This is a genomic window from Telluria sp. GW821-FHT07G12 (genome assembly GCF_059418525.1).
In genome coordinates this window covers 682,782-737,666 of record NZ_JBWKQA010000001.1, presented here as the reverse complement: position 1 = coordinate 737,666, position 54,885 = coordinate 682,782, and the positions used below count along the sequence as shown (strand labels likewise).

The following is a 54,885-nucleotide window of genomic DNA, read 5'->3' as shown; positions in this document are numbered from 1 at the left end:
CCTGGCCGACACCATCGTCCAGCAGGCCGCCAACGCTGCCCAGCAGCAGGAGGCGATGGGCTTGACGCCGGTGCTGCTGGTGCCGGGTCCGCTCCGTACCTTGCTGTCGCGCTTCCTGCGCCGTGCGCTGCCTCAACTGAAGGTGCTGTCGCATTCGGAGATTCCGGAGACGAAGACGATCCGGGTGACCAGTCTGGTTGGCACCGCCTGATGAGTAAGCAATGACCGTCGAATCGCCCGCGCAACGCGGGCGATTCTTCTTGTGGCGGTTCAATATCACTCTCTGGATGTCCTGCCTCGGGGAAATAAGCACCTTTCCCCTTCCTTTTCCCGCGATGGTTTCCCTGCGGCATCGTCAATAATCCTATCCGTGAATGGGCCAATATGCCCGCCAAGCCGATAGCAACCGACTGACGTAACACCTGCCTGCAAGAGCGGAGACCAACGATGAACGTGAAGAAATTTACAGCCCCGACTTCCCGTGAGGCCCTGCGCAAGGTGCGCGATGCCCTGGGGCCAGACGCGGTCATCCTGTCGAACCGCCCGGTGGATGGCGTGGTCGAGATCCTGGCCCTGGACAACGACGACGTCGCCTCGCTGTCGTCGCCGTCGCCGGAATCGGAAATGGCGGCCCCGCGCCCCCAGCTGCACCACCTGGACGACATGCCGGCCGCACCGGCTGCCCCGGCCGCCCGCGCGCTGCACGAAGCCGGCGCACCGCGCCCCTACGACGCCCCGGAGGCCCGCAGCTTCAGCAACATCCAGGCCGAGCCGATGCCGCGTGCCGCAGCCGCAGCCCGCCCGGCCATGCCGTCTTTCAATGATTTCGAAGAGCCGGCGCCGGCTCCGCAAACCTACGCCAACCGCCGCGCCCAGCCGGAAACGCCGTCCTTCGACATGGCCGCGATGACCGCCATGATGTCGGCCGCGATCGCCCAGGCCAAGGAATCGGCTGCAAGCGCGGCCGCCGCCGAGATCCAGGGCATGATGGGCGAGCTGCGCGCCATGCGCGGCATGATGGAAACCCAGCTTTCCGAGCTGTCCTGGGGCAGCACCCAGCAGCGCGAGCCGCAGAAGGCCACCGTGCTGCGCGAGATGCTGGCGGCCGGTTTTTCGGCCAGCCTGTCGCGCTACCTGATCGACAAGCTCCCGGCCGGCAAGGATGCCGCCGAAGCGATGCGCTGGATTAAGACTGTCCTGGCGCGCAACATCACCAGCATGTCCGATGAGGACGCGATCCTCGACCGCGGCGGCGTGTTCGCCCTGGTCGGTCCGACCGGCGTCGGCAAAACCACCACCACTGCCAAGCTGGCCGCGCGCTGCGTGATGCGCCACGGCCCGGAAAAGCTGGCCCTGATCACCACCGACGCCTATCGTATCGGCGGCCACGAGCAGCTGCGCATCTACGGCAAGATCCTGGGCGTGATGGTGCACTCGGTGAAGGACGAGGCCGACCTGCGCATCGCACTGAAGGAACTGCGCAACAAGCACACCGTGCTGATCGACACCATCGGCATGTCGCAGCGCGACCAGATGGTGACGGAACAGGTGGCCATGCTGACCGAGAGCGGCGCCAACGTGCAGCGCCTGCTGTGCCTGAACGCGACCTCGACCAACGAGACCCTGAACGAAGTGGTGCGCGCCTACCAGGGCACCGGCCTGGCTGGCTGCATCATGACCAAGATGGACGAAGCCGCTTCGATCGGCAACGTGCTGGACGTGATCATCCGCCAGAAGCTGAACCTGCACTATATTTCCAACGGCCAGCGCGTGCCGGAAGACCTGCACCTGGCCGACCGCGCCATGCTGGTCGACCGTGCCTTCCGCACCAAGAAGGACGCTGCCGCGCAATTCTCCGATGCCGACCTGCCGCTGATGATGTCCGGCCTCGGCAACCTGAACAACGACCGTTCGCTGCGCGAGGTGTACGTTGGCTAGTTTTGATTTCGACCAGGCAGAAGGCCTGCGCCGGATGCTGGCGGGCCCCAAGCCGCGCATCGTGACTTTTCTCTCGGCGACTCCGCAGGACGACAAGGGCGCCATGCTGGTGAACCTGGGCGCCTCGCTGGCCCAGAGCGGCAATGACGTGCTGATCGTCGACGCCTGCGAGCACGACTATGGCGTGGCCCAGCGCCTGGGCGTGGACCGCGGTCCCGGCCTGCTGCAGGTGGCGCGCCAGGAGTGCGCGCTGAACCAGGTGATCCATCCGGCGCCGCAGGGTTTTTCGGTGGTCAAGATGAGCCCCGGCCGCACCGCCGACGAAACCCGCCGCCTGGCGAAAGCCTTCGACGTGCTGGTCAAGCAGTCGGCCGGCAGCATCGTGATCGTCGACGGCGAATTCTCCGACGACGGCAGCTTCCCGGTGCCGATCATGGAATCGTCCGAGATCGTGGTGCAGGTCTCGACCGGAGCCACCTCGATCACCAACGCCTATGCATTGGTCAAGCGCCTGTCGCAACACCTGGGACGCCGTCCTTTCGGTATCCTTGTCACCGGCGCTACCGAAGCCGAGGCAAAGGTGGTATACGATAATATGTCATCTGCGGCAACACGTTACTTGGCAGTAACGCTGAGCTCCATGGGCTCGGTGCCTGCCGACGAGTACCTGCACCGCGCCGCGCGCCTGGGCCGTGCCGTGGTCGACGCCTTCCCGCTGGCGGGCGCATCGGTGGCATTCCGCCGCCTGGCCGGACGTTTTGCAACGGGCATGAGAGCTATTTAAAAAGAATGTACACGGCCAAAGGGAAAGCGGACAAGAATCATTTGCTGACGGAGCATGCGCCGTTGGTGAAGCGTCTCGCCCACCAGATGAAGGCGAAACTGCCGCCGTCCGTCGAAGTCGATGACCTGGTACAGGCAGGCATGATCGGCCTGCTCGATGCGATCAGCCGTTACGAAGAAAACCACGGCGCCCAGTTCGAGACCTATGCGGTGCTGCGCATCCGCGGCGCCATGCTGGACGAATTGCGCAGCAACGACTGGATGCCGCGCTCGACCCGCCAGAACATGCGCAAGGTGGAGCAGGCGATGGCCACCCTGCAGCAGCAGCTCGGCCGCCCGCCCAGCGAATCCGAGATCGCCAAGTCGCTCAAGCTGTCGCTGGCCGATTACCAGGAAATGCTGGGCGATTCCGGCGGCCACCAGCTGGTCTATTACGAAGACTTCCATGACGAGGACGGCAACGACAGCTGGCTCGACCGCTATGCCGTCGACGACGACGATCCGCTGCGCGCGCTGTTGGAGACCGACTTCCGCCAGGCCGTCATCGATGCCATCGACAACCTGCCGCCGAGGGAAAAGATCCTGATGGGCCTGTATTACGAGGAAGAGCTGAACCTGAAGGAGATCGGGGCGGTGATGGGCGTGTCGGAATCGCGCGTGTCGCAGCTGCACAGCCAGGCCGTGGGCCGCCTGCGTACCTATCTGCGGGAGCTTGCGTGGACATAGCCAGCCTGCTCGGGCTGCTCCTGGCGATTGCCGGCATACTGGTCGGCCATACCCTCGACGGCGGCAAGTTCTCTTCGCTGGTGCAGCCGGCCGCGTTCGCGATCGTGGTGGTCGGCACCTTCGGCGCCGTGCTGCTGCAGACCAAAAAATCCGCCTTCATCCGCGGCCTGCGCATGCTGCGCTGGGTGTTCGCGCCGCCGCCGGACCGCCGCAAGGAGCTGGCGCGCGAGATCCATCTGTGGAGCCTGTCGGCGCGCCGCGACGGCCTGCTCTCGCTGGAACAGTACATGGCCAAGGCCGATCCCTTTATCCAGAAGGGCCTGCGCCTGGTGGTCGATGGCATCCAGCCGGACAAGCTGCGCAGCCTGCTGTTCACCGAAATCAACACCTACGAAATGCGCGAGCGCCAGGCCGCCCGCATCTGGGAATCGGCGGCCGGCTACGCGCCGACGGTCGGCATCCTCGGCGCCGTGCTGGGTCTGATTCACGTGATGGAAAACCTCAGCGACCCTTCGCGCCTGGGCGCCGGCATCGCGGTTGCCTTCGTCTCCACGGTGTACGGCGTGGGCCTGGCCAATCTGCTGTTCTACCCGGTGGGGAACAAGATCAAGAGTATCGTCGCCGAGCAGGTGCTGCAGTACGAGATCCTCACCGACGTGTTCCACGACATCGCCACCGGCGACTACACCCGGGTGCTCGAAGAACGCATCGCCTGCCTGACGGCGCCGCACTGAGTCGGGGCCGTTGATGACGCGCCGAAAACGCTACGTCGAAGACAACGAAAACCACGAGCGCTGGCTGATCTCCTACGCCGATTTCATCACGCTGCTGTTCGCCTTCTTCGTCGTGATGTACGCGGTCTCGGTGGTCAACGTCGGCAAGTACAAGGTGCTGTCCGATGCCCTCGGCGACGCCTTCGGCGGGCGCGGCGCGGCAACGAAAGTCAATACCTCGGTCGACGTCGAACCGCTGCCGCTGGCGAACATCATCGCGCGCAAGCGTGCGGAAGAGGCCAAGCGCGACCGCGTGCGCCTCGAGCAGCTGGCCCGCAAACTCAATAGCGTCCTCAAGCCGCTGGTCGACAGCGGCAAGGTGCGCGTCACCCAGACCGCGCGCGGCGTCACCGTCGAGATCAACGCCAGCGTGCTGTTCGACGAAGGCGATGCCGGCCTCACCGGCAACGCGAGGGAAACCCTGGGCACCGTGGCCGGCCTGCTGAAGATTGACACCCACGCCATCGAAGTCGAGGGCCACACCGACAACACCCCGATCGCCAACGCCGCCTTCCCTTCGAACTGGGAACTGTCGGCGGTGCGCGCCAGCACCGTGGTGCGGCTGTTCGTCGAGAGCGGTGTGGCCGAGCGCCGCCTGGCCGCGGTCGGGCGCGGCGCCAACAAGCCGATCGCCTCCAACGACGACCAGATCGGCCGGGCGCGCAACCGGCGCGTGGCGGTCACCATCCTGGCCGAATAGCAGGGCTCAGCACCGCACGCTTGGCATTTCTCCCCTGGCAGCGCACAATCGTTACGACCCGACAGGAGCTGTCGAATGCGACGACGAACGATGCTGTGCGCCGCGCTGTGGGCCGTGACGGCCGCGGCCGCGGCCGCGGGCGCCGATGGAGAACGATTGATGAACGTGCATGCGAGCCTGAGCGTCGACGCCAGGCATGACAAGGTGCTGGTGACTTTCAAGATCGAGAACCGCGGCGAGCGGCGGGTCGGCCTGCCGCGCGAGATCGCCGCCGACACGGCCTTGACGCGCCGCCTGTTCGACCTGCGCCAGCACCCCGGCGACGTCCAGGTGCCCTACACGGGCCGCATGGTCAAGCGCGGGCCTTTGACGCTGGACGACTACGTCGAGCTGGCCCCGCACTCCGCGCACACGCATACCATCGACATCACGCAGGCCTATGCCTTCAGCCCGGGGACGCATACCTATGTGATCCGCTATGAAGGGGCGGCGCTGGGGGACGTGCGGCAGCTGGAGTCCTCCGCCGATTTCGCGACCGAGGCGGTGATGTTCAGTCACACGCAGAAGTGACGTAGGGTGGGCACTCCGTGCCCACGCAGACGTCGGCGGATTGCAAACGGCCGCGTGGGCTCGGAGAGCCCACCCTACAAGATCATTGAAGTGCCGGGGTATTCTCGCCAAAGTACTCATGCGAATCGGCGTTGTCGATCGCCTTCGCCGGGTCGCTGACCGCCAGGCTGGCCGCGCCCGACTGGCCATACACCCAGTCGTCGGTGCTCGCCACCACGTTGAAGTGGCTCATCTCGTGCACCAGGGTGCCGCCTTTGGAGTCGGTGCCGGTCATCGGCGCGGTCCAGAAGGCCTTGCACACGTAGATGGTGTAAGGCTGGGTCGGATAGACGTAGGCGTAATAAGTCTTCTTGCAGCCGCAGTCGACGGTGATCGGCTTGGTGGCAAAGGCGTCCTTCAGCGCCGCGAAGTGGGACTTGATGGTGGCGACGCGGCCGCTGTCGACGGCGCCGAACCACTTCGTGTAACGCGTGCCCATCGTACCCGCGCTCATGTAGGCGTCGCCATTGCTCGCCATCGACAGCGCGGCCGAGACGGCCGAGGTGATGTCGGCCTGCTGCGCGGTCGTGCACTTGTTGAAGGCGAGGGCGCCGCCCGCCGCCGTCACCACGCCGGCCTGGGCCTGCATCTCTGCCAGGGTCTTGGTCTCCTCGTTCGAGCCGCGCGGACGGATGCCGTCGATCCAGACGCTGGCGGCGTTGGACTTCAGCTCGTCGTCGTTTTTGCCAGTGTGGTAGCGGATCGCGTAATCGCCGGTGGTGGCCATGTCGTACAGCGCCGACAGCTCCACCTTCGCGGTATAGGAAGCGCCGGGCTTGAGCAGGAAGTAATCGGCCGCGGTGGGCGCGCCGCGCTTGGCGATCGCGCCCATGTAGCGCACCTTCTGGCCATCGCGGGTGATCTCGAACAGCGGCGTCTCGATCTCCTCGAAGGGGGTGTGCGACTTCAGCACGTACTGCGGGCTGCCCGAGGTGTTGGTGAAGATGACCTTGACGACCACGTCGTCGCTCTTGCCCAGCGAGGCCTTCTCGGGCGCGACCGAGACGACGACGCCGTTATTGACCGCCTGGGCCGACAGCGACAGGGCCAGTGCGGCGGCGCCGGCGGCGAGTTTCAGCAGATCTTTTTTCATGTGATTCTCCATGGATGTAAGCGTGGGCTCGGAGAGCCCACCCTACGTAGGTATCTGTCTTATTGAAGCGCCGGATTGTTTTCGCTGAAGTACTCGTGCGAGTCGGCGTTGTCGATCGCCTTCGACGGATTGCTGATCGCCAGGCTGGCGGCGGCGGACTGGCCGTAGGCCCAGTCGTCGGTGCCGGCCACCACGGTGAAGTGGCTGGTCTCGTGGATCAGGGTGCCGGCCTTGGAATCGGTGCCGGTGAGCGGCGCGCTCCAGAAGGCCTTGCACACGTAGATGGTGTAGGGCTGGCTCGGATACACGTAGGCGTAGGAGCTGTCAGTGCAGCCGCAGTTCACGTTGATCGGCTTGGTCGCGAGGGTGCTCTTGATGCTCGCGAAGTGCGACTTGATGGTCGCCTGGCGGCTGCTGTTCACGGCGCCGAACCACTTGGTGTAGCGGGTGCCCATCGTGGTCTTGGCCATGTAGGCGTCGGCGTTGGTCGCGTAGGTCTGCGCGGCGCTGAGGGCCGAGGCGATGGTGCTTTGCTGCGAGGCCGAGCAGCTGGTGGTGGACAGGCTGGCGGCCGTCACCATGCCGGACTGGGCCTGCATCTCGGCCAGCGACTTGGTCTCTTCGCGCGAGCCGCGCGGACGGGTGCCGTCGATCCACATCGAGGCGGTGTCGGACTGCAGCTCGCCGGCCTGCTTGCCGCTGTCCGCGCCGGCGCCTAGGGCGCTCACGTGTGCGTTCAGGCCATTGTCGCCGAACAGCTGCGGCGAGGCGGCGTGGTAGGTGACCGCGTAGTCGCCGGTGGTGGCCATGTCGTACAGCGAGGACAGCTCCACCTTGACGGTATAGGAGGCGCCCGGCTTGAGCAGGTAATAGTCGGCGGCGGTGGGCGCGGCGCGCTTGACGAGCTTGCCCATGTAGCGCACCGGCTGGCCGTCGCGGGTGACTTCGAACACCGGCGCGCTGACGCCGTCGAACGGGGTGTGCGACTTCAGCACGTACTGCGGGCTGCCCGAGATATTGGTGAAGGTGACCTTGACCACCACGTCGTCGTTCTTGCCCATCGAGGCCTTCTCGGGCGCGACCGAGACGACGACGCCGTTGTTGGCGGTGGCAGCCTGGGCGGCCATGGACATGGCGAGCACGGCGGCGCCGACAGCCAGTTTCAACAGATTCCTGCTCATGTGTTTTTCTCCGTAGATTTCATTATTGCTGCTAAGCAGCGCTTGTTGTGATGGGCCGCCGCCGCATCCTGAACTTGCTACGGATGTAAGCAATAGCCCGCAGTCATCCTCGTGGAATTCATGAGCGGGCGCAAACGAAATTCGTTACTGTTGTATATACGTTTGATGCTCCTCAAACTCTTCAATCGTGCGCTGGAAAATTTGTTAAAACCATGTTAAATGCACGCGGGCTCGGGGAGCCTGCCCTACTGTAGGGTGGGCACTCCGTGCCCACGCATGCATCATTCAACGGAGGTCCAGACGCGGCGTATTCTCCCCAAAATATTCATGCGAATCGGCATTGTTGAGCGCCTTGGCCGGATCGGTCCGCGCCAGGTCGCCGGCCGCCGCCTGCCCATAGGCCAGGTCGTCGGTGCCGGCGACCACCATGAAGTGGCTCATCTCGTGCACCAGGGTCCCGCCCTTCGAATCGGTGCCGGTCGTCGGCGCGCTCCAGAAGGCCTTGCACACATAGATCTTGTATGGCTGGTTCGGATACACGTAGGCGTACCAGGATTCGTTGCAGCCGCAGTCGACCGTCACCGGCTTGCTGGCGAAGGCATCCTTGATGGCCTGGAAGTGCGCCGTCACCGTGGTCGAGCGGGTCGGATCGAGGGCGCCGAACCAGCTGGTATAGCGTGCGCCCACGGTCTTGGCCTGCAGGTAGGCGCCGGCGTCCTGCGCCATCGCCTGCGCGGCCTGCGCGGCGCCGGTAATCGCTTCCTGCTGGGCGTTCGAGCAGCGGCTGAAGGACAGGCCGGCGCCCTCCGGCGTGGCGGCAACCGGGTCGGAGGCGCCGCGCGGCAGGCGGCCGTCGATCCATACCGAGGCCACTGCCGGATCGGGCAGGGCGGTGGCGCCGCCAGGCACGGCGGATTGGCCGTCTGCGGGAGAGGTGGCGACGCGCGCCACGCCCGGACGGCTGAACAGCTGGGTCGCGCCGTCGCGCCAGCGCACGCTGTAGGCGCCGGTGACGCCCATGTCGTACAGCGCGGAGAGTTCTATCCGCACGCTGCGCGAGGCGCCCGGCTTGATGGCAATATAGTCGGCGGGGACGGACGCGGCCCGCTTGACCTGCATGCCCAGGTAGCGCACCGGCAGGCCGTCGCGCGTGATCTCGAACAGTGGCGCCTCGATGGCGGCGAAGGGCGTCTGCCACTTCAGCAGGTATTGCGTGACCGCGGTGGCGTTGGTGACGGTGACGTTCACCACCACGTTGTCGCTTTTCGCCAGGCTCTGGCGTTCCGGCGTGACCCTTACCGTGACCTCGCCGGTGGCGGCCAGCACGGCGCCGGCGTTGACGAATGCGCCTGCCGCGAGCGCAGTCCGCATGATCGACTTCCAGTCCATATGCTTCTCCCTAGGCTAGTCCAAAGCTCGGTTGTAGCAAGCCGGGAGCCAGCAATATTGCCGCTTCGCAAGAAACCATGCGGACTGTGCGGCTTTCATGCAACAAATGGTGAGAATTGATTCTCCGTTACAAAGATATGTGAGTTCGTATAGACAACGATTGCTAGAATTGAATGATGCTGGAAGAACACAAGAGTTTCACGGCGGAATAAATCCCTTGAACGCTCATGCGCCGCCCAAACAATGCGCGCGCTGGCTCACACGATGCGCCCCACAGCACCTCCCGAAACACCACGCCAACGCTGCCGACGGCCAGAAGGCGCATTCATCGAATAAATGTGTATGAGCGGATCAGACAATTCAGCGGCGGCGCTTGCCACCCGCAAGCGCTTCCTGGAACTCGGCAAGGATGACATGCTGCAGGTCATCGACGGCATGCCAGCCGGCTTGCTGGTGGTCGATGCGCAGCGCCGCGTCCGCGCCATCAACAAGACCATGAGCGCCATGCTCGGCGTTCCCGACGATGCGCTGGCCAACATGCCGGTACTCGAGTCCCTGCTCCCGGCCGTGGAACTGGGCGAGCGCGTGACTGCTGCGCTGGAAACCGGTGCGCCCCAGGATGCCGTGGTGGTGCCGGTCGACGGCCACGCGGAGGGCGTGCGCTGGTTCGAGTTCAACATCCGCCGCACCTCCCGGGCCGGCGCCATCCAGCTGCTGCTGATCGGCCAGGACGTGACCTTCCGCCGCCAGGCCAGGCAGCGTCTGCAGGAAAGCGAGGAATTCTTCCGCCTGACCTTCAGCCAGGCCGCGATCGGCATCGCGCTGCTGTCGCGCGAAGGGCGCTTCCTGCGCGTGAACCGCAAGCTGTCGCAGATCGTCGGCTACAGCGAGATCGAACTGCTGCAGCGCTTCTTCCACCAGGTCACGCACCCGGACGAACTCGATGAGGACAAGGCCCAGGTGGCGCGCCTGGTCGCGGGCGAGGTGCGCGACTTCCGGCGCGAGTCGCGCTACCTGTGCAAGGACGGCCGGGCGGTGTGGGTGGCGCTGAGCGCGTCGACCATGCGCGAGGCCGCTTCCGGCCAGCTGCGCCTGATCGTCGCGGTGCAGGACATCTCGCGCCGCAAGGAGGCCGAGGAAGCGCTGCTGCGCATGGCCACCCACGATACCCTCACCGGGCTGCCGAACCGCCTGCTGCTGCAGGACCGGCTGGCGCAGGCCATAGCGCATGCGCAGCGCGGGCGCCGGCAGGTGGGGGTGATGTTCATCGACCTCGACCGCTTCAAGCACGTCAACGACAGCCTAGGGCACGAGGCCGGCGACCAGCTGATCGTCGAAATCGCGCGCCGCCTGTCCTCCGCGCTGCGCGAGAGCGACACCGTGGCGCGCCAGGGCGGCGACGAATTCGTGGTGGTGCTGGCCGACCTGGCGAGTCCCGACGACGCCGCGCTGGTGGCGGCCAAGCTGCTGGAAAGCCTGTTCGAGCCGCTGACGCTGTGCGGCCACGAGGTGTTCCCGTCCGGGAGCATCGGCATCGCCATGTATCCCGGCGATGGACGCGACAGCGAAGCCTTGTTGAAGGCGGCGGACAGCGCGATGTACCGCGCCAAGGCCGGCGGCGGCAAGCGCTTTGAATTCTACGCCGCCGACATGGCGGCCGAGGCCCAGGCCCACCTGCGCATCGAGCACGGCCTGCAGCGCGGCCTGCTGCGCGGCGAGTTTGTGCTGCACTACCAGCCGCAGGTCGACGCCGGCAGCGGCCGCATCGTCGGCGTCGAGGCCCTGCTGCGCTGGCAGCCGGAGGGCGGGGCGCTGGTGCCGCCGAACGACTTCATTCCGCTGGCCGAGGAAACCGGCCTGATCGTGCCGATCGGCGAGTGGGTGCTTGGAGAGGCGCTGCGCCAGCAGGCCCGTTTCGCCCAGCTGCTTGGCGGTACGCCGCCGCGCATGAGCGTGAACATGTCGGCGCGCCAGTTCCGCGAGCAGGACGTGGCGGCCAAGGTCGAGCAGCTGCTGCTTGAGACGGGATGCGAAGCGTCCTGGCTGACGCTGGAGATCACCGAGAGCGTGCTGGTGGAGAATCCGTCCGCCGCCGCCGCGACCATGGCGCGCTTGTCGAGCATGGGCGTGCACCTGGCGGTCGACGACTTCGGCACCGGCTACTCGAGCCTGGCCAACCTGAAGCGCTTCCCGATCCACTGCCTCAAGATCGACCGTTCCTTCGTCTCCGACATCGCGGACGGCGCCGGCATCGACGGCGACGACGCGGCCATCGTCAAGGCGGTGATCGCGCTGGCGCAGTCGATGAAGCTGGAGGTGATTGCCGAAGGCGTGGAGAGCGCCGCCCAGCTGGACTTCCTGGGCGCGCACGGCTGCAAGCAGATGCAGGGGTTTTACTTCAGCCGGCCGGTGACGGCCGAGCAGGTGGAAGTGCTACTGAAGGCGCAGGGGGCGGCTTAACCGACCAGGTAGCGCTTCGAAGGACCCGAGGGCGCGGTGTGCCCGCCCGGGCCATACACGCCGGCGCCGCCATTGCCCGCCGGGCGCAGCGCATTCAGCATGCCCTGGGTGTGGGCCATCTGCTTGTTGACCAGCATGCCGTTCACGCGGTTCAGCTCCTTGGCTTCGCGTGTCATGGCGAGGAGGTGGTTCCACTGGCTGCGCAGCTCGTCGTTGCCGCCGACCGCCAGCCAGGACTCCATGCCGCTTTCCGCGGCCGGGAAGCCGGCGGCGCCCAGGGCCCTGTGGCGCAGGCGCGACAGCTCGGCCACCTTCTGGGCCAGCTGCAGCTTTTGGGGATTGATGGTGGAGAGGCCATCGGCATCCGCACTGACCAGGAACTGCTGTTCCGTTTTCATCAGCTCCACGATGGAGCCGATCAGTTGCTGTTCATCGCGCAGGGTTGCGCCGGGGGATGCTATGGCCATGTCTACTCTATCGTTTGCGGGAGTGCAGCAGGTCGCGTACCGTTTCCAGCAGGCCGTCCGCCACTTTCTCCGAATTTACCTGGAACTGGCCATCGGCGATGGCCGCCTTGATGCGTTCGACTTTCTTGCTGTCGAACACTTGATTCGTGCTGCCGGCAGCCAGTGCCTGGCCTTGCTGGGACAGGCGCACGGTGTCGGTGGCGGCAGGCGAGGTCGCTGCAGCAGTCGCCGCGGCCGCGTTGTCGGCGGTTTTCGCGGTCGCCGGCGGCGTGGTGTTCGCCTGGACGCCAGGGTTGTTCTTGAGGGTATCGTTGATTTTCACAGCATCATCCTTTGCAGGTCGGAACAGAAAGCCCGGGATCTGCTTGGGTTATCGGCCTTGTAAGTGAAAACTTTAGTCCCTATACCGTTAAAAGGCCACCTCGACCATACCGCCGGTCCTGGCCGTGCCGCTGACTACCGTGCCAGACGCGGTGCGCACCTGCACCACCTGGCCTTCGCCGGCGGTGCCGATCGCGCGGCCCTCGGACGACACGGAAAAACCGTTGCCGTTCAACACCAGGCGCACGGCCTGGTTCTGCTGCACCACCGGCTTGCTCTTTAAAGTGTCCAGCCGCAGCGGGGTGCCCGCCGCCAGCGAAACGGTCGGGGTGCGGCCGATCGCCTGCGCCATGTCCGTGATGATTCCGTTCGGCATCGCCGCGATGTCGCCTTTAACCAACATCAGCTGGCCTCCCTCGACCGGCTGGCCCTGGGCCAGCGGCACCGCCGCCGCCACGTAGTCCGCTTTCACGTTCACCTGGGCCTGGATGAAGATCGTCCATACGGAGGGCGCGGTGCAGCGCACGCCCACCGTGGTCTTGCCCCAGGCGCGCGCGCCTGGCTGCAGAAATGCTTCCGGCGCGGGGCAGCCCGCCAGCGCGGTGCGCGGATCGACTGCGCCGACCTTCACCGATACCTCGCCCGGCAGGCCGGCTGCCTGGGTCAGCAGGAACTGTTCGACCACGGCGCGCAGCGCGTTCGCGTCCTGGCGCGCCGGCACAGCGGGCGCAGCCTGGCTTAACAGCGGAATGAGCGACAAAGCGGCAAAAAGAGTACGGATGAGGCTTTTCATAAGAGGGAAATCCTGTTCGACCCTGCCATCTTAGGCGGCTTGAATCCGCATCGAAACTTGGAATAGCCCCCATTTGGGTCCCTTTATTGCCCGATTGGAAGACTCTGCAGGCTCGTATGATCGATCCTGTCCAATAAAGTAAAAGCCCCGGAGGCAGCATGATCGGCAAACTTGACGAGTACCTGCGTTTCAACGAAACCGCGCTGGGCCTGCGCTCGCAGCGCCAGGAACTGCTTGCTTCGAACATCGCCAACGCGGATACGCCTAATTACAAGGCGCGCGACATCGACTTTTCGAACGCCCTGCAGGGCGCGCTGGCGCGCGGCACCCAGCAGCAGGGCGGCATGACGACCACCAGCCAGGGTCACATTGCCAACGGCCCGGTGGCGGCGGACGGCAAGGCGCTGACGGACGGCACGCCGGTCCTGTACCGCAATGTGGTGCAGGGCGCCGTCGACGGCAACACGGTCGACATGGATACCGAGCGTACGCAGTTCGCGGACAACGCGCTGCGCTACGAAGCCGGCATCACCATGATCAATCACCAGATCCACAACCTGCTCGCCGCCATTCAGAACAACCAATAAGGTAGCCAATAAGCATGTCGCTCTTTAACGTCTTCAACGTCGCCGGCTCGGCGATGAGCGCCCAGTCCCAGCGCCTGAACACCACCGCCAGCAACCTGGCGAATGCCGACAGCGCCACCAGCGCCACCGGCGAAGCCTATCGCGCCAAGCAGGTCGTGTTCGAGGCCGTGCCCGTCGCCGCCGGCTCCACCGCCGTCAAGGTACGCGAAGTAGTCGAGGACCCGTCGCCGATGAAGCAGGTGTACGACCCGAAAAACCCGCTGGCCGACGACAAGGGCTATGTGACGATGCCGAACGTGAACGTGGTCGACGAGATGGTCAACATGCTGTCGGCTTCGCGCTCCTACCAGACCAACGTCGAAACCATGAACGCGGCGAAAACCATGCTGCTCAAGACCCTGACCATCGGTCAGTAAGCACTGAAAGCCCCCAACTATGACTACCGTAAATACCAACGCCGGATCGACTACCACCATCAACGACCTGATGTCGACCATGAACGCCAAGCCCGCCACCACCAGCGGCGACAGCGTGCAGGCCGACACCGACAAGTTCATGACCCTGCTGGTCACCCAGCTGAAGAACCAGGATCCGCTGAACCCGCTCGACAACGCCCAGGTGACCAGCCAGCTGGCGCAGCTGCAGACCGTCACCGGCGTAAACAAGCTGAACGAGACCCTGAACACCCTGAAGGCCAGCTACCAGAGCACGGAAGCGATGCAGGCGACCAACCTGATAGGCCACGGCGTGCTGGTCGAGGGCAGCAACGTGACCCTCTCGGGCAGCAAGGCGATCATGGGCGTGGAGCTGGCCAGCGACGTCGACAGCATGAAGGTCGTCATCAGCGACAAGAACGGCAAGGAAGTGCAGACCATGGATCTCGGCAAGCAGAAAGCCGGCGTGATCCCGCTGGCCTGGGACGGGGTCCCCGATGCCAACAAGCTCGACAGCAACGGCAAGCCGGTCACGCTGGCCGACGGCAATTACACCTTCCAGGTCGTCGCCACCCGCGGCGGCGACAAGGTCACCGACGCCAAGACGCTGGCGTTCGACAGCGTGGCTTCGGTCACCACCAATAGCACCGACGGCGTCAAGCTGAACCTGCCCTCGAAGGGCGGCGTCACGCTGGCCGACATCAAGCAGGTCTTGTAAAAAATACGAATCTTTAGGAGCAGAACATGTCTTTCCAACAGGGCCTGAGCGGCTTGAACGGCGCCGCCAAATCGCTGGACGTCATCGGTAACAACATCGCCAACGCCAGCACGGTTGGCTTCAAGGGCTCGACCACCCAGTTCGCCGACGTCTACGCACGTTCGCTGAACGGCGCGGGCGGCAACCAGGCCGGTATCGGCGTGGCCGTAGCCGGCATCGCCCAGCAGTTCACGCAAGGTAACATCGAGACCTCGGCGAATCCGCTGGACATCGCCATCAACGGCGCCGGCTTCTTCCGCACCGAGACTTCGGGCCTGGTCCAGTACACCCGCAACGGCCAGTTCTCGCTCGACAAGAACGGCTTCATGGTGACCCCGCAGGGCGCCAACCTGACTGGCTACAAAGTCGGTCCGAGCGGCCAGATCCTGGCCGGCTCGCCCACGCCGCTGCAGATCAGCACCCAGGACCTGAAGCCGGTCCCGACCTCCAAGGTCGATACCTCGCTGAACCTGGATTCGCGCACCGAGCCGCCGACGAACTACCCGTTCAACGCCAACGACCCGACCACCTACAACAAGCAGACCCCGGTCGACGTCTACGACACCCTGGGCAATGCGCACGTGATGTCGATGTACTACGTGAAGACCGGCGCCGGCAGCTGGGACGTGTACGCCGGCAGCGACGGCACCGAGCTGACCAACGTGAACGTGGCCGCGGCAGGGCAGAAGGACGCCGGCGTGACCGCCGCGCGCGACGCCTGGCTGACCGCCACCAAGGCCGTGCCGCCGGATGCCGCCGACATCGCCGCCAAGCTGAAGGATTACGCGGACAAGAACTCGGCCGTCGTGGTGGCCGCCGCCACCGCCGCTGGCGCCAGCGCCGCGACCATCACCGCAATCCAGACCGCGGCCGCCAGCGCGGGCACCACCGCCGGCTACAGCCCGGACCAGATCGACAAGGACATGACCGCGGCCGTCTCCGTGCCATCGGTCCCGATCGGCCACCTGAACTTCGACACCAACGGCGCGCTGTCGGCCACCCTGATGAGCCCGCAGACCCTGCCGCTGACGGTCAACCTGCCGATCTACCCGCCGACCGGCGCCAAGGATTCGCTGGCGATCAAGCTGAACTTTGCCGGCACCACCCAGTACGGCGCCGACACCAGCGAGAAGAAGACCACCCAGGACGGCTACACCGCCGGCCACCTGCAGCGCTTCTCGGCCGCCGCCGACGGCACCATCCTGGGCCAGTACAGCAACGGCCAGACCAAGCCGCTGGGCCAGGTCGTGCTCGCCAACTTCACCAATCCGGGCGGCCTCGAACCGCTGGGCAACAACTCCTTCGCCGAGACCTCGGAATCAGGCACCCCGCTGGTCGGCACCCCGGACACCGGCAGCCTGGGCGTGCTGCAATCCTCGGCCACCGAAGCCTCGAACGTCGACCTGACCGCCGAGCTGGTCAACATGATCACCGCGCAGCGCGTCTACCAGGCGAACGCGCAGACCATCAAGACCCAGGACTCGGTGCTGCAGACGCTGGTGAACCTGCGCTAATAAAAATCGGGGTCAGAGCACATTTCTGGAAATTCGGGGTCAGAGCACTTTTTTCAGCAATGTGCCTGTGGCAAAAAAAGCGTGGCGCCGGAAGGCGCTGCACTGGGGAGCCTGAACGCTTCGATGCCAGAAAGATCTAGCCTCAAAAAGTACTCTGACCCCGAATTTCGACAATAAAGTGCTCGGACCCCGAATTTAGGGAAAAAAATATGGACCGGTTAATCTACACAGCAGCCAGCGGCGCCAAGCACATCATGGAGCAGCAGGCGACCACTTCGAACAACCTCGCGAACCTCAGCACCACGGGTTTCCGCGCGCAGTTCGATACCTTCCGTGCGGTGCCGGTCCAGGGCGAGGGCTTGCCCACGCGTGCTTTCGTGGTCGATAACACCACGGGCGCCGATTTTTCTTCCGGTCCGCTGCAGGTAACGGGGCGCGATCTCGACGTCGCGGTCAAGGGCAAGGGCTGGATCGCGGTCCAGAACGCGGACGGCACCGAGTCGTACACACGCAACGGTTCCCTGCAGCTCAGCCCCAACGGCATCCTGCAGACTTCGAACGGCCAGACCATCGCCGGCGAGGGCGGCCCGATCACGATCCCGCCGGACGTGACCGTGGCGGTCGGCGCCGACGGCACCATCTCGACCCTGTCGACCACCACCACGCCGGCCGCGCCTACCGTGCTGGGCCGCATCAAGCTGGTGAATCCGAACGAGGCCGACCTGGTGCGCGGCGACGATGGCATGTTCCGCCTGAAGGATGGCAGCAGCGCCCAGTCCGACCCGGCCGTGACCGTGGCCGGCGGCGCCCTCGAAGGCAGCAACGTGTCGGCCGTCGACTCGATGGTGAACATGATCTCTTTGGCACGTTCCTTCGAAACACAGATGAGCCTGTTGAAGAACGCCGAGAATAACGCGACGAAAGCCACCCAGATCCTCGCTTTGACTTGATTGCTGCTGGGACATAATTTCATGGTGGGCGATGGAGTTCCGTCGCCGTCAGGAGAACTCCACCATGATCCGTTCGCTATTCATCGCCAAAACCGGTCTCGAAGCCCAGCAGACCAACCTCGACGTCATCACCAACAACCTCGCCAACGTCAGCACCAACGGCTTCAAGAAGTCGCGTGCCGTGTTCGAGGACCTGCTGTACCAGAACGTGCGCCAGCCCGGCGCCCAGTCCTCGCAACAGACCCAGCTGCCGTCCGGCCTGCAGATCGGTACCGGTGTCCGCACCGTCGCCACCGAGCGCATCCACACCCAGGGCAACCCCCAGCAGACCGGCAACTCGAAGGACGTGATGGTCAACGGCGCCGGCTACTTTTCGGTGCTGCTCCCCGACGGCACCCAGGCCTACACCCGTGACGGCTCCTTCCAGTCCGACGCCAACGGCCAGCTGGTGACCTCCAGCGGCTACGTACTGCAGCCGCCGATCACCGTTCCGAACAACGCCCTGAGCCTGACCGTGGGCCGCGACGGCACCGTCTCCGTGACCACCCCGGGCCAGACCGCGCCGACCCAGATCGGTTCGATCCAGCTGGCGACCTTCGTGAACCCGGCCGGCCTCGAATCGCGCGGCGAGAACCTGTACGTCGAAACCGGCGCCTCCGGCACCGCCAACAACAACACCCCGGGCACCAACGGCGCCGGCGCCCTGATGCAGGGTTATGTCGAAACCTCGAACGTCAACGTGGTCGAGGAAATGGTCAACATGATCCAGACCCAGCGCGCCTACGAGATCAACTCGAAGGCGATCACCACTTCCGACCAGATGCTGCAGAAGCTTGCCCAGTTATGAAAAACGTTTTTAAAGCGATCGCGCTGACGGCCCTGCTGGCCGGCTGCGCCGCCACCCCGACCTCGATCGTCAAGGGCCCGACCTCGGCGCGCCCGATGATCGCCGACGCCGGCGCCCCGACCGAAGGCGCGATTTACAACACGAGCACCTTCCGCCCGATGTTCGAAGACCGCCGCGCGCGCCATATCGGCGACATCCTGACCGTCAGCATCGTCGAGAAGACCTCGGCCAACAAGAGCGGCGCCGCGACCGGCAACAAGTCGGGCAGCGCGGAGTTCGGCCTGCCAGGTCCGCTGCAGGGCCGCCTGGGCACCGACATCAAGACCAGCAGCGCCACCAAGTACGCGGACGGCGACACCCAGACCGCGTCGAACGCCTTCACCGGCACGATCGGCGTGACGGTGTCCGAAGTGCTCGCCAACGGCAACCTGATCGTGGTCGGCGAAAAGCAGGTCGCAATGAACAAGGGCGTCGAATTCATCCGCTTCTCCGGCATGGTCAACCCGGACACGATCCAGCCGGGCAACGTGGTGTCGTCGACCCTGGTGGCCGACGCCCGCGTCGAGTACCGCACCAACAGCCAGATCGACCGCGCCGAGATGACCTCGATGATGTCGCGCTTCTTCCAATCGATGCTGCCATTTTAAATATTCGGGGTCAGAGCCCGAATTTCACGGGTGGGCTCTGACCCCGACTAACTAGATTATGCGACTTAATTTCAAACTGATCGCCCTGTGCGCCGCCCTGGTCGGCCCCATCCTCGCGACCCCGGCCCACGCCGAGCGCCTGAAGGACATCGCCAGCTTCGGCGGCGTGCGCCAGAACCAGCTGTCCGGCTACGGCATCGTGGTCGGCCTCGACGGTACCGGCGACCAGACCACCCAGACCCCGTTCACCGTGCAGTCGATCATGGCGATGCTGCAGCAGAAGGGCATCAGCCTGCCGGCCGGCACCCAGCTGCAGCTGAAGAACGTGGCGGCCGTGATGGTCACCACCTCGCTGCCGGCTTTCGCCCAGCCTGGCCAGACCATCGACATCACGGTCTCCTCGATGGGTAATGCGAAGAGCCTGCGCGGCGGCACGCTGCTCATGACGCCGCTGCAGGGCGCCGACGGCCAGGTGTATGCCATGGCCCAGGGTAACGTGCTGGTCGGCGGGGCAGGTGCTTCCGGCGGCGGCGCCGCGGTGCAGGTGAACCAGCTGGCGGTCGGCCGCATCTCGGGCGGCGCCACCGTCGAACGCGCGGTCGCCTCGAACCTGGGCGCCGACAACCAGGTCAAGCTGGAATTGAACACCACCGACTTCGCCACCGCCAGCCGCGTGGTGGAAGCGGTCAACGACAAGTTCGGCCCGGGCATCGCCACCGCGCTGGACGGCCGCGTGATCCGCGTACGCGTGCCCTCGTCGAGCGACCAGCGCGTGTCCTTCCTCGGCATGCTGGAGAACATGGACGTCAAGCCGTCCGAAGCCGCCGCCAAGGTAATCCTGAATGCGCGCACCGGCTCGGTCGTGATGAACCGCGCGGTGACGCTGGACACCTGCGCCATCTCGCACGGCAACCTGACGGTGACGATCGGCGCCGACACGCAAGTGAGCCAGCCCGCGGCAGGTTCGCGCGGCGCCACCGCCGTCACCCAGACCCCGACCGCGTCGGTGAAGAAGGACGGCGGTAAGGTCATCATGCTGAACAACGGCGCCTCGCTGGCCGAAGTCGTCAAGGCGATGAATGCGATCGGCGCGACCCCGCAAGACCTGCTGTCCATCCTGCAGTCCTTGAAAGCGGCCGGCTCGCTGCGCGCCGAACTCGAGATCATTTAAAAAAGAAGGCCCATCATGCTCGGCTCGACCTCTGACCTGTCCGGAAAATTCGCGCTCGATACCAACAGCCTCGGCGACCTGAAACAGTCCGCCAAGGCCGGTTCGCCCGAAGCACTGCGCGGTGCGGCGACGCAGTTCGAATCCATGTTCGTCAACATGATGATGAAGAGCATGCGCGACGCCACGCCGCAGGACGGTCCGATGGACAGCCAGGAGACCAAGACCTTCACCACCATGCTGGACCAGCAGATGAGCCAGAAGCTGGCCAAGCGCGGCATCGGCCTGGCGGACGTGCTGGTGCGCCAGCTGACGGCGCAGCAGAGCGGCGCGGCGCTGGCCAAGGAAATGCAGTCGGGCGCGCTGGGGATCGGCTCCAACCCGGGCGCGGAGCAGGGCGCCTCGCGCCTGAAGCTGGACGCCGACAGCCTGTCGACCGACGGCGCCGCCGCCGCATCCGGCATCAAGGGCACCGCGCGCAGCACCACCGACAGCGGCAAGCCGGCCCACGTGCGCGCCTTCCAGGACAAGCTGGCCGACGCTGCCGAGGAAGCCGAGCAGGCCACCGGCGTGCCGGCCAAGTTCATGATGGGCCAGGCCGCGCTGGAAACCGGCTGGGGCAAGCGCGTGATCCGCAACAGCGACGGCACGTCCAGCAACAACCTGTTCGGCATCAAGGCCGGCCCAGGCTGGAAGGGCAAGGTCGCCACCGCCGTCACCACCGAGTACGTGAACGGCAAGCCGCACAGCCGCGTCGAGAAATTCCGTTCCTACGCGTCGCACGCTGACGCGTTCAAGGATTACGCCAAGATGCTGAGCAATAACCCGCGCTACGAAAAAGTGCTGGCCCACGGCGGCGACGCGAGCACCTTCGCCCACGGCCTGCAGCGCGCCGGCTACGCCACCGACCCGCAGTACGCGGCCAAGCTGTCGCGCATCATCAAGCACTCGCTGGCGTGATTGAAATGACAACAGTAAAGTTTTGGCGCGTTTTGCCGAAAACAACATAAGAGGGGCCTCGGAAACCGTAGCGAGCGGAAGTAATTTTGGTCGAGGAGCGGAGCTGTACGAGAGTACAGCGAGCACCGCAGACCAAAAGTACGACGCGCAGTAGGTTTACGAGGTCCCGGAATAGGAAGAAGAGCAAATGTCCCTCCTCAGCATCGGCAAATCCGGTCTCTACGCTGCCCAGGCAGCCTTGTCGACGACCGGCCACAACATCACCAACGCCAACGTGGCAGGCTACAGCCGCCAAGTGGTGGTGCAGGAGACGTCGATCGCGATGGGGGGCAGCAGCGGCTACATCGGCACCGGCACCCAGATCGCCCAGGTCAAGCGCTATTCGGACGAGTTCCTGAACGCCCAGGTGCGCACCGCGCAGGCCAGCAGCAGCGGCCTCGAAGCCTACGAAGCCCAGGTCACCCAGATCGACAACCTGCTGGCCGACACCACCTCCGGCCTGTCGCCGGCGCTGCAGGATTTCTTTGCGTCCGTACAGAACCTGACCGGCGACCGCGCCGGCCTGCCTTCGCGCGGCGCCCTGATGACCTCGGCCGACACCCTGGCGGCGCGCTTCCAGAGCATGAACGGCCGCCTGGAAGAGATCCGCAAGGGCGTCAACACCCAGATCACGTCCAGCGTCAACCTGGTCAATACCTACGCGTCGCAGATCGCCGAGCTGAACGACCAGATCGGCAAGCTAGCCGCGGGCGACAACCTGAACCTGCCGAACGACCTGCTGGACAAGCGCGACCAGCTGATCATGGACCTGAACAAGCAGGTCAAGGCCACCGTCCTGCCCGGCGATAACAACATGCTGACGGTCTCGATCGGCAATGGCCAGCCGCTGGTGGTGGGCGCCGACCACTTCGAGCTGGCGGCCATGAATTCGGCCACCGACCAGACCCGCGTCACGATCGGCTACGTCACCGCCAACAAGATCTCGCCGCTGCCGGAGAGCGCGCTGACCGGCGGCGCCCTCGGCGGCGTGCTGGAATTCCGCACCAAGTCGCTGGACCTGGCGCAGAATTCGCTGGGCCGCATCGCACTGGGCCTGGCCCAGACCTTCAACGACCAGCACCACCTGGGCCTGGACGCGAACGGCAATCCGGGCGGCGACTTCTTCACCATGGCCGCGGCCGCGGTGACCAAGAACGTCAACAACAACCAGACCAGCACCACCAAGATCTCGGCCAGCGTCAGCGACGCGACCCAGCTCACCACCAGCGACTACAAGGTCGACTTCGACGGCAGCAACTACAACGTGATCCGCCTGTCGGACAACAAGAAGACCATCATCTCGCCCTTCCCGCAGACCACGCCGCAGACCATCGACGGCCTGGACTTCTCGGTGAGCGGCGCCGCCGCGGCCGGCGACAACTTCCTGGTGCGCCCGACCATCAACGGCGCCAGCGGCCTGAAGCTGGCCCTGACCGACACCTCGCAGGTGGCGGCGGCCGCGCCGATCGCCACCAGCGTGCCGCTGACGAACAAGGGTACCGGCAAGATCAGCGAAGGCTCGGTCGACAAGAACTACCTGGCCTCGCCGCTCACCGCCAAGGTGAACATCGCCTACGACGGCGCCAGCGGCAATCTGACCGGCTTCCCCAGCGGCCAGGCGGTGACGATGACGGTGGGCGGCGTGACGACCACCATTGCCGCCGGCGGCAACGTGCCCTTCAAGGACGGCGCCAGCTACACGGTGGCCGGCATGAGCTTCACCCTGAACGGCGCGCCGGCCAACGGCGACACCTTCGGCATCGAGCGCAACACCGGTACCGGCGACACCCGCAACGCCGGCCTGCTGGGCGACCTGCAATCGAAGAACATCCTGGACAACGGCACCGCGACCTACCAGTCTGGCTACGCCCACATCGTCAGCGCAATCGGCAACAAGACCCGCGAAGTGCAGGTCAACGGCGAAGCCGCCGCGGCCCAGCTGGAGCAGGCCAGCGTGGCGGCGAACAACGTCGCGGGCGTGAACCTGGACGAGGAAGCGGCGAATCTGCTGAAGTACCAGCAGGCCTACCAGGCGGCCGGCAAGATCATGCAGGTGGCCGACACCATCTTCAATGCCCTGCTGCAGATCGCTCACTAAGCGCGCACCAAGCACACCGAGGAATAGAACATGGCCATTCGCATCAGCACCAACGCGACCTTCAACACCGGCACCACCCAGTTGAACACGCTGCAGAGCCAGATCGCCAAGACCCAGATGCAGCTGTCGACCAACAAGCGCAACCTGACCGCGGCCGACGATCCGATCGCCGCCGCGCGCGCGTTAGAAGTGACGCAGTCGCAGTCGATGAACACGCAGTTCGCCACCAACCGCAGCAACGCCAACGCCTCGCTGTCGCTGGTCGACAAGACGCTGTCGGACGTCACCGGCCAGATCCAGGACATCCAGACCCTGATCGTCAACGCCGGCAACGGCGGCTACACGCTGAGCGACCGCCAGGCCCTGGCCACCGAACTCGAAGGCCGCCTGACCGACATGATCGGCCTGGCCAACACCGCCGACGGCACCGGCGGCTACCTGTTCTCGGGCTATAAATCGACCACCCAGCCGTTCTCGCAGACCCCGACCGGCGCCGCCTACCAGGGCGACCAGGGCCAGCGCACGCTGCAGGTGGGCTCGGCGCGCAAGATGGCGACCAGCGAAACCGGCAGCGCCATCTTCGAAGCCATCCCGACCGGCAACGGCAAGTTCACGACCACGGCCGCCGGCACCAACACCGGCGCCGGCATCGTCTCGCCGGGCTCGGTGGTCGACGCCAGCGCCTACACGGGCCACGACTACGCGATCAAGTTCGCGGTCACCGGCACCCCGGCCGTCACCACCTACACCGTGACCGACAACACGGTCTCGCCGCCGACCGACGTGCTGGCCAACCAGCCCTATACCGAAGGCGCCTCCATCGCCTTTGGCGGCATGTCGATGGACGTCAAGGGCGTGCCGGCCGACGGCGACAGCTTCAGCGTCAAGCCGAGCGAGAAGCAGTCGGTGTTCACCACCATCACGGACCTGATCAAGACCCTGCGCTCCCCGGGCGACGGCTCGAGCGGCAAGGCGGCCCTGGCCAACGGCCTGAATACCGCCAGCTCAAACATGAAGAATGCGCTGGACAACGTGTTGACGGTGCAGGCCTCGGTGGGCGCGCGCATGAAGGAAATCGACAACCTGAACAGCACCGGCGACGACCTCGACGTCCAGTATCAGACCACGCTGAGCAACCTGCAGGACCTGGACATGGTCAAGGCGATCTCGCTGTTCTCGCAGCAGCAGCAGACGCTGCAGGCCGCGCAGATGTCCTTCAAGACGATGTCAGGCCTGTCGCTGTTCAACTACATCAGCTGACTCATCTAGGTCGATATCGAGGTCCACGCCGAGCTCCGACAGGATCTCGTCCTTCATCTGCTGCAGCTGGGTGTTCGACAGCCTGCGCGGATGCGGCTGCGTCACGTGGAAGCTGCGCTGGATCGTGGTCGGGCGTTGCGACAGCACGACCACGCGGTCGGCCAGGTAGAGCGCTTCCTCGACGTCGTGGGTGATCAGGATGACGGTATGCCGCTCTTCCTGCAGGATGCGCAGCAGCTCGTTGCGGATGCGCAGATTCATCAGCGCGTCCAGGGCCGAGAAGGGCTCGTCCATGTACAGGATCTGCGGCTTGACCACCAGGGCGCGCGCGATCTCCACGCGCTTGAGCATGCCGCCCGACAGCTCGCGCGGATAGGCGTTCTCGAAACCCTTCAGGCCCACCATCTCCGCATAGTGATCCGCCAGCGCGTGCTTTTCCGACGACGTGCCGCGGTTCAGCCCGAACATCAAATTCTCGCGCACGGTCAGCCAGGGGAACACCGAGCCGTGCTGGGAGATGACGATGCCTTGCGGCCCGGGTCCGCGCACGATGTCGCCGTCGATGCGCACCGCGCCGCTGTCCGGCATGGCGAAGCCGGAGATCATCTTCATCAGCGTCGACTTGCCGCAGCCGGAAGGGCCGACGATGGCGACGAATTCGCCGTCCTTCACCTTCAGCGTCAGGCCATCGATGACCTGCAGGGTCTTGCCGTTCCTGGTGAAACCCTTGCTGATATTGTCGATGACGATCTTATCGTCCATAGCGCCACCTTACCGAGTTGAGTCCTTCGAGCCTGCGCATCGCCACGTCCAGCAGCAGGCCGATGACGCCGATGATGACCATGGCGGCGATCACCAGGTCGTAGCGGTTGCCGGCATTGCGCGCGTCGATGATCATGAAGCCGAGGCCCGAGCTGCGCACGATCATCTCGGCCGCCACCACCACCAGCCAGGCGACGCCGAGGCTGATGCGCATGCCCACCACGATATCGGGCAGCACGGCCGGCACCACCACCTGGCGGAACATCTTGCGGCGCGAGACGCCGAAGTTGACGGCCGCGTCCAGGTAGCGCTGCTCGATCGTGTGCACGCCGTTCGCGGTCTGCACGATGATGGGGAAGACGGCGGACAGGAAAATCAGGAATACCGGCGACACGTCGCCCACGCCGAACCACAGGATGGCCAGCGGGATCCAGGCGATCGGCGAGATCGGGCGCAGGATCTGGAACAGGGGATTCAGCGTGTCGTAGGCCGCGCCGACCCGGCCCATCCACAAGCCGAGCGGCACCGCCACCAGGGTCGCCAGCATGAAGCCGGTGGCGACACGCTTGAGCGAGGCGCCGATGTGCTGCCACAGGGTGCCGTCTCTCGCCAGCTCGAGGGTCCCGTCCAGCACCTGCTGCGGGGTCGGGAAGATCACGGTCTGGGTCGTGACCACGGCGTAGTGCCACAAGCCGATCAGGGCGATGATCAGCAGCAGCGGCGGCCAGGCTTTATGTAACTTATTTTGCAACTTATCCACGTGCGCTTGCTTTCTTCAATTGCTGTCCCAGTTGCGCCAGCCGCCATTGCAGGCGCGGCAGTCCGGGTGCGGGATGGGGCTCGACGATGACCTTCATCGTGCCGGTAGTGTGTGCGGTGCAGTTGAATTCGTTGACCGAGACCGTATCGAAGGGCAGGCGGAAGTCCTGGCCCGGCATGATCAGGACCGGCCCAAACACCTGCGGCACGCTGTCCTTGTTGCGCAGCAGGAGCGTGTCGTTCACGCCCAGCGTCAGCACGATCTGCTGCGGCAGGATGTCGACCAGGTCGCCGGCCATGCGGCGCGCCCAGGTGCCCTTCGGGATTTCGAACAGGGCATCGCGGCTGCCGGCGGCGATCGGCGCGAAGGCCGCCCACGCAAGCAGACCGGCCAGGCAGGCCAGCAGCAGCCAGGGAAGAGGGTGTCGCAGGCGCTGCATGCATCAGGGCCCGAGCAGGATCGCCAGGTCGTGGGCGATGTCGGCGGCCGGCCGACCGAAGGGCATCATGGCGCGCTGCCTGCCCTGGCGGTCGATGAAGTAGAGGTAGGACGAGTGGCTCATCGAATAGTCGCTGCTGCCCTTGATGGGCTGCTTGGCGGCGCTGATGCCGTAGTCCTTCAGCACCTGGGCGATCTGCGCCTCGCTGCCGGTGATGCCGACGAAGCTGGGGTCGAATTGCGCCAGGTAGCTGCGCAGGCGCTCGGCCGTGTCCCGCGCCGGGTCGACCGTGATGAACAGCACCTGCACATCCTTGCCGCGCGCGCCCAGCAGCTGCCTGGCCTGGGTCAGCGAGGCCAGCGACACCGGGCACACGGCCGGGCAATGCGAGAAGCCGAATTCCAGCACCACCACTTTGCCGCGGTAGTCGGACAGTTTCACCGGCGTGCCGCTGGAGGCGGGCAGGGCGATCTCGGGCGCGGGGCGGGGCGGGTCGAACACGCCGGCTTTCAGCTGCTCTGCCGAGACGGCGCCCGCGCACAGGAGCAGAGACAAGAACAGTGCTTTCACAGGATCAGCTTCAGGGGTTGGATGGACTTCACAAAACTGTCGTCCACATAGCGTTCGTAGGCGATCGGCTTCTTGAGCGTGCGCGCTTCCAGCGACAGCTGCATCAGCTCGTCGAACTCTTCGCGGATCATGCGCAGGTCGCCATAGGTGACGCGGTCCTGCGGGTTCTCCATCACGAACTTGATGATCTTCGGGTTCTGGTTGAAGAAGGCCTTGCCGGCGGCGATGTCGGCGGCCTTGTCGCGGTTGACCGGGCTCTGGTCGAGCCAGGAGCCGGCGGCCTGGATGTGGTTGACCAGGTCCTGCACCAGCGGGCGCTGGGTCTGGATCACGTCCTCGCGCACCGTCAGCACGCAGCAGATGTAGTTGCGCCATTCGTCGCGCGTCATGGCCAGCGGCCGCGCATAGCCGGCGCGCTGGGCCGAGGCGCCGAAGGGCTCGCCGGTGCAGTAGGCGTCGACCGCCTTGGCGTACAGCGCGGCCGGCATGTCGGGCGGATTCATCTCGATGACTTCGATGTCCTTCAGCGTCATGCCTTCGCGCGCCAGCATCTTGCGCAGGAAGAGGTAGTCGACCGCGAAGCGGCTGGGCACGGCGATGGCCTTGCCGCGCAGGTCGCGGAAGCGCCGGTAGGAGGAATCGGTGCGCACCATGATCACCGCGCCGGAACGGTGCCCGAGCGAGACGATCTTCATCGGAATGCGCGTATTCACCAGGTCCATCACCAGCGGCGCCAGCATGTAGGCGGCCTGGATCCGGCCTGTCATCAAGGACTCCTTGATCTCCGGCCAGCCGCTGTACTTGTGATAGACGAAAGGCGCGGGCCCGAGCCCGGCGCGCGCGTTGGCATTCGCCTTGGCGACGCAGGCGATCGGCAGGGTCAGGTTGCAGGTGACGGGCAGACCGCCCACGGCCAGCGGCGGCGCGGCGTTCTGCGCGAAGGCTTGCGGCAATCCCAGCGGCAGGGAAGCGGCCAGCGCCCCTTTCAGGAGCTGGCGTCGGCGCAGCAGGTGCATGGCAACAGGTTCTGCTTGCCTCATGTCGGAGTGATAGTGGCGGGAAATATTTTTTGATTGTACACCACCCTATGCGGCCCTTGGTCTTGCAGACCGGACACCGCATTTACATGATCGGCGTTACAATTGCATTGCTAACATGCAACACGAGCAGGGGCTTGATCAAGGCATGAAGAATTTAAAAGCACGAGTGGCAAAGCATCTCGGTTACGTCGCCCTTACTTTCCTCGTTTTCCTCGCCCTCAACTGGGTCAATGAATTCATATTCATTCAGTTCGAGCACACCAAGGGGATCAACTGGGTGTTCATCCCGGCCGGCATCCGTCTGCTGGCAACGCTGCTGTTTGGGCTTGCCGGCTTCGAAGGCCTGCTGCTGGCGGGCCTTTACCTCAATTTCCACCATTTCCACTTCGACAGCGAATTTCGCGCATGGAGCGGCGCCGTGGCCGGTGCGCTCGCTCCTTACCTGGCGTCGCTGTTTGCAAAGCACTGGTTCGACTTGCGGGCGCGTTTGAAGGGCTTGACCCCGCAGCGGCTCTTGTTCACCGGGGTGCTGTGCGGCCTGATGAGCCCCATCTTCCACCATGTCTTGATGTGGGTTCTGACCGGGAGCGTCGACTGGAATGCGCTGGCAGTCATGATCGTTGGCGACACCCTGGGCATCCTTGTCGTGCTGACGATCGCCAAAGGCGTATTCGCGCTGAGCGATCGTTATGGTCCGATTGCCGGTCTTCTCCGCCGCTGGACCCCCTGAATGCCCTTGCGGTGCTTCAGGGAATGCGCTCGGCGCCTTCCGGCGGATGCACCCATCCATGCATCCGCTCTTCGTAGACCGATACGGTGGGTGCAGGAAAACCAGGATCCGCAAACACGCCGACGGGAATGCCGATAAACGCATCCATGTCTTTGAGCTCGTAATAGACCGTGGCCGTCAGCTGGCCGCAACTGCAGGATGCGAGTCGAGTCGACACCGTCGTTCTCCCGTTTGCTGAAACGCTGTGATTAATTTACCTCGTTTTTACACCGGCTCGCATACACTGGGGAAAATTTCATAGTCCAGGCCAGCCATGACCACCGATTCCATCGCCGTTCGCGCCAGCTTCAACCCGCTCATCAAGCCCTTCCTGGTCATGAAAATCGGGCTCACGATGATGTGCACGGTGGTCGGCATTCCGCTGGCGATCGTCTGGTTCCTGGGTGTCGGCCGCTGGTGGGCCCAGCATTATTTCGACCGGCTCGAATGCCAGCTGGGCGAACGGAATCTACGCTTCCGCAAGGGCATCCTGGTCACCACCGAAAAAACCATCCCGCTCGAGAACATCCAGGACGTGACCTTCGTCGAGGGGCCGATCCTCAAACACTTCAACCTCAGCACCCTCAAATTCGAAACCGCGGGACACAGCGTGGGGCAGGCCTCGGACATGCACCTGACCGGCATCATCGACGCCCAGGCCTTCCGCGCGCAGATCATGCGGGCGCGCGAAGCCTTGCGTCATCCGCCGCAGGACAAACAGAACGATGCGCAGATGGTGGTGCTGCGCTCGATCGAAGCAAAGCTGGGAGAGATAGCGGACCTGCTGCGCGCGAAGCAGTAAGGCGCGTCAGGACGCCGGCACGATGGCCGCCGGCGGCGCGGCCGGTTTCGGCTGGCCCAGGCGCTCGCCGCCGGTGCGGGGGATCCTGCGGCTGGCCTCGATGCCCTGGTTGAACAGGTTCTGCATCGGCGTGTTCAGGTAGGGCAGGGTCAGGCTGATCACCAGGAAGCCCGTGCCCAGCGTGATCGGGAAGCCGATGCCGAACAGGTTCAGCTGCGGCGCGGCGCGGGTCAGGATCGCCAGCGCGAGGTTCGTCACCAGCATGGCGGCGACGATCGGCAGGCCGATCTGCAGGCCGGCCGAGAAGATGCGGCCGCCCCAGCGCACCATTTCGAGCGGCGCCGCCAGCGACATCGGGGTGGCGGAGATCGGCAGCGTATAAAAGCTCTCGACCAGCGCCTGGATCAGCACCAGATGGGCGTTCATGGCCAGGAAGGCCATCGTCGCGACCAGCGCCAGGAACTGGCTGATGGCCGAGTTGCGGCCGGCGGAAGTGGGGTCGAAGAAGGTGGCGAAGCCGAAGCCCATGGTCGAGCTGGCGACCTCGCCGGCGAACTCGATGGCGGCGAACACCAGGCGCAAGGCGAAGCCCATGGCGGCGCCGATCAGCATTTCCTGGGTCAGGATCAGGATGCCGGCCCAGGAGGTCGGGTCGACGGCGGGCATGGCCGGGATGGTCGGCGCGACGATGGCCGCCAGCAGCACGCCCAGGCTCAGCTTGATCAGCATGGGCACGCCGGTATTGCCGAACACCGGCGCGGACGCCACCAGGCCGAGGATGCGCGTCAGGGGCCACAGCAGGCCCCCGATCCAGGCATAGAGTTCCGTTGTGGTGAACGAGATCACCGCAGGATCAGCCGATCATCCCCGGAATGCCGGTGAAGATATTCCGCATGTAGTCGGTCATCACGCTCAGCATCCACGGACCGGCCAGCACCAGGGCGACGAACACTCCGACCAGCTTGGGGATGAAGGACAGGGTCTGCTCGTTGATCGAGGTGGCGGCCTGGAAGATGCTGACCACCAGGCCGATGATCAGGGCCACCAGCAGCAGCGGCGCGGACACCATCAGGGTGACTTCCATGGCCGCGCGGCCCATCGCGATGACGCTTTCCGGAGTCATGTTCTGCAATCCTTCATTGAAGCTCTGGCTAATTGAAACTTTGAGACAGGGAACCCAGCAGCAGCTGCCAGCCGTCGACCAGCACGAACAGCATCAGCTTCATCGGCAGCGAGATCACCGCGGGCGACATCATCATCATACCCATCGACATCAGCACCGACGCCACCACCATGTCGATGATGAGGAAGGGGATGAAGATCGCGAAGCCGATCTGGAAGGCGGTCTTCAATTCGCTGGTGATGAAGGCCGGGATCAGGACCCGCAGCGGCACGTCGTCCGGGCCCTGCAGCGCCGGGGTGCGCGAGATCTTGACGAACAGCGCCAGGTCCGACTGGCGGGTCTGCTTCAGCATGAAGCCCTTCAGCGGTGCGGCGGCCTTGTCCATCGCTTCGCCCATCTGGATCCGGTTCTCCTGCAGCGGCACGTAGGCTTCGGTATAGATGCGGTCGAAGGTCGGGCCCATCACGAACAGGGTCAGGAACAGGGCCAGGCCGACCATCACCTGGTTCGGCGGCGCGGTCTGGGTGCCGAGCGCCTGGCGCAGCAGCGATAGCACGATGATGATGCGGGTGAAGCTGGTCATCATCAGCAGCGCGGCCGGGATGAAGGTCAGCGCCGTCATCAGGAGCAGGGTCTGGACCGGCAGCGAATACGCGGTGCCGCCGCCCGGCGCGGGGCTGGTGGTGAAGGCGGGAATGGCAGGCGCCGCGATGGCGGCGGCAGCTGCGGCCAGCGACAGGACCATCAGCCCGGCCGCCAGCAGAATTCTTTGTTTGCGCATTTACTTACGTTTGTCGATGGTCTGCTTCAGCCAGTCGGCGAAGCTGTTTGCTGGCTGCGTATGTGGCGCCAGCGTAGCACCGGTCGCGCTCATGTCGGCGCTCTCTTGTTTCGGCATGGTGGCCAGTGCGTTGACGCGGCCGGGCGAAGCGCCCACCACGATCCACTGGCTGCCGACTTCGACCACCAGCAGGCGCTCGCGCCCGCCCAGGTTGAGCGAGCCGACGATGCGCAGGTTGGCGCTGCCGCCCATCGCTTTCGGGCCGTAGCGCTTCAGGAACCAGGCGAGGGCGCCGAGCACGCCCAGCACGACGATGAGTGCGAACAGGGTCTGCAGCAGGCTGCCGGTGGCCGAGCTGGCAGGCATGGTCACCGGTGCGACGGGAGCGGGGCGGTTGGCGGCACCGCCGCCGACCGTGGTCTCGGGCGCGGCCGGGCTGGCCGGATTCAGGACCGGCGCGTTGGCTGCCGGCGCGGGGACGGTGGCCGGCTCAGTGGCTGCTGCTGTTGTTGCCGCTGCGGCAGGCGCGGTGGTGCCGGCGGCGCGGCGCGGCTGTGCGGCTGCGGCGCCGGATTGCGCCGGGACGGTGTCTGCGGAAGAGGGTTGCGAAGGCGCCGGAACCGGCGTCGCAACAGCGGCGCCCGCCTGCACATCCTGGACCGGTTTCGCGGCCTGTACCGCCGGCGTCTGCGCAGCGGAAGCGGCCGGCGCCGGCTGCGCCGCACAGGCGGCCAGCGGCAGCGAAAGGAAGAGGATGGTCAGCAGGCGCGCGCTTGTCGTCATTTATTCAGTTTGCGGATACGCTCGGATGGCGTGATGATGTCGGTGAGGCGGATACCGAACTTGTCGTTCACGACCACCACCTCGCCCTGGGCGATCAGACAGCCGTTCACGAGCACGTCCATCGGCTCGCCGGCCAGGCCGTCCAGTTCCACCACCGAGCCCTGCGCGAGCTGCAGCAGGTTCTTGATGGCAATCTTGGTCCGACCCAGTTCCACCGTCAACTGTACCGGGATATCGAGAATGAAGTCGATATCGTTGGGCGTGTCCGGGCGCGCGCCCTTGTTCGAAAAGTCCTGGAACACGGCGGTGCTGGCCGCCTGCTGCTGGCTGGCGAGGGCGGCGGCCTCCGCGGCGGCCTGTTCGGCAATTGCCGCGCCCCAGTCGTCGTCGAGTGCGCTCTGGTCGTCTTGGGTGTCGGACATGGAAGTTCTCCGATATTCCTAATAGGTATTACTTGTTGAAGGTATCGCTGTTGGCGATGAGTTTTTCGACTTTCAGGGCGTATTGTCCGTTGGACACGCCGTAGGTGCAGTCCATGACCGGCACCCCGTCGACGGTTGCCTGCAGGGTTTCCGGCACCGAGATCGGGATCACGTCGCCGACCTTCATGTTCAGGATTTCGTCGAAATTCGCCTTGCCATGGCCGAGCACGGCCACCAGTTCCACCTCGGCCACCTGGATCTGCTGGGTCAGCAGACGGATCCAGCGCTTGTCCACTTCCAGGGCCTCGCCCTGGATGCTGGAGGTCAGCGCATCGCGGATCGGTTCGATCATCGAGTAGGGCATGCAGAAATGAATCTGGCCCGACACCGAGCCGAGCTCGATGGTGAAAGTGGACGATACCACGACTTCGTTCGGGGTGGCGATGTTCGCGAACTGCGTGTTCATCTCCGAGCGGATGTACTCGAATTCGATCGGGTAGACCGGTTCCCAGGACTTGGCATAGGCCTCGAACACGATGTCGAGGATGCGCATGATGATGCGCTGTTCGGTCTGGGTAAAGTCGCGGCCTTCCACACGGGTGTGGAAACGGCCGTCGCCGCCGAACAGGTTGTCGACCAGCAGGAACACCAGGCCCGGATCGAAGACCATCAGCGCGGTTCCGCGCAGCGGCTTCATGTGGATCAGGTTCAGGTTGGTCGGCACCACCAGGTTGCGGATGAATTCGCTGTACTTCGAGACCCGCACCGAGCCCACCGACACCTCGGCGCTGCGGCGCAGGAAGTTGAACAGACCGACCCGCAGATACCTGGCGAAACGCTCGTTGATGATCTCGAGCGTCGGCATGCGGCCGCGGACGATCCGCTCCTGCGTTGCCAGGTTGTATGTGCGGACTCCCGAGGTGTCTTCAGGCGTCGCTACATCGTCCTGATCGCCGTTGACCCCTTTTAAGAGGGCATCGACTTCTTCCTGTGAGAGAAAATTATCGGCCATGCTCTATCAAGCTTACTGAATGATGAACTCGGTGAACAGGACGTCCGAGACTTCCTGTTCGTCGCCGTGTTCTGCGAACGGTGTTTTTACCACAGCCAGGATTTCGCCGGCCAGCTGCTGCTTGCCTTCGACCGTGTTGATCTCGGAAGCTTTCTTGCCGGACAGGAGCAGCAGCACGCGGCTGCGCACCTTGGCCATATTGGTCTTGATGTGCTCGGCCTGCTCGGCGCCGTCGACCTGCAGCGTGAACGCGACGCGCAGGTACTGGTCGCCGTTTTCCGGCTGCAGGTTGACGGTGAAGGGCTCGATCGCCAGGAACTCGGGCGGATGCTCTTCCTTTTTCTTTTTCTTGCTGCTGCCGTGATCCTTCTTGGCCGGCTCGGACGATTCCGTGTCGCCACTGCCGTGCATGAAGTACCAGCCGGCGCCACCGCCTAGACCGAGCACGAGCACAGCCGCGCCGATCATGATGAACAGCTTGCTCTTTCCGCCTGCCGCCGGCGCCGCTGCTGCGTCCGCTTTCGGATCAGCTTTCATTTTTGGATTCGCTTTCAAGATACCTCGGTCCCGCTGTGGATCGTCCCGTCATTATGTCATTATCGGGAAAAAGTGAGCAGAAGCAATTGTGGAAAAGAAGGAGGAACGCGGCCTATCTCGTTGTTTCTTGACGGTTTTGATGGCGATGTAACCACGTTCGGGGCCGTTTGGCGTGGGCACGGTGTGCCCACCCTACGGCGCCATGGTCACGTAGGGTGGGCACTCCGTGCCCACGCAAACATTAAGCAAAGGTGTCGACCATCCCGCGATCGCCCAGCACCGCAGTACGGGTCACCGGACGAGTTGCCACTTCCTCGACGCCGCCACCGTTATCGCCACGGCCGCGATTGTTCCCGCCAAAGCCGCCATTGTTGCGCGCCGCCTGTTCCTGCGCCTGGCGGTTGTCCGGCATGCCGGCATTCACGCTGGCGTTGTTCAGCGCGATGCCGCTTTCGCTCATCATTTCGCGCAGGCGCGGCAGGGCGTCCTCGAGGGCCTGGCGGACTTCTTCCTGGTTTGCCGAGAAGGTCACGCTGGCCTGGTCGTTGGTCACCGACAGCACCACCTGCAGCGGGCCCAGGTCCGGCGGGTTCAGCGTCAGCGAAGCGGTCTGCTCGTCGTTGCCGACCATGTAGACGACCTTCTGGCCGACCTGGTTTTCCCAGGCCTCGGTGCCGACCCGTGCGCTCAGCTCGTCGGCCGCGGCGGCCGCGGCCTGCACGGCTTCCATCACGGCCGGCTGGGCCTGGGCCAGGGGGGCGAGCGCGACCGGTTCGCGCGCGGCGGCCGTGTCGCGCGCCTGCTGCAGGGCCAGTGCGGCCGTGTCGAGCTGTGCTTCGGCCTGGGCCTGGCCGGCGGTGGCGGCGAGGGCCGCGCGCAGGTCGGCGCCCAGCTTCGCGCCCGCGTCCGTGGCGGCAGGCTTGTCGTCCGCGGCGATGCCGGCGCCGGTGGCCGCCAGCGCCGGGTTGCCCAGGGCCTTGGTGTCGCTGAAAGCCTTGCCGGCCGTGGTCGCAATACCGGAACCGTCCTTGGCCACCGATTTCATAGCCGCCTGCAGGGCCGCCAGCTGGGCGGTCTCGCCGCGCTTGCCCTTGGCGCCGGCGCCGTTCAGGGCGTCGAAGGCCTGGCTTGCCGCGCCGGCTGCCGTGTCGGTTTTGCTGTCCTGGGCCGGCTGCTGCAGGCTTGCCATCAGGGCCAGCATGGCGCTGGCCGGGTCGGAGGACTCAGCCGATTGCTCGTCGGCGGCGTCCTTGTCGCTGTCGGCCTTGTCCGCATCCTTGGCATCGGACGCTTTGTCGGCGCCGGCCGGCTTGGCGGCTTCTTCCGGCTTCGCGGCCTGCGGGGCGGCGTCGTCGGGCTGGGCCGGCTTGTCGGCGGCCTGCGGCTTCGGCGCTTCCGCTTTCGGGGCGGCCGGACTTGGGGCTGGGGCCGGCTGGCGCGCTTCCATTTCGTTGGACAGCATGGCGCTGAACTGCGCGCCGTCGCTGTTGCCTGATGCGCCGTTGCGCTGGCCCGGGGCCTGGGCGTTGGCGTTCAGCTGGATGGTAAGGGAATTGGTTTGCATCGTCGTCTCGTCAACGTTTGGTTCAGCTTTGCGTGCGGCGTGCCGAACGGGCCGCGAAATCGTCCATCATCTTCTGGTCGCGCTTGGTCTCGATCGCCAGGGCCTGGGCCGCCGCGCGCTCGTTCAAAGTGCGGTAGGAGAGGCGCTTGCGCTCGCTCTCCTGCAGGGCCGTGCGTTCGGTGTCGGCCTTGTACTGCGCATGCTTGATCACTTCCTTCTGGCCGTTGACCGCGTTGTCCAGCTTGCCCATGAAGGCCACGAAGTTCGCATAGGCGAAAGGCGTAATCCCGTTCATCTGGGCCTGGTCCAGGCGGTCCGCATAATCCTGGCGGTAACCGATCAGCATCTGCAGCTTCTGCTCCGCTTCCTCGACCGCCTTCAGGGCCGCGCCCAGTCGCTTGGCGCGGTTGTCCGACTCGCGTTGGGCGAGGTCGATCAGGGTCTGGAGTGCGGATTGCTGGGCCATAATGACTTGCAGTATAGCGGCCGTTGCCGCCAATCAATCAGCCGAACAGAGAGGTCAATTCCCCCAAACTCTGCAGCATGTTGGTGTTGTCGTAGATTTCCTGGCAAAGGAAGGTCTCGATGCGCTCGTGAAGCTGGATCGCCTTGTCCAGCACCGGGTCGGTGCCGGGCACGTAGGCGCCCACGCTGATCAGGTCGCGCGAGCGCTCGTAGCGCGAGTACAGCTGCTTGAGCGTGCGCGCCGCCTGCTGGTGCTCGCGCGAGGTAATGCCGTGCATGGCGCGCGAAATCGACTGTTCGATGTCGATGGCCGGGTAGTGGCCGGCTTCGGCCAGGCGGCGGTTGAGGACGATGTGGCCGTCCAGGATACCGCGCGCGGCGTCGGCGATCGGGTCCTGCTGGTCGTCGCCCTCGGACAGCACGGTGTAGAAGGCGGTGATCGAGCCGCCGCCTTCGTGGCCGTTGCCGGCGCGTTCCACCAGCACCGGCAGCTTGGCGAACACCGAAGGCGGATAACCCTTGGTGGCCGGCGGTTCGCCGATGGCGAGGGCGATCTCGCGCTGCGCCTGGGCGTAGCGGGTCAGCGAATCCATGATCAGCATGACGTTCTTGCCCTCGTCGCGGAAATGCTCGGCGATGGTGGTGGCATAGGCGGCGCCCTGCATGCGCAGCAGCGGCGGCGAGTCGGCCGGCGCCGCCACGACGACGCTTCGGGCCAGGCCTTCCTCGCCCAGGATCTGCTCGATGAATTCCTTCACCTCGCGTCCCCGTTCGCCGATCAGGCCGACCACGATCACGTCCGCAGTGGTATAGCGCGCGATCATCCCCAGCAGCACCGATTTACCGACACCGGTACCCGCGAACAGGCCAAGACGCTGGCCGCGGCCGACGGTGAGCATGGAGTTGATGGCGCGCACGCCCACGTCCAGGGTTTCCGAAATCGGCGAGCGCTCGAGCGGGTTGATCGGGCGCGCGTTCAGCGGCCCCATTTCGGTGGTGGCCAGCGGGCCCTTGCCGTCCAGCGGGCGGCCGGCGCCGTCGACCACGCGGCCCAGCAGGCCCCAGCCCACCGGCAGGTGGCGCGCACGGTCCATCGGGCGGCGGCGCGGGTGATCCACGCTGCCGGGCTTCGGCACGCTCGGCTCGATCGGGAATACGCGCGAGCCGGGCACCACGCCCTCGACGTCGGATTGCGGCATCAGGAACAGGCGCTCGCCTTCGAAGCCGACCACTTCCGCTTCGATACGGGCGCCGGAGGCCACGGGAATGGTGCAGGCGCTGCCCACAGCCAGCTTCAGGCCGACGCATTCCATCACCAGGCCGGCCACGCGCGTGACGCGGCCCGAGACCTGCATCGGCTCGACGAAATCGAGCACGTTGCCGCAGTCCTTCAGGTAGGACTTCCAGCGCGCGGTGTGGCGGTCGGTCACCCCAGCCACTCCACGTTGCGGCCCAGCGCATGCGCCAGGCGCTGCCAGCGCGAGGCGATCTGGGCGTCGATCTGGTTGCTGGCGGTGTCGATGCGGCAGCCGCCGCGCGCGACGTTGGTGTCTTCGACGATGCGCCAGCCGGTCTTTTCGAGTTCGTGGCCGATGCTGCCGCGGACGATCAGGGCGTCTTCCGGATTCAGGATCAGCAGGGCAGGCTGCTGCAGGGTCGGCAGGTAGTCGACCGCTTCGCGCACCACCGGCAGGATCAGCTCGGGACGCACTTCGAAGGCGGTGCGCACCATGTTCCTGGCCAGGTGCAGGGCTAGTTCGAGCACGTCGGCGGCGATGGCTTCGTCGGCCTCGGTGACGGCGTGGCCGAAGCTGGTGGCCATCTCCTGCAGGTGGGTCAGTTCGGAAGCCGCTTCGGCGCGGCCCAGGGCCAGGCCGTCTTCATAGCCGCTGGCGTGGCCGGTGGCCAGGCCGGCTTCATGGCCTTCGGCATAGCCCTGCTGGCGCGCCGCTTCGCGGATCGCTTCCAGCTCTTCCTCGCTGATGCTCGGTGCCGGCGGCGCTTCCATTGCGCGCTGCGCCATGAAGCGCGCCTGCGCCTCGGCCTGTGCTTGCGCGGCCGCCGCTTCGGCAGCCTGGCGCTCGGCCACGGCGCTGGCGCGCTCGTCGCCGAAGGAAGTCATTTCCCAGCGCTTGAACATGGGCTGGAAGTCTTTCGAATTCACCATCAGACGAACGAGTCCTCACCTTTGCCGCCCAGGACGATCTGGCCTTCGTCGGCCAGGCGGCGGACGATCTGCAGGATCTGCTTCTGCTGGGATTCCACTTCGGACAGGCGCACCGGACCTTTCGATTCGAGGTCTTCGCGCATCATCTCGGCCGCACGCTGCGACATATTCTTGAAGACCTTCTCGCGCAGGTCTTGCGAGGCGCCTTTCAGCGCGATGATCAGCATCTCGGACTGCACTTCGCGCAGCAGCAGCTGGATGCCGCGGTCGTCGATGTCGATGATGTTGTCGAACACGAACATCTCGTCCATGATCTTCTGCGCCATGTCGTTATCGTAGTTCTTGATGTTCTCCATGACCGAGCTTTCCTGCTCGCCGCTCATGAAGTTCAGGATCTCGGCCGCGGTGCGCACGCCGCCCAGCGAGGACTTCTTGATGTTCTCGTTACCCGACAGGAGCTTGGTCAGCACGTCGTTCAGCTCGCGCAGCGCGGCCGGCTGGACGCCGTCCAGGGTCGCGATACGCAGCACCACGTCGTTGCGCAGGCGGTCCGTGAAGTTTGCCAGGACCTCGCAGGCCTGGTCGCGCTCGAGGTGGACCAGGATGGTGGCGATGATCTGCGGGTGCTCGTTGCGGATCAGTTCCGCCACCGACGGCGAATCCATCCACTTCAGGCTTTCGATACCCGAGGCGTCCTTGCCGCCCAGGATACGGTTCAGCAGCACGGCGGCCTTGTCGTCGCCCAGCGCCTTGGTCAGCACCTGGCGGATGTACTCGTCCGAATCCAGGCCGACGGTCGACTGCAGGTCGACGCGCTCGCGGAAGTCTGTCAGCACGCTTGTGACTTCCTCGTGCTGCACCGACTTCATCTGCGCCATCGCCGCGCCGAGTTTCAGCACTTCGCGCGGGCCGAGGAAGCGCATCACTTCCGCCGCTTCCGATTCGCCCAGGGCCAGCATCAGGATGGCCGCCTTGTTGATATTGTCTTTGTCCTTGTCGCTCATGTCTTATTCGGCGCCCAGCCATTCCTTGATCACGTTTGCCACGATGCGCGGGTCGTTCTGCGCAAGGGTCTTGGCCATCTCCAGGTTGCTCTTGTAGACGATGACCTTCTTCTGTTCTTCCGCTTCGCGCTCGATGCGCGCGATTTCCTCGTAGTCGGGTTCCGGTTCCGGCTCCGGCTCTTCCGGTTCCGGCTCCGGCGGCATCTCGACCGCTTCGTCGAATTTCTTCATCACCGGCTTCAGCACCGGACGCAGGATACGGTACCAGAGGAACAGCAAGACCAGCGCAATGAACACCCACTTGGCCACATCCTTCGCCATCGGCAGGTTGTTCGGGTCCTTCCACCAGTCGGGGACCTCATCGGCCGGCTTGTCGACGCCGTCGAACGGGGCGTTGGCCACGTTCAGGGTGTCGCCGCGTGCCTGGTTGTAGCCCATGGCCTGCTTGACCAGCTCATTGATCTGCGTGACTTCGGCGGCGGTGAGCGGCTTGACCACGACCTTGCCGGTCTTCGGGTCGATCAAGCGGCGGTAGTTGACCACCACGCCCACGGTCAGGCGCTTGACGCCGCCCATCGGCTTCTGCTCGAAGCGCAGGGTCTTGTCGACTTCGTAATTGGTGGTGGCGTTCTTGCTGCTCGGGCCCGTGGTAGTCTGCTGCTGGCCGGCTGCCGGTGCGCCGCCTTCGATCGGCGCGGTGGCCACGCCCGGCGGCTGGTTCGACAGCGCGCCCGGGATGCCCGACGGGTTCTGCGAGCCGGGGCCGGTCTGCTCCGAGGTCTGCTGGCTGCGGATCGCCTGCGGTTCCGGCGGCGAATTCGGCTTGTACATCTCGGCGGCGGTATCGACCTGGGCGAAGTCCACTTCGGCGGTCGCTTCGGCGCGCACGTTGTTCTGGCCGACGATGGGGGCGATCATCGACTCGACCTGCTTGACGATGTTCGCCTGCAGGGCTTCGACGTACTTCAGCTGGTTCGGGTCGAGCTGCTTGCCGTTCTTGGCGCTGGTGTCGGACAGCAGGGTGCCGTTCTGGTCGACCACGGTCACGTTGGACGGGGTCAGTTCCGGCACCGAGGAGGCCACCAGGTGCACGATGGCGCTGACCTGGGCCTGGTCGAGTGCGCGGCCCGGCTGCAGGTTGAGCAGCACCGAGGCGGTGGGCTTCTGCTGCTCGCGCACGAACACGGACGGTTTCGGCATCGCCAGGTGCACGCGCGCCGAGGCGACTGTGGACACGGCCTGGATCGAGTTGGCAAGTTCGCCTTCCAGCGAGCGCTGGTAGTTGACCTGTTCGACGAATTGCGAGGTGCCCAGCTTCTGGTTCTCGAGCAGTTCGAAGCCGACGTTGCCGGCGCGCGGCAGGCCCTGCGAGGCCAGCTTCAGGCGCACGCTCGGAACCTGCTCGGCCGGGATCAGGATCGCGGTGCCGCCTTCGGAGAATTTGTACTTGATCCCCATCTGGTCGAGCGAAGCGGTGATCGCGCCGCCGTCGCGGTCGCTGAAGTTCGAGAACAGCACCTTGTAGTCAGGCGCCGAGCTCCACAGCCAGATCGCGGCGATGACGGCCATGGTCAGCGCGACGGCGCCGCCGATGACGACTTTCTTGCCCATCGGGGTTTCCCAATACTTCGGCCTGGGGTTGGCCTGGGCGCCGAGGTCATCGTCGAGGAGTGGTTCCGCTGCTGTTGCCATGGTGGTCGGGTCGGGGGTGTAGGGTAGTTGAACGCTATTATGAAGCCGTAGGGCAACATTCAAACCCTTGAAAAGGGGGATGTTTACGGTGCTGCTCGACGCCAGTCCTTGCTGGGGCGCTGATATTCTGACAGCCTGAATGAACCTGTTGGGAAGAGGCACACATGAATATCGGCGGAATCGACAGCAGCCGTATCGAAGCGATGATGGCGCAACTGAAGGCGGCGGCGCAAAAGCCGGCCACGCCCTCGGGCGGGTCTGCCGCGTCGGCGCTGGCGTCCGGCGGTATCGGCGGAATCGGCGGCCTTGGAAAGCCGGGCGGCGCGGAAGGCGTGGAGTCCTCTTCCAAGGTCAGCTTCTCGGACGCCCTGAAAGCCCAGCTGGACAACGTCAGCAATGCCCAGAACCAGGCCGAAGACATGGGCAAGAAATTCGCGTCCGGCGACGACTCGGTCAGCCTGTCGGACACCATGATTGCGATGCAGAAGGCCAGCATCACCTTCCAGGCTACCGTCCAGGTGCGCAACAAGCTGGTGTCGGCTTACCACGACATCATGAACATGCAGGTATAAAATGCTGTAAATACATTGCTTCTCCTGTATCGTTACGCCTTTTGCAACGCGGCGGACATGGAGAAGGCAAGGATGACGGTGTGTGGATGGACGATGGCGAGCCGGGTACTGTGCCTTGTGCTCCTGTTCGCGATGAATGCCGATGCCGCGCCCTTGCGCGTGACCCATCCGAAGGCCCAGTCCGCTTCCGACCAGTACTTCATCCGCCTGCTCCAGCTCGGCCTGGACAAGTCGGAAAGCCCTTACGCGATGCGCGAGTGGGCGGTGCCGTTGAAGAAGGGCCGCGCGCTGGCGGAGGTCGTTCGCGGTGAGCATCTCGATGTCGCGTGGGCAGTGACGACCCGCAAGCGCGAACGCGAGCTGCTGGCAATCCGCATCCCGCTCGACAAAGGCCTGTCCGGCTGGCGCATTCCCCTCGTACATCCCCAGGATCACGACCGCTTCCGCAAGGTCCGCACGCTGGCCGACCTGAGCGCGCTGTCGGCGGGGCAGGGCTTCGACTGGGCCGACACCACCATCTTCCGCGCCAACGGCCTGCCGGTGGTGACCGGCGACGACCTGTCCAGCCTGGTCAGGATGCTGGGCGTCAGGCGATTCGACTACATCGCCCGCTCGCCCGCCGAATTGCTGGCCGAGCGCGAGCGCTTTGCCACGCTGGCGGTCGACCCGCACATCATCCTGACCTACCCGTCGGCCGTGTACTTTTTCGTACGCCGCGACAACGCCGGGCTGGCGCGGGCGCTGGAAAAGGGTTTATTGAAAGCAGTGGAAGACGGTTCCTTCGACCGGCTCTTCCACGCGGCCGCAGACCGCTCCCTGGCGCTGGCGCACATCGAAGCACGCACGGCCATCACGCTGGCCAATCCGGAAATGCCCGGCGACATGATCGCGCGGCATCCGCGGCTGTTCCTGCACATCGAGGATTTCCAAAAGGCGCCGGCACACCCATAAATTCGGGGTCAGAGCACTTTTTCGGACAATATCGTTCAGGCAAAAAAAAGCCGCCCTCGTTGCCTCCGCAGTGGAGAAAGCGAGGGCGGCTTCGTTATTTCTTGCCGCAGCAGAGTTGATCAGAAAAGTGCTCTGACCCCGAATTTACTGACCCCGAATTTAGACGATCAAACCAGGCCGGCCAGGCGGGCGTTGCGTTCGCGCTCGAGCTTGGTGATGTAGCGCTGCACCGCGGCCAGGTTGCCGCGCGAGATGTCGACGAACTGGCAGCCGAGGCGGCGGTTGGTTTTGTTGTTCAGCAGGGTCAGGTCCAGCGAGTTGCGGATCTGCAGCGAGGTCATGACCGGGCCGATCTCGGGCAGGTCGAGGCGGCAGCCGGCCAGGGTGTCGCCGATGGTCGTGCCCAGCACCTGCTTGTTGTCCAGGATCGCGATGCCGCCGCAGCTGATGTCGGCCAGCGGGAAGGTCTCCAGCGTGCCGCCCAGTTCGGCCGGCATCGGGATGGTCACGCGCACCGGATTGCTGACCGGGGTCGCCATCCGGTAGAACTCGCGCCGTTGCAGGCGGATCAGGCTGGCCGGGATGTCCGCCCGGATCGCGGTGCCGCCGTCGTAGTTGATTTCCCGCAGCGCGCTGGCGCCGAACAGGATGCGGATCTTGTCGAGCGAGGTTTCGCAACGGACTTCGCCGGCGGCGACGATGCGTTCGATCTGGTCGCGGCTGACGGGGCGGTCGAGAATGAGGGTATTACTGTCCGGATCGACGTTCAGGATCGAGGTGACACAGACGTCGGCCTCGCCCCTGATCAGTACGCGGACGAGCTGGTTCTTTTCGGAGATCTGGCGCAGCAGCGCGACAATTTCCCTGCGAGACTCGACTTCATAGTCGTGCCAGGCTTCAAGTTCGGCATCAGTGATTGCTTGCATCTGTTCCAACCGGTGATTCTTCTGGTTGCAGGAGTCGCGTCGTGTCCGGTGGCGGGGGTTTGGCCTGGCCGGATGCTTGCGCTGACTCAATATAATAAAGCCATGCCAACAGTTCGGCAATGGCGCGATACAGGGCGGGCGGAATCTGCCGGTCGAGGTCGACCTCCATCAGCAGCGACACCAGTTCCTTCGATTCGTGCACGAACACGCCGGCATTGCGCGCGCGCTCGATGATCTGCTCGGCGACCAGGCCCTGGCCCTTGGCCACGACCTTCGGCGCGGGCTCGCCGGCGCCATAGGCCAGCGCCACCGCGTGCTGGCGCCGCGTCGTGGCGTCGCTAGCCATGGCCGTGGATCGCCAGGGTGTTCAGGGGCGTGCCGGCGGCGTCCAGCGCCTCGGCCAGGCGCGTGCGCCCGGCTTCCAGCAGGGCGCCGGTCGAGGAGGGCGCGTCCAGGCGGATGTGCAGCTGGCCGCCGGACAGCACCACCTTCGCCGCCACCTCGCCCAGCTGGCCGAAGCGCAAGGTCAGGCTGCTCTGCCAGCTGGCGTGTTCGCCTTCGCCATGGCCGGCATTGCCATCCGAAGCATCGTCACGCGAAATCTCCCAGCGCATCTCCTGCCCCGGCCACAGCTGCCCTTGCCAGGCCACGCGCGCCTGTTCATGCGCGTTCAGCTGCAGGTTGATCAGCTGGGCGGTATTCGGGTCCGAGGGCGGCGCCATGCCGCGCGCCTGCGGTTCGGCCGCCAGCTCGGCCTGCGTCCGCGTTCCCTGCGCCCATTCGGCCACATGGGATTCGTAGAACAGGCCGCTCTTTTCCATGCCCTGCTGCAGGGCTGCGGCGATCTGGCCGGCGTCCGCGCCGGGGCCGCCCAGCAGCGGCGTGCGGCCGAGCGCCGCGGTCTGCTGCGTGCCGCTGCTCTGGGCCGCGGCGATCACGTCGCCCAGCGCCTTGCCGGCCTTGCTGAGCGAAGCGCCGGCGGCGGCGCCATCCGCGCCCAGCGAAGCGGCCGGCATCTGGGTCCTGGCGAGCAGGGCGCTGGCGCGGCTCAGCGCGGCGGCTTCCTTGCCCTCCAGCCAGGCCAGCGGCGAGGCAAGCGGGTTCGCGCCTTCCGCCAGCGGCGGCCCGGCTTCGGCGAAGGCCTGTCCGCCTTGAGCAGTGCTCAGCTGGAAGGTGGGGCGCGGGTTGATGGCGACCAGGGTCAGCGGCACCTGGGCGCCGACCTGCACCGTGGACGGCAGCGGCATGCGGGCTGCCATGTCGGCCACTCGCACCACGAAGCTGCCGTCCGAGAGTTTGCCCAGGACCTCGGCCTGCAGCGACTGGCCGAGCTGGGTCGCCATGGCGCGCTGGAAGGCCTGCTGGCGCGGATCGGCAACCGACTGGACCGGCCCGGTGCGCGCGACCGGAGTCAGGGACAGCTGGTCGCGCGGGATCATGGAAGGATTTAGACGCCGTAGGCACGCGCGAGGCGGCGCTCGGTCGCGTTATTGTTCATCAGGGCCGACAGTTTGGCCATCCACGGCTGGGTCAGGTCGCGGATCTGGCGGTCGCTGGCCAGCATCTTGCGGATCGCGTTCACCTTGCGCACGCGTTCCGGCGCGGCGAGCGGCTGGCCGTCGCCGTTGGCCTTCAGCTGGCGCACGCAGGCATTGCACTGCTGCTCGAGCTGGACCACGCGGTCCCAGTCGTTGTCGGTGGCGGCGGCCAGCATCTGGTCGGTGATGCCGGCCATCGCTTCATAGACCGATACGATGTCTTGTCCGGTCATCATGGCTCAGGCACCCGCGAAGGCAGGGGCCGGCTGGGCTGCCGGGGCGGCGGCGGCAGGCTGGGCGACCTTGTCGCCGATCGCGACCCAGGCTTCGCGCAGGTCCGTCAGCAGGCGGTGCACTTCCTCGATGGCCGGCACGTCGTTCTTCAGGTTGGCGTGCAGCAGGCGGCGGCTCATGTAGTCGTACAGGGCGTCCAGGTTGGCCGCGATCTCGCCGCCGGCATCCTTGTCCAGCGAAGCGCGCAGGCCGTTGTCGATGATCGTGATCGCCTTCGAGATCGACGTGCCCTTCGCCGCGATATTGTTCGCGGCGATATTCGTCTTGGCGCTCAGCAGCGCAACCAGGGCGCCGTCGTACAGCATGACGATCAGCTTGTGCGGCGAGGCCGAGGCGATGCCGGTCTCCAGGCCCACGTTGGCATAGGCGTTGACGCCGCGTTTCATGGTTCCAAACATCTTGGTTCTCCGATAAATCCAGGGTTAGTTGTTGGCGGCGATGGCCGCCAGCTGCTGAGTAAGGTAGCTCTGGGTCGTCTGCATCGAGGAGAGCATTGAGTCCAGGGCGGTAAATTGGGCGCGGTAGCGCGCTTCGATCGCGGTCAGGCGCGTGTTGAATGTATCCGTCTGTTTCTGGATCGACTTCACGGTCGCGTTCAGGCCAGCGGTCTTGCCGGTGACCATGCCGTCGGTGCCGATGAAGCCGCCCGCCAGCGTATTCAGCTGGAAGGCATAGCCCTGCGAGAAGCTGATGGTGCCGCGGTCGCCGGTGGCGCCGCCGTTGACCTTCAGCTGCAGGCCTTCGACCGCCGAGCCGGCCATCGCGGTCAGGGTCTGGCCATTGCCGGTGGCGGCCAGGCCGCCGATGGTGCCGGCCACGTTCAGGCCCTTGGCCGGGGTGGCGGCGCCGAACAGGTCCTCCACCTTGGTGCCGGTAACGCTGGCGATCGCGATGTTCGAGGTGTCGCCGTATTTGCTGGACGAGATCGACAGCTTGCCGTCGGCGTCGACCGAGGTCTCGACCGTGTCGCCGGAACCGGCAAAGTCGCTGTCGCCGTTGATGGCCGAGCGCAGCATGGCGGCCAGTTCTTTCTGGTTATAAGTCCCGGCCGGAATCGCGATGTTCTGCACCTTGCTGGTCGTGACCGGGTCGGTCTGGTTCAGCGTGACGGTCCAGGTGGTGTTGGCGGCAATCGTGGTGCTCGCCGCCAGCGCGTTTTCCGACTTCAGCGCGCCCTGGCTCGCCATTTGCGTGATGTTGACCGCGTAATTGCCGGCCTTGGTCTTGGTCGAGTTGCTGGACACCGAGATCAGGCTGTCGGTGGCCTTGCCGACCGCCGCGAAGACGCCGGCGATGTCGTCGTATTTCTCGGTCATCGCCTTGCTCAGCTTACCGGAGTCGAGCGCCAGGCTGCCGTCTTTCTGGAAGGCGATGCCGACCTGGCTCAGGGTGGTCAGGCCGCCGCCCAGGCCCTGCACGGCCTTGCCGAGCGCGGCACGCAGCTGGCTCTGGATGCCGCGCGCGGTGGCGTCGCCCTGCAGCGGACCGGCGGTCTTGGTGTCGGCGTTGTAAGCGGTCAGGCTCGAGATCGTCGAGTTCAGCGTGTTGTAGGCCTTGACGAAGCTGTCGATCGCGGTGCGTACCGAAGCAGTGTCGCGGGTCACGTTCAGGGTGCTGGTGCCGGTGTCCTTGACGCTGATGGTCAGGCCTTCGACGGCGCCGGTGACGTCCATGCTGTTGCTGCTGACCTCGATGCCGTTGACGTTGAGCTTGGTGCTCTGGGCGGCGCTGGTCTGGGTCAGGCCCTGGGCGCCGGCCGGGTCGTAGCCCAGCAGGCTGGCGATGGCCGGGTCGGGGGCGATGCCGTCGGCGCCGGCCACGCCGATCTTCATCGCAGAGCTGGCGCCGGTCTTGTTCGAGGTGATCACCAGGTGGTACGGCGCATCGCTGCCGTCCGAGATGATGCTGGCGGTGACGCCGACGTTCGCCTTGTTGATGGCGTCGCGGATGCCGGCCAGGCTCTGGTCGCCGGCTTCCAGGGTGACGCTGCCGCTGGCCTGGGCGCCGTCCTGGGTGAAGGTCGAGCCGACATAGCTGCCCTGGGTACCGGCGGCCAGGCCTGCCAGCGCCGGGTTGCTGCCGCCGACCAGGATCGAGGTGCCGGAGGACGAGCTGAGGCTGATGCCGGCGGTCGCGGTAAGGGTGGAGCCGTCGTTGGCGGCAGCGTCGAGCGTCTTGATGCCGCCCTTCACGCCGGTACCGGTGACGGTTTCGGTCACCGCGATGTCGGCGCCGTCGGCGGCCGAGAAGCGCAGGGTGCCGTCCGAGGCCTTGCCGGTGAAGGTAATGCCGGCCGCGGTCAGTGCCTGGGTCGTCGGGTTGGTGCCGGTCAGGGCAGTGTCGATGTCGCCCGCGGCCAGCGGACCGCCGGTACCGGTATTGTCCAGGGCGGCCAGCTCGATGCCGCCGACGGTCAGCGAATAGCTGCTGCCGGCAGCCGCCGAAACGCTACCGAAGCCGCTGAACAGGTCGGCGGCGGTGCTGGTGGCGGCCGCGGTGGCGGTAACGCCGGTCTTTTCGGTCTGGGCATTGATGGCCGCCGCCAGCTGCTTGGCGCTGCGGGTATTGCCGTCGGTGGCGATGGCGGTGCCGTTCAGGGTCAGCGAACCGGCCGCGATGCCGCCGGTCGGCACCGAGGCGCCCAGTGCGCTGCCGGTCACGCCGAAGCTGCCGCCGCCGACGTTGCCGAACTGGAAAGTCAGCACGGTCTTGGCGCCGGCGCCGATCATGGCGCTGGTGCTGGCGCGGCCGGTGGTGGTCAGGCTTTGCGCCGAGGCCAGCTGGGTGACGTTGATCTTGTAGTTGCCGGGCACGGCCGTGCCCGAAGCCGAACCGCTCAGCACGTCGGTGTCGCCGGCGGTGACGCCGAGGGCGCGGAAGGTCGAAACGTTGCTGAGCGAGGACAGGGAGCCCTGGAAGCTGCCGATCGCGGCGCTAAGCTTGCCATAGGCGGTGATTTCGGACTGTACCGCGGCCGACTTCTTGGCGTAATTGGCCAGCGGCGCCGACTCGGCCGACATCAGCTTGCTGACGAGCCCGTCGACGTCAAGACCTGATCCGATACCTGATGAACTGAGTCCCACGTGGCCTCCTCGAGAAAGGGATAATGTAAGTCATTAACGGCCGCGCCAATTCGTACTTGAGAGTGGGAAATACTGCTTTATTCCGATTCAGAACGGTTGAGCAGCGTTTCGAGGCGAGAAACGATATGAAAAAGAAAAGACCGCTGCGGCTTGCGGCGGCAGCGGTCTTGTCAGGGAAGCACTGGACGCTTTTACGCGGTCTGCCGGATCAGCAGGCCGCGCATCTTGTCCAGCGATTTTGCGATCTCGAGCGCCTCTTCCGTCGGAATCTGGCGCACGACTTCCTTGGTGCTCTGGTCAATCACCTTGACCACGATGTCCTTGCTGTCTTCGTCGATCGAGAACTGCAGGCTCTGTGCCGAGGCCGGCATGGAGTCGTTGATCTTCTTGACGGCGGCGTCCAGGTCTTCGCGCGAGGCCTTTGCCGCGGCTGCCGGGGCTTTATTGGCCACAGCGGACACGGCGCTTCCTTGCTCGGCCTGCGTTACCTGGCGCTCTTCGAGCTTCGTGGTGACGGGTGAACCAACTGGCGGAATATTCATAGTGAATTAAGTTCCCTAGCGAAAATTCCCCGACTGAATTTCTTCAGCCGAGGAATCGGTTACACCACTACGGTGAGCTGTTTCAGCGATTAGCCACGCAGCAGCGACAGGACACCGTTCGGCAGCGAGTTCGCCTGGGCCAGCATCGAGGTACCAGCTTGCTGCAGGATCTGGCCGCGGGTCATGTTCGCGGTTTCCGAAGCGAAGTCGGTGTCGGTGATGCGGGACTTCGATGCCGACAGGTTCTCGGTGGTCGATTGCAGGTTCGAGATTGCCGAATCGAAGCGCGACTGCAGTGCGCCGTACTGAGCGCGCTGGCCGTTCACTTTCGACAGAGCCGCGTCGGCGATCTTGATCGCTTTCTGGGCGCCGTCAAAGGTGGTGATGTCCAGCTTGGCAACGGAATCCAGGCTCGAAGCCTTGGTGGTACCGGCGCCGCCGCTCAGGTTGAAGCCGGTCGCGGTGGCTTCTTTCAGCGAGAAGCTGCTGTCCGAATCGAAGGTCACGCGGCCTTGTGCGGTGGCGGCAGTGTTCGTCGCGTTGAGCTGGAACGCTGCGGCGGTCTGCTTGGTGCCGTCGGCCTTGTAGTTCTTCATGTCGACATCGCCGCCGCTCTTGTAGCCGAGGTTGATGTCCGAACCGTTCGAGTTGGTCAGCTTGATGCCGCCTTCTTTCGAGTCGTACTGGGCGGTCACGCCGGTCTTGGCCGACTGGGCGTTGATGGCGTTGACTGCCGAAGCGTAGTCGGTGGCGCCGTTGCCGCTGCTGCCGATCGAGAACGACACGGTGACTGCGTCGGAAGCTGCGTTATCCGAATTCAGGCTGAACGAGTACGAACCGCTGGACATCGACAGGTTGACGTCGGACTGGGCAGTCGCGGTCACGCCGGTCTTGGCGGTGTTGTTGTTGATATCGGCAACGATCGACTTGGCCGACGACGAGGTCGTGGTGCTGATGTCGACCGAACCCAGCGAACCGGAAACGGTCACCGAGCCTGCGGCTGCTGCCGAGCTGGCGGCGACGTCCGCGCCATCCACGGCTACGGTGTTGTTGCCGTAGGTGTTGGTCTGGAAGTTCGAGCCGGTCATCGAGATCAGCTGGTTGGCGTTGGCGCCGACCTGGAAGTTCGCGGTGCCCATCGTGCCGTCCAGCAGTTTCTGGCCGTTGAATTCGGTGGTGTTGGCGATACGGCCCAGTTCCGAACCCAGTTGGGTGACTTCAGTTTGCAGAGCCTGGCGGTCGCTTGCCGAGTTCGACGAGTTCGACGACTGCACTGCCAGTTCGCGGATACGCTGCAGGATGTTGCCCGAGCTCGACAGAGCGCCTTCGGCGGTCTGCGCCATCGACACGCCGTCGTTAGCGTTGCGGGTCGCCTGATTCATGCCGCGGATTTGCGAGCTCATACGATCCGAGATCGCGAGGCCGGCAGCGTCGTCCTTGGCGCTGTTGATGCGCAGGCCCGACGACAGGCGCTGGATCGAGGTGTTCAGGGAAGCGGACGAGGAAGCCAGGTTACGCTGCGAGTTCAGGGATGCAACGTTGGTATTGATTACGGATGCCATGGTGTTTCTCCAGACTTGGTCTTGCAATTGTGTGGCGACGTGCCACTCGATCACTTTGGTGTGCCACGCTGTTCCGTGACATTCACACCGCTGTTGAAGCAGGTAACGTACTGCTGCCAGAAAACTTTATGGGTGGAAGCTAAAAAATTTTCGTGAGGCAACGATATTTTTTCAGGGTAGGGGTGTCTTGGCGGCGTCGGAACCGGGAACTTGAGGGCTAAAAAAAATAATTTATTTTCTGAACCCGATACAAAAAACGCCGGCATGCCGGCGTTTTCGTATCATATTAATAACTCTACTCACTCGGCGACCACCACCCGGTTCTTGCCGCTGGTCTTGGCCTGATACATCGCCCGGTCCGCACGCAGCATCAGCGCCTGCTGGTCTTCGTTCTGGTGGCGCAGCGCGACGCCGCAGGAGAAGGTGATCAGCATTTTCTCGTTATCGTGCAGGAAGAAGTGCCTGGTCAGCTCGCGCTGCACCCGCACCATGGCCGCGGCCGCCGCCTCCACACTGGTTTCCGGCAGCAGGATCAGGAATTCCTCGCCGCCGAAGCGCGCGATCACGTCCATCGAACGCAGCGTGTCCTTGACCACCTTCACCAGATGGCGCAGGGCCTTGTCGCCGGCCAGGTGGCCATAGGTGTCGTTGAGCTTCTTGAAATTGTCGAGGTCGAGCAGGGCCACGCACAGCGGCGTGCCGCGGCGGTCGGCGCGCGCGCTTTCGCGCTCGAACACGTCGTCCAGGCCGCGCCGGTTCAGGCTGCCGGTCAGCTGGTCTTCGCGCACCAGCTCGCTCATATGCTGCAGCTTCGCTTCCAGGTCCTTGATGCGCGCTTCGGCTTCCTGCACTTCCTGGTGCGCGGCCACCATGCGGTCGCGTGAGGCCAGCGCCTCGGCCTGCACCGCGCGGGTCTCGCGCAGCACTTCTTCGAGCACCAGGTTCAGTTCCTCGATGTTGGCGGCGCCACGGATGCGCTCCGAGAAGCCGCCGATCTTTTCCTGGTAGTCGCCGGTGGAGGCGGCCACCGAGCCGAGGCGGTCGATGAAGGTCATCATCATGTTCTTCATGGTCAGCTTGACATCGGCGATGCCGTGCTTCAGCTGGCCCTGCTTGTAGATGACGTCCTTCAGGCTGCGCGTGGCGTCTTCCAGCGCGCGCTGGTCGAGCGGGCCGGCAATCAGATCCTGCACGGCGGCGATCTGGCCGCGCATCCAGCTGTCGTCGTCGAGCAGCTCGCTGACGTTCTCCAGCAGCAGCTTGAACAGGCGCAGCAGCAGCTCCTGCTGCTCGGCCGTGTCGCCGCTCTTCAGCTCGATCTGGTAGCAGAGTTCCTTCAGACGCGCCCCGATCTCGTGCAGCGCCGCCTCGTCGTGCGCGCTCTTGACGGCGGCGCCCAGCGATTCGGCCTCGCCCGCCAGCGGCGAACCGGCCGGCAGCAGGGTAGCCACTGCGAAGGTGAGGGTACGGCTGAGCAGATCGCGCATCTGCCGGGTGTCGTCGTTTTCGACGCCCAGCGCCATCACCGGGTGGGTATGGCGGCGCAGGTGCTTTTCGGTAAGCTGCGACAGCATCTTCGAATAGCCGTCCCAGTCGCGCTGCTTGACGGCGCGGTTCAGGCGCGAGCCGATCTCGGCCAATTCTCCCGGCGTGTCGGCCAGGCGGTAGGCGAAGCCGGACAGCACGTGTTCCGCGCCCGGGTCGGCTTCAGGCGCCGCCTCGGCCACCGCGGCGAGCGTGACCACGCCGGCGATCTCGTCATAGATCTCGCGGTAAGCGTCGGGCGTGGGCGCGATGCGGCGCGTGGCGAGCCGGCGAAAGGCTTCGCGGGCGATCTCCGCGGGATTCTGGGACGAGCTGGACATGTTGGACATTGCTACTTCGATTAGTTATGTCTGCCATGTTAGCTAAATTCGGTGAATTTGATCAGCGGAAAAAGCGGCATAACACTGCTCAGTTATGCGGACTGTATTGATGCAGCAACAATTCAATCTATCAATTGATTACGGATCGCATAATGCGTGAGTTCCGCGCTCGTTTTCAGGTTCATTTTTGCTAACAGACGCGAGCGGTATTCGCTGATGGTCTTGACCGACAGCGATAGCTCCTTGGCAATCTCGCTGACCGTCTTGCCCGAGGCGATCATCATCAGCGTCTGGTATTCGCGGTCGGACAGGTTTTCGTGGGCCGGCTTGTCGTGGTCGTCGCCGATCTGGGCCGCCAGCACCTGGGCCAGCTGGGCGCTCACGTAACGCTGGCCGCTGGCCACCTGGCGGATCGCGTTCACCAGCTCGCGCGGCGCGCTCTGCTTGGTCAGGTAGCCGGAGGCGCCGGCCTTCAGCGAACGGATCGCGTACTGGTCTTCCCTGTGCATGGACAGCATCAGCACGGCCAGCTCCGGCTTGTCATCCTTGATCTGCTTGAGCACCTCGATGCCGTTGCGGTCGGGCAGGGAGATGTCGAGCAGCAGCACGTTGCAGCGGGACTTGCGGAACAGCTTGATGGCGTCCAGGCCCGTTTCCGCCTCGCCGACGACACTGATGTCGCGCTCTTCGGCGAGGATCTGTTTCAGGCCTGCACGCACGATGGCGTGGTCGTCGGCAATAAAAACGCGGATGCTGGCTTTTTCGGTCATGCTCGGGTGGTTTCGGGTTGCCGGGACGCTAAGGATGGAGCGGCCAGCCTGATCTTTACGGCCACCATCGTGCCACCTCCAGGGGCCGGCGACAAGCTCAGCGTGCCGCCGAGAGCCTTGGCGCGCTCCTTCATGCCGCGCAGCCCGAAGGATTGCGGCTTGAGGCGGTCGGCCGGGGTGATGCCGCGGCCATTATCGCAGATGGTGAGCGTCAGGTGCTGGCGCTGGCGACGCAGCGTGACCGTGACCCGGGTCGCGCCGGCGTGCTTGGCGATATTCGTCAACGATTCCTGGAAAATGCGGAACAGGGCGCTGGCATGGTCCGGGTCGAGTTCGCCCTCGATGTCCTCGATCTCGTCGCCGTCGGCGCGGAACACGCAGGCGATGCCCATCTGCTTCTCGAACTCGCGCGCCTGCCATTCCAGCGCGGCGACGATGCCCAGGTCCAGGGTCGAGGGGCGCAGGTCCAGCGAAATCCGGTGCACCGCCTCGATGGTGCGGTCGACCAGGCTGTCCAGGTAATCGGCCTTTTCCTGCAGCGCCGGCTCCTGCGGCAGGCGCGCCGCCAGCATGGCCAGCGCCATCTTGATGGCCGTGAGGTTGCCGCCGAGGTCATCGTGGATCTCGCGCGCGATACGGGTGCGCTCCTGCTCCTTGACCTGGGCGCTGTGCTCGGTCAGCTCGGCCAGGCGGGCGCGCGAACGCTTCGTTTCTTCCTGCTCCAGCTTGCTGGCCGTGATGTTGGTCATGATGCCGTCCCACTGCATGCCGCCGCCGTCGAGCGGGATCGGGGTCGCGCGCAGGTTGATCCACTTGACGTCGTTCCAGGTGTCCTCGATGCGGATCCGGCCTTCCCAGTTCCACATGCAGGCGCAGTCTATCGAGGCCTGCATCGTCTCCTGGTAGCTCTTGCGGTCTTCCGCCAGGATCAGCTGCTGGAAACGTGCCGGATCCTGCTGCAGCTCGCTCACCGACAGCCCCAGCAGGGCGCTGCAGCCTTCGCTCAGGTAGGGGAAGGCCGTGCAGCCGTCCGGGTGCCGCACGAACTGGTAGACCAGGCCCGGCGTATGGTCGACCACGGCGTTGAAGCGCGACTGGTATTCCTGCAGCGCGGCGCTGGCGGCGTGGGCGAGCGACTGGTCGTCGCCGATCGCCAGGAACAGCGAGCGGCCGTCGCGCACGATGCGCAAGAAGCACAGCTTGATCGGATAGCGGCTGCCGTCGGCGCGCACGAAGCGGGTCGATACGCTCACCTGGGCGCCGACCTCCTGGCCCAACGAGGCCAGCAGGGCCTTCAGCTCGGCGGCGTCGAGTCCCGGGGCGAGGTCGAGCGGCGTCATGCCGTTCAGCCGGGCCAGCTCGTAGCCGAGGTTCTGGCGCGCCGCCTGGTTGACGTCGACCAGCAGCAGGGTGTCGGCGTCGAGCAGGTAGATCTCGGTGGCGGCGGCCTGCATGACAGGGGCTAGTTTGGTCTCATTGTTCATGTCATTGATCCGTCAGCGGCGCCGTGCGCGCCATAGTACGACGAAGCGGCGCAGCACCCGCGACGCGCGGCTGGCGTGGCGGCTGCCGAAGGGCACGCCGGAACGCCTGCCG

60 protein-coding genes (2 of these 60 running past the window's edge) are annotated in these 54,885 nt (G+C 65.2%); 23 read left to right on the top strand and 37 right to left on the bottom strand.

The features are described from left to right. The 7 genes from flhA to AC07PE_RS03555 all read left to right on the top strand — a co-directional run. Window positions 1–211: the end of a flagellar biosynthesis protein FlhA gene (gene flhA, locus AC07PE_RS03585; protein ID WP_498761643.1), read on the top strand. The gene continues 1,934 nt to the left of window position 1, outside the view; 211 of the gene's 2,145 nt are visible here — the last part of the coding sequence; the start codon falls outside the window, past its left edge; it ends in the stop codon at window positions 209–211. Window positions 212–447: 236 nt separating this feature from the next. After that, on the top strand, window positions 448–1,938 hold the full coding sequence (gene flhF, locus AC07PE_RS03580; protein WP_498761641.1) for a flagellar biosynthesis GTPase FlhF: 1,491 nt from the start codon (window positions 448–450) through the stop codon (window positions 1,936–1,938). Further along, a complete protein-coding gene (locus AC07PE_RS03575; RefSeq protein WP_498761639.1) occupies window positions 1,931–2,722 on the top strand; it encodes a MinD/ParA family ATP-binding protein in 792 nt (263 codons plus the stop codon). The genes flhF and AC07PE_RS03575 overlap by 8 nt, the downstream gene beginning before the upstream one ends. A 5-nt stretch (window positions 2,723–2,727) precedes the next feature. Continuing rightward, window positions 2,728–3,447, top strand: a complete 720-nt coding sequence (locus AC07PE_RS03570) for an RNA polymerase sigma factor FliA (RefSeq protein ID WP_498761637.1) — start codon at window positions 2,728–2,730, stop codon at window positions 3,445–3,447. Further along, window positions 3,438–4,181 (top strand): flagellar motor protein, encoded by a 744-nt coding sequence (locus AC07PE_RS03565; RefSeq protein WP_498761635.1) that lies wholly within the window; start codon window positions 3,438–3,440, stop codon window positions 4,179–4,181. Before AC07PE_RS03570 ends, AC07PE_RS03565 begins: the two co-directional genes overlap by 10 nt. 13 nt (window positions 4,182–4,194) lie before the next feature. Next, complete coding sequence (gene motD / locus AC07PE_RS03560) at window positions 4,195–4,920, top strand: flagellar motor protein MotD (protein WP_498761634.1); 726 nt, start codon at window positions 4,195–4,197, stop codon at window positions 4,918–4,920. A gap of 75 nt (window positions 4,921–4,995) precedes the next feature. Further along, window positions 4,996–5,490, top strand: a complete 495-nt coding sequence (locus AC07PE_RS03555) for a hypothetical protein (protein WP_498761632.1) — start codon at window positions 4,996–4,998, stop codon at window positions 5,488–5,490. A gap of 82 nt (window positions 5,491–5,572) precedes the next feature. Here AC07PE_RS03555 and AC07PE_RS03550 read toward each other — a convergent pair whose 3' ends face one another. From AC07PE_RS03550 to AC07PE_RS03540, 3 genes are all read right to left on the bottom strand, one after another. Then, the gene (locus AC07PE_RS03550; protein WP_498761630.1) at window positions 5,573–6,622 is read right to left on the bottom strand and encodes a M35 family metalloendopeptidase; all 1,050 of its coding nucleotides are present in this window, start codon (window positions 6,620–6,622) and stop codon (window positions 5,573–5,575) included. A 59-nt stretch (window positions 6,623–6,681) separates the two neighbouring features. Further along, window positions 6,682–7,803 carry a M35 family metalloendopeptidase gene (locus AC07PE_RS03545; RefSeq protein ID WP_498761628.1) on the bottom strand — a complete coding sequence of 374 codons (1,122 nt, stop codon included), beginning with the start codon at window positions 7,801–7,803 and terminating at the stop codon, window positions 6,682–6,684. Between the two features lie 285 nt (window positions 7,804–8,088). Continuing rightward, window positions 8,089–9,192, bottom strand: a complete 1,104-nt coding sequence (locus AC07PE_RS03540; protein ID WP_498761626.1) for a M35 family metalloendopeptidase — start codon at window positions 9,190–9,192, stop codon at window positions 8,089–8,091. 342 nt (window positions 9,193–9,534) lie between these two features. Here AC07PE_RS03540 and AC07PE_RS03535 point away from each other — a divergent pair, with 342 nt between their 5' ends. Next, a complete protein-coding gene (locus AC07PE_RS03535) occupies window positions 9,535–11,652 on the top strand; it encodes a putative bifunctional diguanylate cyclase/phosphodiesterase (RefSeq protein WP_498761624.1) in 2,118 nt (705 codons plus the stop codon). Here AC07PE_RS03535 and AC07PE_RS03530 read toward each other — a convergent pair. The 3 genes from AC07PE_RS03530 to flgA all read right to left on the bottom strand — a co-directional run bounded on the left by AC07PE_RS03530 (window position 11,649) and on the right by flgA (window position 13,233). Then, on the bottom strand, window positions 11,649–12,119 hold the full coding sequence (locus tag AC07PE_RS03530) for a flagella synthesis protein FlgN (protein WP_498761623.1): 471 nt from the start codon (window positions 12,117–12,119) through the stop codon (window positions 11,649–11,651). The two genes, AC07PE_RS03535 and AC07PE_RS03530, sit on opposite strands and share 4 nt — an antisense overlap. 7 nt (window positions 12,120–12,126) lie before the next feature. After that, the gene (flgM, locus tag AC07PE_RS03525; RefSeq protein ID WP_230029332.1) at window positions 12,127–12,441 is read right to left on the bottom strand and encodes a flagellar biosynthesis anti-sigma factor FlgM; all 315 of its coding nucleotides are present in this window, start codon (window positions 12,439–12,441) and stop codon (window positions 12,127–12,129) included. Window positions 12,442–12,528: 87 nt separating this feature from the next. Then, window positions 12,529–13,233 carry a flagellar basal body P-ring formation chaperone FlgA gene (flgA, locus tag AC07PE_RS03520; protein WP_498761620.1) on the bottom strand — a complete coding sequence of 235 codons (705 nt, stop codon included), beginning with the start codon at window positions 13,231–13,233 and terminating at the stop codon, window positions 12,529–12,531. A gap of 158 nt (window positions 13,234–13,391) precedes the next feature. Here flgA and flgB point away from each other — a divergent pair, with 158 nt between their 5' ends. The 11 genes from flgB to flgL all read left to right on the top strand — a co-directional run bounded on the left by flgB (window position 13,392) and on the right by flgL (window position 24,494). Continuing rightward, window positions 13,392–13,820 (top strand): flagellar basal body rod protein FlgB, encoded by a 429-nt coding sequence (gene flgB, locus AC07PE_RS03515; protein ID WP_498761619.1) that lies wholly within the window; start codon window positions 13,392–13,394, stop codon window positions 13,818–13,820. 14 nt (window positions 13,821–13,834) lie between these two features. Beyond that, window positions 13,835–14,236, top strand: a complete 402-nt coding sequence (flgC, locus tag AC07PE_RS03510) for a flagellar basal body rod protein FlgC (protein ID WP_047824216.1) — start codon at window positions 13,835–13,837, stop codon at window positions 14,234–14,236. A 19-nt stretch (window positions 14,237–14,255) separates the two neighbouring features. After that, the gene (locus tag AC07PE_RS03505) at window positions 14,256–14,972 is read left to right on the top strand and encodes a flagellar hook assembly protein FlgD (protein ID WP_498761617.1); all 717 of its coding nucleotides are present in this window, start codon (window positions 14,256–14,258) and stop codon (window positions 14,970–14,972) included. A 26-nt stretch (window positions 14,973–14,998) separates the two neighbouring features. Next, entirely contained in the window at window positions 14,999–16,525 is a 1,527-nt protein-coding gene (locus AC07PE_RS03500; RefSeq protein ID WP_498761615.1) for a flagellar hook protein FlgE, read from the top strand. A gap of 209 nt (window positions 16,526–16,734) precedes the next feature. Continuing rightward, window positions 16,735–17,475: a flagellar basal-body rod protein FlgF gene (gene flgF / locus AC07PE_RS03495; protein ID WP_498761613.1), complete on the top strand. Its 741-nt coding sequence runs from the start codon at window positions 16,735–16,737 to the stop codon at window positions 17,473–17,475. Window positions 17,476–17,539: 64 nt separating this feature from the next. Further along, on the top strand, window positions 17,540–18,322 hold the full coding sequence (gene flgG, locus AC07PE_RS03490) for a flagellar basal-body rod protein FlgG (protein ID WP_498761611.1): 783 nt from the start codon (window positions 17,540–17,542) through the stop codon (window positions 18,320–18,322). Continuing rightward, the gene (locus AC07PE_RS03485) at window positions 18,319–18,969 is read left to right on the top strand and encodes a flagellar basal body L-ring protein FlgH (RefSeq protein ID WP_498761609.1); all 651 of its coding nucleotides are present in this window, start codon (window positions 18,319–18,321) and stop codon (window positions 18,967–18,969) included. Before flgG ends, AC07PE_RS03485 begins: the two co-directional genes overlap by 4 nt. A 58-nt stretch (window positions 18,970–19,027) precedes the next feature. Continuing rightward, the gene (locus AC07PE_RS03480) at window positions 19,028–20,140 is read left to right on the top strand and encodes a flagellar basal body P-ring protein FlgI (RefSeq protein WP_498761607.1); all 1,113 of its coding nucleotides are present in this window, start codon (window positions 19,028–19,030) and stop codon (window positions 20,138–20,140) included. A gap of 15 nt (window positions 20,141–20,155) precedes the next feature. Further along, window positions 20,156–21,097, top strand: a complete 942-nt coding sequence (gene flgJ / locus AC07PE_RS03475; RefSeq protein WP_498761605.1) for a flagellar assembly peptidoglycan hydrolase FlgJ — start codon at window positions 20,156–20,158, stop codon at window positions 21,095–21,097. A 187-nt stretch (window positions 21,098–21,284) separates the two neighbouring features. Further along, window positions 21,285–23,234, top strand: a complete 1,950-nt coding sequence (gene flgK, locus AC07PE_RS03470; RefSeq protein ID WP_498761603.1) for a flagellar hook-associated protein FlgK — start codon at window positions 21,285–21,287, stop codon at window positions 23,232–23,234. Between the two features lie 30 nt (window positions 23,235–23,264). After that, complete coding sequence (gene flgL / locus AC07PE_RS03465; RefSeq protein ID WP_498761601.1) at window positions 23,265–24,494, top strand: flagellar hook-associated protein FlgL; 1,230 nt, start codon at window positions 23,265–23,267, stop codon at window positions 24,492–24,494. Here the strand turns inward: flgL and AC07PE_RS03460 are convergent. The 5 genes from AC07PE_RS03460 to AC07PE_RS03440 are packed head-to-tail and all read right to left on the bottom strand — an operon-like array spanning window position 24,462 to window position 28,065. Further along, window positions 24,462–25,256: an ABC transporter ATP-binding protein gene (locus tag AC07PE_RS03460; RefSeq protein WP_498761599.1), complete on the bottom strand. Its 795-nt coding sequence runs from the start codon at window positions 25,254–25,256 to the stop codon at window positions 24,462–24,464. The genes flgL and AC07PE_RS03460 overlap by 33 nt on opposite strands. Then, entirely contained in the window at window positions 25,246–26,016 is a 771-nt protein-coding gene (locus tag AC07PE_RS03455; RefSeq protein WP_498761597.1) for an ABC transporter permease, read from the bottom strand. The genes AC07PE_RS03460 and AC07PE_RS03455 overlap by 11 nt, the downstream gene beginning before the upstream one ends. Beyond that, window positions 26,009–26,455, bottom strand: coding sequence for a cupredoxin domain-containing protein (locus AC07PE_RS03450; protein WP_498761595.1), 447 nt, complete (start codon window positions 26,453–26,455; stop codon window positions 26,009–26,011). The genes AC07PE_RS03455 and AC07PE_RS03450 overlap by 8 nt, the downstream gene beginning before the upstream one ends. Before the next feature lie 3 nt (window positions 26,456–26,458). Then, window positions 26,459–27,025, bottom strand: coding sequence for an SCO family protein (locus AC07PE_RS03445; protein ID WP_498761594.1), 567 nt, complete (start codon window positions 27,023–27,025; stop codon window positions 26,459–26,461). Then, window positions 27,022–28,065, bottom strand: coding sequence for an ABC transporter substrate-binding protein (locus tag AC07PE_RS03440; RefSeq protein ID WP_498761592.1), 1,044 nt, complete (start codon window positions 28,063–28,065; stop codon window positions 27,022–27,024). Before AC07PE_RS03440 ends, AC07PE_RS03445 begins: the two co-directional genes overlap by 4 nt. Before the next feature lie 115 nt (window positions 28,066–28,180). Between AC07PE_RS03440 and AC07PE_RS03435 the strand changes: the two genes are divergently transcribed. Next, window positions 28,181–28,795 carry a hypothetical protein gene (locus AC07PE_RS03435; protein ID WP_498761591.1) on the top strand — a complete coding sequence of 205 codons (615 nt, stop codon included), beginning with the start codon at window positions 28,181–28,183 and terminating at the stop codon, window positions 28,793–28,795. Between the two features lie 16 nt (window positions 28,796–28,811). Here the strand turns inward: AC07PE_RS03435 and AC07PE_RS03430 are convergent, their stop codons facing one another. After that, on the bottom strand, window positions 28,812–29,012 hold the full coding sequence (locus AC07PE_RS03430; RefSeq protein ID WP_498761589.1) for a hypothetical protein: 201 nt from the start codon (window positions 29,010–29,012) through the stop codon (window positions 28,812–28,814). 96 nt (window positions 29,013–29,108) lie between these two features. On the opposite strand from AC07PE_RS03430, the gene AC07PE_RS03425 reads away from it, so the two are divergent. Continuing rightward, window positions 29,109–29,636: a PH domain-containing protein gene (locus AC07PE_RS03425; RefSeq protein ID WP_498761587.1), complete on the top strand. Its 528-nt coding sequence runs from the start codon at window positions 29,109–29,111 to the stop codon at window positions 29,634–29,636. Window positions 29,637–29,642: 6 nt separating this feature from the next. Here AC07PE_RS03425 and fliR read toward each other — a convergent pair whose 3' ends face one another. The 13 genes from fliR to fliF all read right to left on the bottom strand — a co-directional run bounded on the left by fliR (window position 29,643) and on the right by fliF (window position 41,186). After that, window positions 29,643–30,482, bottom strand: coding sequence for a flagellar biosynthetic protein FliR (gene fliR, locus AC07PE_RS03420; RefSeq protein WP_498761585.1), 840 nt, complete (start codon window positions 30,480–30,482; stop codon window positions 29,643–29,645). A 7-nt stretch (window positions 30,483–30,489) separates the two neighbouring features. Next, on the bottom strand, window positions 30,490–30,759 hold the full coding sequence (fliQ, locus tag AC07PE_RS03415; protein ID WP_498761583.1) for a flagellar biosynthesis protein FliQ: 270 nt from the start codon (window positions 30,757–30,759) through the stop codon (window positions 30,490–30,492). A 28-nt stretch (window positions 30,760–30,787) separates the two neighbouring features. Beyond that, complete coding sequence (gene fliP / locus AC07PE_RS03410) at window positions 30,788–31,504, bottom strand: flagellar type III secretion system pore protein FliP (RefSeq protein WP_498762963.1); 717 nt, start codon at window positions 31,502–31,504, stop codon at window positions 30,788–30,790. A gap of 36 nt (window positions 31,505–31,540) precedes the next feature. Continuing rightward, on the bottom strand, window positions 31,541–32,323 hold the full coding sequence (fliO, locus tag AC07PE_RS03405; RefSeq protein ID WP_498761581.1) for a flagellar biosynthetic protein FliO: 783 nt from the start codon (window positions 32,321–32,323) through the stop codon (window positions 31,541–31,543). Beyond that, complete coding sequence (fliN, locus tag AC07PE_RS03400; protein ID WP_498761579.1) at window positions 32,320–32,745, bottom strand: flagellar motor switch protein FliN; 426 nt, start codon at window positions 32,743–32,745, stop codon at window positions 32,320–32,322. The genes fliO and fliN overlap by 4 nt, the downstream gene beginning before the upstream one ends. Window positions 32,746–32,773: 28 nt before the next feature. Next, on the bottom strand, window positions 32,774–33,757 hold the full coding sequence (fliM, locus tag AC07PE_RS03395) for a flagellar motor switch protein FliM (protein WP_498761577.1): 984 nt from the start codon (window positions 33,755–33,757) through the stop codon (window positions 32,774–32,776). 12 nt (window positions 33,758–33,769) lie between these two features. Further along, complete coding sequence (fliL, locus tag AC07PE_RS03390) at window positions 33,770–34,294, bottom strand: flagellar basal body-associated protein FliL (protein WP_498761575.1); 525 nt, start codon at window positions 34,292–34,294, stop codon at window positions 33,770–33,772. Between the two features lie 241 nt (window positions 34,295–34,535). After that, window positions 34,536–35,858, bottom strand: coding sequence for a flagellar hook-length control protein FliK (locus AC07PE_RS03385; protein WP_498761573.1), 1,323 nt, complete (start codon window positions 35,856–35,858; stop codon window positions 34,536–34,538). Between the two features lie 22 nt (window positions 35,859–35,880). Continuing rightward, on the bottom strand, window positions 35,881–36,324 hold the full coding sequence (gene fliJ / locus AC07PE_RS03380) for a flagellar export protein FliJ (protein WP_498761571.1): 444 nt from the start codon (window positions 36,322–36,324) through the stop codon (window positions 35,881–35,883). 37 nt (window positions 36,325–36,361) lie between these two features. After that, window positions 36,362–37,678, bottom strand: a complete 1,317-nt coding sequence (fliI, locus tag AC07PE_RS03375; RefSeq protein WP_498762961.1) for a flagellar protein export ATPase FliI — start codon at window positions 37,676–37,678, stop codon at window positions 36,362–36,364. Between the two features lie 71 nt (window positions 37,679–37,749). Further along, complete coding sequence (gene fliH, locus AC07PE_RS03370) at window positions 37,750–38,490, bottom strand: flagellar assembly protein FliH (RefSeq protein ID WP_498761569.1); 741 nt, start codon at window positions 38,488–38,490, stop codon at window positions 37,750–37,752. Further along, on the bottom strand, window positions 38,490–39,494 hold the full coding sequence (gene fliG, locus AC07PE_RS03365; protein WP_498761568.1) for a flagellar motor switch protein FliG: 1,005 nt from the start codon (window positions 39,492–39,494) through the stop codon (window positions 38,490–38,492). The genes fliH and fliG overlap by 1 nt, the downstream gene beginning before the upstream one ends. A 3-nt stretch (window positions 39,495–39,497) precedes the next feature. Next, complete coding sequence (gene fliF / locus AC07PE_RS03360; RefSeq protein ID WP_498761566.1) at window positions 39,498–41,186, bottom strand: flagellar basal-body MS-ring/collar protein FliF; 1,689 nt, start codon at window positions 41,184–41,186, stop codon at window positions 39,498–39,500. Between the two features lie 164 nt (window positions 41,187–41,350). Between fliF and fliE the strand changes: the two genes are divergently transcribed. Further along, entirely contained in the window at window positions 41,351–41,758 is a 408-nt protein-coding gene (gene fliE, locus AC07PE_RS03355; protein ID WP_498761564.1) for a flagellar hook-basal body complex protein FliE, read from the top strand. Window positions 41,759–41,851: 93 nt separating this feature from the next. Beyond that, on the top strand, window positions 41,852–42,709 hold the full coding sequence (locus AC07PE_RS03350; RefSeq protein ID WP_498761562.1) for a hypothetical protein: 858 nt from the start codon (window positions 41,852–41,854) through the stop codon (window positions 42,707–42,709). A 167-nt stretch (window positions 42,710–42,876) separates the two neighbouring features. Here AC07PE_RS03350 and AC07PE_RS03345 read toward each other — a convergent pair whose 3' ends face one another. The 12 genes from AC07PE_RS03345 to AC07PE_RS03290 form a co-directional block, all read right to left on the bottom strand. After that, window positions 42,877–43,635, bottom strand: a complete 759-nt coding sequence (locus AC07PE_RS03345; protein ID WP_498761560.1) for a flagellar brake protein — start codon at window positions 43,633–43,635, stop codon at window positions 42,877–42,879. Further along, complete coding sequence (locus AC07PE_RS03340) at window positions 43,619–43,981, bottom strand: EscU/YscU/HrcU family type III secretion system export apparatus switch protein (RefSeq protein ID WP_498761558.1); 363 nt, start codon at window positions 43,979–43,981, stop codon at window positions 43,619–43,621. Before AC07PE_RS03340 ends, AC07PE_RS03345 begins: the two co-directional genes overlap by 17 nt. Continuing rightward, a complete protein-coding gene (fliK, locus tag AC07PE_RS03335) occupies window positions 43,974–45,074 on the bottom strand; it encodes a flagellar hook-length control protein FliK (protein ID WP_498761556.1) in 1,101 nt (366 codons plus the stop codon). Before fliK ends, AC07PE_RS03340 begins: the two co-directional genes overlap by 8 nt. A gap of 8 nt (window positions 45,075–45,082) precedes the next feature. After that, the gene (locus AC07PE_RS03330; RefSeq protein WP_498761554.1) at window positions 45,083–45,409 is read right to left on the bottom strand and encodes a flagellar protein FliT; all 327 of its coding nucleotides are present in this window, start codon (window positions 45,407–45,409) and stop codon (window positions 45,083–45,085) included. A gap of 3 nt (window positions 45,410–45,412) precedes the next feature. Then, the gene (gene fliS, locus AC07PE_RS03325) at window positions 45,413–45,865 is read right to left on the bottom strand and encodes a flagellar export chaperone FliS (protein ID WP_498761552.1); all 453 of its coding nucleotides are present in this window, start codon (window positions 45,863–45,865) and stop codon (window positions 45,413–45,415) included. A gap of 24 nt (window positions 45,866–45,889) precedes the next feature. Beyond that, window positions 45,890–48,550 (bottom strand): flagellar filament capping protein FliD, encoded by a 2,661-nt coding sequence (fliD, locus tag AC07PE_RS03320; RefSeq protein ID WP_498761550.1) that lies wholly within the window; start codon window positions 48,548–48,550, stop codon window positions 45,890–45,892. A 191-nt stretch (window positions 48,551–48,741) separates the two neighbouring features. Continuing rightward, window positions 48,742–49,092: a flagellar protein FlaG gene (locus AC07PE_RS03315; RefSeq protein ID WP_498761548.1), complete on the bottom strand. Its 351-nt coding sequence runs from the start codon at window positions 49,090–49,092 to the stop codon at window positions 48,742–48,744. 89 nt (window positions 49,093–49,181) lie between these two features. Then, the gene (locus AC07PE_RS03310; protein ID WP_498761546.1) at window positions 49,182–50,654 is read right to left on the bottom strand and encodes a flagellin N-terminal helical domain-containing protein; all 1,473 of its coding nucleotides are present in this window, start codon (window positions 50,652–50,654) and stop codon (window positions 49,182–49,184) included. Window positions 50,655–50,953: 299 nt separating this feature from the next. Further along, on the bottom strand, window positions 50,954–52,528 hold the full coding sequence (locus AC07PE_RS03305; protein WP_498761544.1) for a GGDEF domain-containing protein: 1,575 nt from the start codon (window positions 52,526–52,528) through the stop codon (window positions 50,954–50,956). A 113-nt stretch (window positions 52,529–52,641) separates the two neighbouring features. Continuing rightward, a complete protein-coding gene (locus AC07PE_RS03300; protein WP_498761542.1) occupies window positions 52,642–53,289 on the bottom strand; it encodes a response regulator in 648 nt (215 codons plus the stop codon). After that, window positions 53,286–54,773: a sensor histidine kinase gene (locus AC07PE_RS03295; protein WP_498761540.1), complete on the bottom strand. Its 1,488-nt coding sequence runs from the start codon at window positions 54,771–54,773 to the stop codon at window positions 53,286–53,288. The genes AC07PE_RS03300 and AC07PE_RS03295 overlap by 4 nt, the downstream gene beginning before the upstream one ends. A gap of 12 nt (window positions 54,774–54,785) precedes the next feature. Next, window positions 54,786–54,885, bottom strand: the end of a protein-coding gene (locus AC07PE_RS03290; RefSeq protein WP_498761539.1) for a hypothetical protein. 521 nt of this gene lie beyond the right edge of the window; 100 of the gene's 621 nt are visible here — the last part of the coding sequence; its start codon lies beyond the right edge, outside the window; its stop codon occupies window positions 54,786–54,788.

Coding starts and splice junctions, on each gene's coding strand:
- flhF (WP_498761641.1), top strand. CDS start 448: ATGAACGTGAAGAAATTTACAGCCCCGACTTCCCGTGAGGCCCTGCGC.
- AC07PE_RS03570 (WP_498761637.1), top strand. CDS start 2,728: ATGTACACGGCCAAAGGGAAAGCGGACAAGAATCATTTGCTGACGGAG.
- motD (WP_498761634.1), top strand. CDS start 4,195: ATGACGCGCCGAAAACGCTACGTCGAAGACAACGAAAACCACGAGCGC.
- AC07PE_RS03555 (WP_498761632.1), top strand. CDS start 4,996: ATGCGACGACGAACGATGCTGTGCGCCGCGCTGTGGGCCGTGACGGCC.
- AC07PE_RS03550 (WP_498761630.1), bottom strand. CDS start 6,622: ATGAAAAAAGATCTGCTGAAACTCGCCGCCGGCGCCGCCGCACTGGCC.
- AC07PE_RS03545 (WP_498761628.1), bottom strand. CDS start 7,803: ATGAGCAGGAATCTGTTGAAACTGGCTGTCGGCGCCGCCGTGCTCGCC.
- AC07PE_RS03540 (WP_498761626.1), bottom strand. CDS start 9,192: ATGGACTGGAAGTCGATCATGCGGACTGCGCTCGCGGCAGGCGCATTC.
- AC07PE_RS03535 (WP_498761624.1), top strand. CDS start 9,535: ATGAGCGGATCAGACAATTCAGCGGCGGCGCTTGCCACCCGCAAGCGC.
- AC07PE_RS03530 (WP_498761623.1), bottom strand. CDS start 12,119: ATGGCCATAGCATCCCCCGGCGCAACCCTGCGCGATGAACAGCAACTG.
- flgA (WP_498761620.1), bottom strand. CDS start 13,233: ATGAAAAGCCTCATCCGTACTCTTTTTGCCGCTTTGTCGCTCATTCCG.
- flgB (WP_498761619.1), top strand. CDS start 13,392: ATGATCGGCAAACTTGACGAGTACCTGCGTTTCAACGAAACCGCGCTG.
- flgC (WP_047824216.1), top strand. CDS start 13,835: ATGTCGCTCTTTAACGTCTTCAACGTCGCCGGCTCGGCGATGAGCGCC.
- AC07PE_RS03505 (WP_498761617.1), top strand. CDS start 14,256: ATGACTACCGTAAATACCAACGCCGGATCGACTACCACCATCAACGAC.
- AC07PE_RS03500 (WP_498761615.1), top strand. CDS start 14,999: ATGTCTTTCCAACAGGGCCTGAGCGGCTTGAACGGCGCCGCCAAATCG.
- flgF (WP_498761613.1), top strand. CDS start 16,735: ATGGACCGGTTAATCTACACAGCAGCCAGCGGCGCCAAGCACATCATG.
- flgG (WP_498761611.1), top strand. CDS start 17,540: ATGATCCGTTCGCTATTCATCGCCAAAACCGGTCTCGAAGCCCAGCAG.
- AC07PE_RS03485 (WP_498761609.1), top strand. CDS start 18,319: ATGAAAAACGTTTTTAAAGCGATCGCGCTGACGGCCCTGCTGGCCGGC.
- AC07PE_RS03480 (WP_498761607.1), top strand. CDS start 19,028: ATGCGACTTAATTTCAAACTGATCGCCCTGTGCGCCGCCCTGGTCGGC.
- flgJ (WP_498761605.1), top strand. CDS start 20,156: ATGCTCGGCTCGACCTCTGACCTGTCCGGAAAATTCGCGCTCGATACC.
- flgK (WP_498761603.1), top strand. CDS start 21,285: ATGTCCCTCCTCAGCATCGGCAAATCCGGTCTCTACGCTGCCCAGGCA.
- flgL (WP_498761601.1), top strand. CDS start 23,265: ATGGCCATTCGCATCAGCACCAACGCGACCTTCAACACCGGCACCACC.
- AC07PE_RS03460 (WP_498761599.1), bottom strand. CDS start 25,256: ATGGACGATAAGATCGTCATCGACAATATCAGCAAGGGTTTCACCAGG.
- AC07PE_RS03450 (WP_498761595.1), bottom strand. CDS start 26,455: ATGCAGCGCCTGCGACACCCTCTTCCCTGGCTGCTGCTGGCCTGCCTG.
- AC07PE_RS03440 (WP_498761592.1), bottom strand. CDS start 28,065: ATGAGGCAAGCAGAACCTGTTGCCATGCACCTGCTGCGCCGACGCCAG.
- AC07PE_RS03435 (WP_498761591.1), top strand. CDS start 28,181: ATGCAACACGAGCAGGGGCTTGATCAAGGCATGAAGAATTTAAAAGCA.
- AC07PE_RS03425 (WP_498761587.1), top strand. CDS start 29,109: ATGACCACCGATTCCATCGCCGTTCGCGCCAGCTTCAACCCGCTCATC.
- fliQ (WP_498761583.1), bottom strand. CDS start 30,759: ATGACTCCGGAAAGCGTCATCGCGATGGGCCGCGCGGCCATGGAAGTC.
- fliP (WP_498762963.1), bottom strand. CDS start 31,504: ATGGTCCTGTCGCTGGCCGCAGCTGCCGCCGCCATCGCGGCGCCTGCC.
- fliO (WP_498761581.1), bottom strand. CDS start 32,323: ATGACGACAAGCGCGCGCCTGCTGACCATCCTCTTCCTTTCGCTGCCG.
- fliN (WP_498761579.1), bottom strand. CDS start 32,745: ATGTCCGACACCCAAGACGACCAGAGCGCACTCGACGACGACTGGGGC.
- fliM (WP_498761577.1), bottom strand. CDS start 33,757: ATGGCCGATAATTTTCTCTCACAGGAAGAAGTCGATGCCCTCTTAAAA.
- fliL (WP_498761575.1), bottom strand. CDS start 34,294: ATGAAAGCTGATCCGAAAGCGGACGCAGCAGCGGCGCCGGCGGCAGGC.
- AC07PE_RS03385 (WP_498761573.1), bottom strand. CDS start 35,858: ATGCAAACCAATTCCCTTACCATCCAGCTGAACGCCAACGCCCAGGCC.
- fliJ (WP_498761571.1), bottom strand. CDS start 36,324: ATGGCCCAGCAATCCGCACTCCAGACCCTGATCGACCTCGCCCAACGC.
- fliI (WP_498762961.1), bottom strand. CDS start 37,678: ATGCAGGTCTCGGGCCGCGTCACGCGCGTGGCCGGCCTGGTGATGGAA.
- fliH (WP_498761569.1), bottom strand. CDS start 38,490: ATGGTGAATTCGAAAGACTTCCAGCCCATGTTCAAGCGCTGGGAAATG.
- fliG (WP_498761568.1), bottom strand. CDS start 39,494: ATGAGCGACAAGGACAAAGACAATATCAACAAGGCGGCCATCCTGATG.
- fliF (WP_498761566.1), bottom strand. CDS start 41,186: ATGGCAACAGCAGCGGAACCACTCCTCGACGATGACCTCGGCGCCCAG.
- fliE (WP_498761564.1), top strand. CDS start 41,351: ATGAATATCGGCGGAATCGACAGCAGCCGTATCGAAGCGATGATGGCG.
- AC07PE_RS03350 (WP_498761562.1), top strand. CDS start 41,852: ATGGCGAGCCGGGTACTGTGCCTTGTGCTCCTGTTCGCGATGAATGCC.
- AC07PE_RS03345 (WP_498761560.1), bottom strand. CDS start 43,635: ATGCAAGCAATCACTGATGCCGAACTTGAAGCCTGGCACGACTATGAA.
- AC07PE_RS03340 (WP_498761558.1), bottom strand. CDS start 43,981: ATGGCTAGCGACGCCACGACGCGGCGCCAGCACGCGGTGGCGCTGGCC.
- fliK (WP_498761556.1), bottom strand. CDS start 45,074: ATGATCCCGCGCGACCAGCTGTCCCTGACTCCGGTCGCGCGCACCGGG.
- AC07PE_RS03330 (WP_498761554.1), bottom strand. CDS start 45,409: ATGATGACCGGACAAGACATCGTATCGGTCTATGAAGCGATGGCCGGC.
- fliS (WP_498761552.1), bottom strand. CDS start 45,865: ATGTTTGGAACCATGAAACGCGGCGTCAACGCCTATGCCAACGTGGGC.
- AC07PE_RS03315 (WP_498761548.1), bottom strand. CDS start 49,092: ATGAATATTCCGCCAGTTGGTTCACCCGTCACCACGAAGCTCGAAGAG.
- AC07PE_RS03310 (WP_498761546.1), bottom strand. CDS start 50,654: ATGGCATCCGTAATCAATACCAACGTTGCATCCCTGAACTCGCAGCGT.
- AC07PE_RS03305 (WP_498761544.1), bottom strand. CDS start 52,528: ATGTCCAACATGTCCAGCTCGTCCCAGAATCCCGCGGAGATCGCCCGC.
- AC07PE_RS03300 (WP_498761542.1), bottom strand. CDS start 53,289: ATGACCGAAAAAGCCAGCATCCGCGTTTTTATTGCCGACGACCACGCC.
- AC07PE_RS03295 (WP_498761540.1), bottom strand. CDS start 54,773: ATGAACAATGAGACCAAACTAGCCCCTGTCATGCAGGCCGCCGCCACC.